At 61.0% G+C, this 56,667-nt stretch carries 50 protein-coding genes and 1 pseudogene (2 of these 51 running past the window's edge); 25 read left to right on the forward strand and 26 right to left on the reverse strand.

Translation table 11 applies throughout. The annotated features are described in order from the left end of the window. Both ACM6JM_RS25320 and ACM6JM_RS25325 read left to right on the forward strand, forming a co-directional pair. A protein-coding gene (locus ACM6JM_RS25320; protein ID WP_163975868.1) for a fimbria/pilus outer membrane usher protein crosses the window boundary here: on the forward strand, positions 1–1,859 show its 3' portion. Its footprint begins 499 nt before the window's first position; 1,859 of the gene's 2,358 nt are visible here — the last part of the coding sequence; the start codon falls outside the window, past its left edge; it ends in the stop codon at positions 1,857–1,859. After that, positions 1,856–2,827, forward strand: coding sequence for a spore coat U domain-containing protein (locus tag ACM6JM_RS25325; protein ID WP_414882714.1), 972 nt, complete (start codon positions 1,856–1,858; stop codon positions 2,825–2,827). Before ACM6JM_RS25320 ends, ACM6JM_RS25325 begins: the two co-directional genes overlap by 4 nt. Positions 2,828–2,832: 5 nt before the next feature. Here the strand turns inward: ACM6JM_RS25325 and ACM6JM_RS25330 are convergent, their stop codons facing one another. Together ACM6JM_RS25330 and ACM6JM_RS25335 are read right to left on the reverse strand one after the other, a co-directional pair. Continuing rightward, entirely contained in the window at positions 2,833–3,585 is a 753-nt protein-coding gene (locus ACM6JM_RS25330; RefSeq protein ID WP_414882715.1) for an anti-sigma factor family protein, read from the reverse strand. Further along, positions 3,582–4,088 carry an RNA polymerase sigma factor gene (locus tag ACM6JM_RS25335; RefSeq protein ID WP_011335011.1) on the reverse strand — a complete coding sequence of 169 codons (507 nt, stop codon included), beginning with the start codon at positions 4,086–4,088 and terminating at the stop codon, positions 3,582–3,584. Before ACM6JM_RS25335 ends, ACM6JM_RS25330 begins: the two co-directional genes overlap by 4 nt. Before the next feature lie 157 nt (positions 4,089–4,245). Between ACM6JM_RS25335 and ACM6JM_RS25340 the strand changes: the two genes are divergently transcribed. Then, positions 4,246–5,340 carry a catalase family peroxidase gene (locus tag ACM6JM_RS25340; RefSeq protein WP_414882716.1) on the forward strand — a complete coding sequence of 365 codons (1,095 nt, stop codon included), beginning with the start codon at positions 4,246–4,248 and terminating at the stop codon, positions 5,338–5,340. Next, on the forward strand, positions 5,337–5,882 hold the full coding sequence (locus ACM6JM_RS25345; protein ID WP_011335009.1) for a cytochrome b: 546 nt from the start codon (positions 5,337–5,339) through the stop codon (positions 5,880–5,882). The genes ACM6JM_RS25340 and ACM6JM_RS25345 overlap by 4 nt, the downstream gene beginning before the upstream one ends. Before the next feature lie 7 nt (positions 5,883–5,889). On the opposite strand, the pseudogene ACM6JM_RS25350 reads toward ACM6JM_RS25345, so the two are convergent. Both ACM6JM_RS25350 and ACM6JM_RS25355 read right to left on the reverse strand, forming a co-directional pair. Continuing rightward, positions 5,890–7,099, reverse strand: a pseudogene (locus ACM6JM_RS25350) (MFS transporter). 146 nt (positions 7,100–7,245) lie between these two features. Then, on the reverse strand, positions 7,246–8,397 hold the full coding sequence (locus ACM6JM_RS25355; protein ID WP_064380763.1) for a M14-type cytosolic carboxypeptidase: 1,152 nt from the start codon (positions 8,395–8,397) through the stop codon (positions 7,246–7,248). Positions 8,398–8,494: 97 nt separating this feature from the next. Here ACM6JM_RS25355 and ACM6JM_RS25360 point away from each other — a divergent pair, with 97 nt between their 5' ends. After that, entirely contained in the window at positions 8,495–8,713 is a 219-nt protein-coding gene (locus ACM6JM_RS25360) for a hypothetical protein (RefSeq protein ID WP_134333879.1), read from the forward strand. A gap of 163 nt (positions 8,714–8,876) precedes the next feature. On the opposite strand, the gene ACM6JM_RS25365 is transcribed toward ACM6JM_RS25360, so the two are convergent. Then, a complete protein-coding gene (locus ACM6JM_RS25365; RefSeq protein ID WP_039767517.1) occupies positions 8,877–9,215 on the reverse strand; it encodes a DUF6124 family protein in 339 nt (112 codons plus the stop codon). 129 nt (positions 9,216–9,344) lie between these two features. Between ACM6JM_RS25365 and ACM6JM_RS25370 the strand changes: the two genes are divergently transcribed. After that, positions 9,345–10,001, forward strand: a complete 657-nt coding sequence (locus tag ACM6JM_RS25370) for a LexA family protein (RefSeq protein WP_039767691.1) — start codon at positions 9,345–9,347, stop codon at positions 9,999–10,001. Between the two features lie 39 nt (positions 10,002–10,040). On the opposite strand, the gene ACM6JM_RS25375 is transcribed toward ACM6JM_RS25370, so the two are convergent. From ACM6JM_RS25375 to ACM6JM_RS25390, 4 genes are read right to left on the reverse strand one after another with little or no spacing between them, the layout of a single operon-like run. Beyond that, entirely contained in the window at positions 10,041–11,990 is a 1,950-nt protein-coding gene (locus ACM6JM_RS25375; protein WP_074689010.1) for an acetyl/propionyl/methylcrotonyl-CoA carboxylase subunit alpha, read from the reverse strand. Beyond that, positions 11,990–12,805 carry a gamma-carboxygeranoyl-CoA hydratase gene (locus ACM6JM_RS25380; RefSeq protein ID WP_039767512.1) on the reverse strand — a complete coding sequence of 272 codons (816 nt, stop codon included), beginning with the start codon at positions 12,803–12,805 and terminating at the stop codon, positions 11,990–11,992. Before ACM6JM_RS25380 ends, ACM6JM_RS25375 begins: the two co-directional genes overlap by 1 nt. Before the next feature lie 13 nt (positions 12,806–12,818). Further along, positions 12,819–14,426 carry a carboxyl transferase domain-containing protein gene (locus ACM6JM_RS25385; protein ID WP_007951515.1) on the reverse strand — a complete coding sequence of 536 codons (1,608 nt, stop codon included), beginning with the start codon at positions 14,424–14,426 and terminating at the stop codon, positions 12,819–12,821. Positions 14,427–14,439: 13 nt separating this feature from the next. Next, entirely contained in the window at positions 14,440–15,603 is a 1,164-nt protein-coding gene (locus ACM6JM_RS25390) for an isovaleryl-CoA dehydrogenase (protein ID WP_064597789.1), read from the reverse strand. Positions 15,604–15,804: 201 nt separating this feature from the next. Here ACM6JM_RS25390 and ACM6JM_RS25395 point away from each other — a divergent pair, with 201 nt between their 5' ends. Next, a complete protein-coding gene (locus ACM6JM_RS25395) occupies positions 15,805–17,502 on the forward strand; it encodes an AMP-binding protein (RefSeq protein ID WP_414882717.1) in 1,698 nt (565 codons plus the stop codon). A 102-nt stretch (positions 17,503–17,604) separates the two neighbouring features. Here ACM6JM_RS25395 and ACM6JM_RS25400 read toward each other — a convergent pair whose 3' ends face one another. Both ACM6JM_RS25400 and ACM6JM_RS25405 read right to left on the reverse strand, forming a co-directional pair. Continuing rightward, positions 17,605–17,961, reverse strand: coding sequence for a DUF6124 family protein (locus ACM6JM_RS25400; RefSeq protein ID WP_414882718.1), 357 nt, complete (start codon positions 17,959–17,961; stop codon positions 17,605–17,607). 87 nt (positions 17,962–18,048) lie between these two features. After that, positions 18,049–18,414, reverse strand: a complete 366-nt coding sequence (locus tag ACM6JM_RS25405; protein ID WP_414882719.1) for a DUF6124 family protein — start codon at positions 18,412–18,414, stop codon at positions 18,049–18,051. A gap of 494 nt (positions 18,415–18,908) precedes the next feature. Between ACM6JM_RS25405 and ACM6JM_RS25410 the strand changes: the two genes are divergently transcribed. Then, a complete protein-coding gene (locus ACM6JM_RS25410; RefSeq protein ID WP_414882720.1) occupies positions 18,909–19,244 on the forward strand; it encodes a hypothetical protein in 336 nt (111 codons plus the stop codon). 241 nt (positions 19,245–19,485) lie between these two features. Here ACM6JM_RS25410 and ACM6JM_RS25415 read toward each other — a convergent pair whose 3' ends face one another. From ACM6JM_RS25415 to ACM6JM_RS25425, 3 genes are all read right to left on the reverse strand, one after another. Then, positions 19,486–20,385 carry a hydroxymethylglutaryl-CoA lyase gene (locus ACM6JM_RS25415; RefSeq protein WP_007951509.1) on the reverse strand — a complete coding sequence of 300 codons (900 nt, stop codon included), beginning with the start codon at positions 20,383–20,385 and terminating at the stop codon, positions 19,486–19,488. A 144-nt stretch (positions 20,386–20,529) separates the two neighbouring features. Beyond that, positions 20,530–20,931 carry a MerR family transcriptional regulator gene (locus ACM6JM_RS25420; RefSeq protein ID WP_039767497.1) on the reverse strand — a complete coding sequence of 134 codons (402 nt, stop codon included), beginning with the start codon at positions 20,929–20,931 and terminating at the stop codon, positions 20,530–20,532. Between the two features lie 55 nt (positions 20,932–20,986). Further along, a complete protein-coding gene (locus ACM6JM_RS25425; protein ID WP_011334997.1) occupies positions 20,987–21,931 on the reverse strand; it encodes a LysR family transcriptional regulator in 945 nt (314 codons plus the stop codon). 176 nt (positions 21,932–22,107) lie between these two features. On the opposite strand from ACM6JM_RS25425, the gene ACM6JM_RS25430 reads away from it, so the two are divergent. Next, on the forward strand, positions 22,108–23,337 hold the full coding sequence (locus ACM6JM_RS25430; protein WP_074688994.1) for an acyl-CoA dehydrogenase: 1,230 nt from the start codon (positions 22,108–22,110) through the stop codon (positions 23,335–23,337). A 141-nt stretch (positions 23,338–23,478) separates the two neighbouring features. Here ACM6JM_RS25430 and ACM6JM_RS25435 read toward each other — a convergent pair whose 3' ends face one another. Both ACM6JM_RS25435 and xthA read right to left on the reverse strand, forming a co-directional pair. After that, complete coding sequence (locus ACM6JM_RS25435) at positions 23,479–24,813, reverse strand: substrate-binding domain-containing protein (protein WP_414882721.1); 1,335 nt, start codon at positions 24,811–24,813, stop codon at positions 23,479–23,481. 116 nt (positions 24,814–24,929) lie between these two features. Further along, on the reverse strand, positions 24,930–25,742 hold the full coding sequence (gene xthA, locus ACM6JM_RS25440) for an exodeoxyribonuclease III (RefSeq protein WP_085612688.1): 813 nt from the start codon (positions 25,740–25,742) through the stop codon (positions 24,930–24,932). Between the two features lie 174 nt (positions 25,743–25,916). Here xthA and ACM6JM_RS25445 point away from each other — a divergent pair, with 174 nt between their 5' ends. The 7 genes from ACM6JM_RS25445 (at position 25,917) to ACM6JM_RS25475 (ending at position 37,073) form a co-directional block, all read left to right on the forward strand. Next, the gene (locus ACM6JM_RS25445) at positions 25,917–26,567 is read left to right on the forward strand and encodes a GNAT family N-acetyltransferase (protein WP_007951503.1); all 651 of its coding nucleotides are present in this window, start codon (positions 25,917–25,919) and stop codon (positions 26,565–26,567) included. A 66-nt stretch (positions 26,568–26,633) separates the two neighbouring features. Beyond that, positions 26,634–28,361 carry an autotransporter assembly complex protein TamA gene (locus tag ACM6JM_RS25450; RefSeq protein ID WP_064597778.1) on the forward strand — a complete coding sequence of 576 codons (1,728 nt, stop codon included), beginning with the start codon at positions 26,634–26,636 and terminating at the stop codon, positions 28,359–28,361. Then, positions 28,358–32,032, forward strand: a complete 3,675-nt coding sequence (locus ACM6JM_RS25455; RefSeq protein WP_414882722.1) for a translocation/assembly module TamB domain-containing protein — start codon at positions 28,358–28,360, stop codon at positions 32,030–32,032. Before ACM6JM_RS25450 ends, ACM6JM_RS25455 begins: the two co-directional genes overlap by 4 nt. Before the next feature lie 259 nt (positions 32,033–32,291). After that, on the forward strand, positions 32,292–32,774 hold the full coding sequence (locus ACM6JM_RS25460) for a MarR family winged helix-turn-helix transcriptional regulator (RefSeq protein ID WP_011334990.1): 483 nt from the start codon (positions 32,292–32,294) through the stop codon (positions 32,772–32,774). Beyond that, the gene (locus ACM6JM_RS25465; protein WP_414882723.1) at positions 32,764–34,233 is read left to right on the forward strand and encodes an efflux transporter outer membrane subunit; all 1,470 of its coding nucleotides are present in this window, start codon (positions 32,764–32,766) and stop codon (positions 34,231–34,233) included. Before ACM6JM_RS25460 ends, ACM6JM_RS25465 begins: the two co-directional genes overlap by 11 nt. Positions 34,234–34,248: 15 nt before the next feature. Further along, a complete protein-coding gene (locus ACM6JM_RS25470) occupies positions 34,249–35,451 on the forward strand; it encodes an efflux RND transporter periplasmic adaptor subunit (RefSeq protein ID WP_414882724.1) in 1,203 nt (400 codons plus the stop codon). A gap of 92 nt (positions 35,452–35,543) precedes the next feature. Next, complete coding sequence (locus ACM6JM_RS25475; RefSeq protein WP_085690026.1) at positions 35,544–37,073, forward strand: DHA2 family efflux MFS transporter permease subunit; 1,530 nt, start codon at positions 35,544–35,546, stop codon at positions 37,071–37,073. A gap of 137 nt (positions 37,074–37,210) precedes the next feature. On the opposite strand, the gene lpxH is transcribed toward ACM6JM_RS25475, so the two are convergent. Together lpxH and ACM6JM_RS25485 are read right to left on the reverse strand one after the other, a co-directional pair. Continuing rightward, positions 37,211–37,966, reverse strand: a complete 756-nt coding sequence (gene lpxH, locus ACM6JM_RS25480; protein ID WP_414882725.1) for a UDP-2,3-diacylglucosamine diphosphatase — start codon at positions 37,964–37,966, stop codon at positions 37,211–37,213. After that, a complete protein-coding gene (locus ACM6JM_RS25485; protein ID WP_039767476.1) occupies positions 37,963–38,469 on the reverse strand; it encodes a peptidylprolyl isomerase in 507 nt (168 codons plus the stop codon). The genes lpxH and ACM6JM_RS25485 overlap by 4 nt, the downstream gene beginning before the upstream one ends. 250 nt (positions 38,470–38,719) lie before the next feature. On the opposite strand from ACM6JM_RS25485, the gene ACM6JM_RS25490 reads away from it, so the two are divergent. The 3 genes from ACM6JM_RS25490 to ACM6JM_RS25500 all read left to right on the forward strand — a co-directional run bounded on the left by ACM6JM_RS25490 (position 38,720) and on the right by ACM6JM_RS25500 (position 43,315). Next, a complete protein-coding gene (locus tag ACM6JM_RS25490; protein ID WP_414882726.1) occupies positions 38,720–40,420 on the forward strand; it encodes a glutamine--tRNA ligase/YqeY domain fusion protein in 1,701 nt (566 codons plus the stop codon). A 20-nt stretch (positions 40,421–40,440) separates the two neighbouring features. Beyond that, on the forward strand, positions 40,441–41,823 hold the full coding sequence (gene cysS, locus ACM6JM_RS25495) for a cysteine--tRNA ligase (RefSeq protein WP_039767472.1): 1,383 nt from the start codon (positions 40,441–40,443) through the stop codon (positions 41,821–41,823). A gap of 280 nt (positions 41,824–42,103) precedes the next feature. Then, complete coding sequence (locus tag ACM6JM_RS25500) at positions 42,104–43,315, forward strand: MFS transporter (protein ID WP_414882727.1); 1,212 nt, start codon at positions 42,104–42,106, stop codon at positions 43,313–43,315. A 16-nt stretch (positions 43,316–43,331) separates the two neighbouring features. Here the strand turns inward: ACM6JM_RS25500 and ACM6JM_RS25505 are convergent, their stop codons facing one another. Then, on the reverse strand, positions 43,332–45,182 hold the full coding sequence (locus ACM6JM_RS25505) for a sigma-54-dependent Fis family transcriptional regulator (protein WP_414882728.1): 1,851 nt from the start codon (positions 45,180–45,182) through the stop codon (positions 43,332–43,334). A 270-nt stretch (positions 45,183–45,452) separates the two neighbouring features. Between ACM6JM_RS25505 and ACM6JM_RS25510 the strand changes: the two genes are divergently transcribed. From ACM6JM_RS25510 to ACM6JM_RS25535, 6 genes are read left to right on the forward strand one after another with little or no spacing between them, the layout of a single operon-like run. After that, positions 45,453–46,547: an ABC transporter ATP-binding protein gene (locus ACM6JM_RS25510; protein ID WP_039767464.1), complete on the forward strand. Its 1,095-nt coding sequence runs from the start codon at positions 45,453–45,455 to the stop codon at positions 46,545–46,547. Then, a complete protein-coding gene (locus tag ACM6JM_RS25515) occupies positions 46,547–47,659 on the forward strand; it encodes an ABC transporter ATP-binding protein (protein WP_007951488.1) in 1,113 nt (370 codons plus the stop codon). The genes ACM6JM_RS25510 and ACM6JM_RS25515 overlap by 1 nt, the downstream gene beginning before the upstream one ends. Continuing rightward, positions 47,656–48,522: a carbohydrate ABC transporter permease gene (locus ACM6JM_RS25520; RefSeq protein WP_007951487.1), complete on the forward strand. Its 867-nt coding sequence runs from the start codon at positions 47,656–47,658 to the stop codon at positions 48,520–48,522. Before ACM6JM_RS25515 ends, ACM6JM_RS25520 begins: the two co-directional genes overlap by 4 nt. A gap of 9 nt (positions 48,523–48,531) precedes the next feature. After that, positions 48,532–49,332 carry a carbohydrate ABC transporter permease gene (locus ACM6JM_RS25525; protein WP_007951486.1) on the forward strand — a complete coding sequence of 267 codons (801 nt, stop codon included), beginning with the start codon at positions 48,532–48,534 and terminating at the stop codon, positions 49,330–49,332. A 10-nt stretch (positions 49,333–49,342) separates the two neighbouring features. Then, entirely contained in the window at positions 49,343–49,615 is a 273-nt protein-coding gene (locus tag ACM6JM_RS25530) for a DUF2160 domain-containing protein (RefSeq protein WP_039767461.1), read from the forward strand. Positions 49,616–49,662: 47 nt separating this feature from the next. Beyond that, on the forward strand, positions 49,663–51,405 hold the full coding sequence (locus ACM6JM_RS25535; protein WP_007951484.1) for an ABC transporter substrate-binding protein: 1,743 nt from the start codon (positions 49,663–49,665) through the stop codon (positions 51,403–51,405). A 55-nt stretch (positions 51,406–51,460) separates the two neighbouring features. Here the strand turns inward: ACM6JM_RS25535 and ACM6JM_RS25540 are convergent, their stop codons facing one another. The 7 genes from ACM6JM_RS25540 to ACM6JM_RS25570 all read right to left on the reverse strand — a co-directional run. Next, positions 51,461–51,838 carry a type II toxin-antitoxin system VapC family toxin gene (locus ACM6JM_RS25540; RefSeq protein WP_039767456.1) on the reverse strand — a complete coding sequence of 126 codons (378 nt, stop codon included), beginning with the start codon at positions 51,836–51,838 and terminating at the stop codon, positions 51,461–51,463. Then, positions 51,835–52,194 (reverse strand): type II toxin-antitoxin system Phd/YefM family antitoxin, encoded by a 360-nt coding sequence (locus ACM6JM_RS25545; protein ID WP_235375875.1) that lies wholly within the window; start codon positions 52,192–52,194, stop codon positions 51,835–51,837. Before ACM6JM_RS25545 ends, ACM6JM_RS25540 begins: the two co-directional genes overlap by 4 nt. Positions 52,195–52,423: 229 nt before the next feature. Then, positions 52,424–53,302, reverse strand: a complete 879-nt coding sequence (locus ACM6JM_RS25550) for an alpha/beta fold hydrolase (protein ID WP_414882729.1) — start codon at positions 53,300–53,302, stop codon at positions 52,424–52,426. Then, on the reverse strand, positions 53,299–54,249 hold the full coding sequence (locus ACM6JM_RS25555) for a class I SAM-dependent methyltransferase (protein WP_039767451.1): 951 nt from the start codon (positions 54,247–54,249) through the stop codon (positions 53,299–53,301). Before ACM6JM_RS25555 ends, ACM6JM_RS25550 begins: the two co-directional genes overlap by 4 nt. Then, positions 54,246–55,469 carry a YcaO-like family protein gene (locus ACM6JM_RS25560; RefSeq protein ID WP_103386170.1) on the reverse strand — a complete coding sequence of 408 codons (1,224 nt, stop codon included), beginning with the start codon at positions 55,467–55,469 and terminating at the stop codon, positions 54,246–54,248. The genes ACM6JM_RS25555 and ACM6JM_RS25560 overlap by 4 nt, the downstream gene beginning before the upstream one ends. 50 nt (positions 55,470–55,519) lie before the next feature. Continuing rightward, the gene (locus tag ACM6JM_RS25565) at positions 55,520–55,648 is read right to left on the reverse strand and encodes a hypothetical protein (RefSeq protein WP_256574470.1); all 129 of its coding nucleotides are present in this window, start codon (positions 55,646–55,648) and stop codon (positions 55,520–55,522) included. Between the two features lie 373 nt (positions 55,649–56,021). Next, positions 56,022–56,667: the final stretch of a heavy metal sensor histidine kinase gene (locus ACM6JM_RS25570; protein ID WP_039767447.1), read on the reverse strand. It continues 764 nt past the right edge of the window; the window shows 646 of its 1,410 coding nt (coding positions 765–1,410); its start codon lies off the right edge, out of view; the stop codon is at positions 56,022–56,024.

The following is a 56,667-nucleotide window of genomic DNA, read 5'->3' on the forward strand; positions in this document are numbered from 1 at the left end:
AGGTGCGGCTGTTCGACAGTTGGGGCACGTTGTCGAACACCGGGCAATATCGCCGTACGTTGTCGGGGGATGCGGTCAGCACGCTGGACAACGGCTATCTGCGTTACGACACCACCTGGCGCTACTCCGATGATGAACGGATGCTGACCTACGAGGCCGGGGACGTGGTCAGCGGCGCCTTGCCCTGGAGCAGTTCGGTGCGGCTGGGCGGCGTGCAGTTCTCACGGGATTTTGCGGTGCGTCCGGATCTGGTGACCTATCCGCTGCCGCAGTTCGCCGGGGAAGCGGCGGTGCCGTCCTCGGTGGATCTGTTCATCAACGGCTACAAGTCCAGCAGCACCGACCTGCAGCCGGGCCCGTACACCCTGACCAACATTCCGTTCATCAACGGCGCTGGCGAAGCGGTGGTGGTGACTACCGATGCGCTGGGCCGGCAGGTGTCGACCACGGTGCCGTTCTACGTCACCAGCAGCCTGTTGCAAAAGGGTCTGAGCGATTTTTCGGTGGCCGCCGGTACGTTGCGCCGGGATTACGGCCTGAAGGATTTCAGCTACGGGCCGGGCGTGACTTCGGGCAGTCTGCGCTACGGCGTCAGCGACACCTTTACCCTGGAGAGTCACGCCGAAGCGGCGGATACCCTGACCCTTGGGGGACTGGGCGGTAACTTGCGGCTGGGCAATTTCGGAGTACTCAACAGTGCGATCAGCCAGAGTCGTTTCGACGGTGACGGCGGGCAGCAGCTGAGCCTCGGTTATCAATACAGCGGCCAGCGCTACAGCTTTTCCTATCAGCGTCTGCAACGCCGTGACCGCTATGCCGACCTGACGGTCGTGGACAGTCCTTACACCACACTCAGCCGGCGCAGTGAACAGGCGACCCTGAGCCTCAACCTCGAGCGCTGGGGCAGTCTCGGCGTCGGTTATTTCGATATTCGCGCGGCAGACGAAACCCGCACGCGGTTGCTCAATCTGAGCTGGAGCAAACCGCTGTGGCGCAACAGCAGTTTCTACCTGTCGGCCAACCGCGAAATCGGCGACAGCAACTGGGCGGTGCAGGCGCAACTGGTGATTCCGTTCGACCTGCGCGGCAGCCTGGCCATCAGCAGCGAACGCAGCAAGACCGGGCAGACGCAGCAGCGGGTCAACTACAGCCGCGCTGTGCCGTCCGAGGGCGGAGTGGGCTTCAATCTCGGCTACGCCAAGGGCGACGGCGCCGATTACCGCCAGGCCGATGTGACCTGGCGCCTGCAATCGGTGCAACTGCAGGCCGGCGTCTACGGGACGTCCGACGCCGAAACCCGTTGGGCCGATGCCAGCGGCTCGCTGGTGTGGATGGATGATCAAGTGTTCGCCGCCAACCGCATCGACGATGCGTTCGTGGTGGTCAGCACCGACGGCTACGCGGACATTCCGGTGCGTTACGAGAACCAGCAGGTCGGCCAGACCGACCGCAACGGCCACTTGCTGGTGCCGTGGAGCAGCGCCTATTACCGCGGCAAATACGAAATCGATCCGCTGAACCTGCCGGCCAACGTGCGCAGCCCGAATGTCGAGCAACGTGTAGCGGTGCGCCGGGGCAGCGGCTATCTGCTGGAGTTTCCGCTGAGCCGGGTGATCGCCGCGAGCATCGTGCTGGTGGATGCGCAGCAAAAGGAATTGCCGCTGGGCAGTGGCGTGCTGCACGAGCAGAGCGGCACGCGGACGGTGGTCGGCTGGGACGGACTGGTCTACCTGGAAAACCTACAGGCGCAGAATTCGCTGCGGGTGACTCTCGCGGACGGCAAGACCTGCCAGGCGCAATTCAGCGTCGATCTGCAGCAGGATGAAGTGCCGCTGATCGGCCCGTTGGTGTGCCAATGATCCGGGCGCGGCTTGCTCTGTGGCTGTTGTTGCTGCTGCCGGGGCTGGCGCAGGCGCTGTGTTCGGTGGTGACCACCACGCCGGCCGGGTTCGGCAACATCAGTTCGATCGCCGTGCGCACCACCTCGCAACCCAGTTCTACCCTGAACGGAGGCTTGAGTTGCACCGGTTCGCTGCTGTCGCTGTTGACGAACAATGATCATTTCTGGGCCACCGTCACCTCGACCCAGAGCGGTTTGCTCGGGCCCTCCGGCGACGTGATCGGTTACACGATCTACGCCAACAACAGCACCAGTTACCCGCTGACCCGAGGCACCGCCTATGACTTCGCCCGCAACGGCATCATCGACGCCCTCGGTTTGCTCAGCGGTACGGTGCCGAAAACCGTTCCGCTCTACTTCGGCACCACCATCGGCAGCAACGTGGCGGCCGGGGTGTATACCGAGACCCTGAGCATTTTCTGGAACTGGAATTATTGTTCGGGCATCGGTGTCGGCGGGCTTTGCCTGGGCCGCGACATCAACAGCGGTACCACGACACTGACGGTCAACCTGACGGTGTCCAACGATTGCACCATCACCGCGCCGAACATCGCTTTCGGCAGCGCGCCGGTGGTCAGTGCGTTCACCCAGGTTACGGGGCAAACCATCAACCTCGCCTGCACCAAGGGCAGTGCCTATACCGTAGGGCTGAATGACGGGCAGAATGCGCTGAGCGTCGGCGGACGACGGCGGATGATTTCCGGCAGCAACTATCTGGCCTACGACATTTTCAAGAGTGCCGGGACCACCCGTTGGGGCAGTGTCGGCGCGGCCCGCCGGGCCAGCAGCGATGCCGAGGTCAACCCCGGCAACGGCCTGGGCACTGGTAGCCAGATCTTCAATTACAACGCGAAAATCTACACCGACCAGACCACGCCGCCCGCTGGAACCTATCTGGACAATGTGGTGCTGGATGTGGGGTTCTGAACCGGTTAGAAACTTACGGATTGCTTGAGCATTTTCGCTGTGGGTGTGTCGGTCGGACTGACCATCGCGTAGTTGTAGCCTTTGCCGGACCAGTACTCGGCCTGCAGATCCCCGTCCTGGCGGCTGCCCCGGGGCAGGAAGGTATTTTTCGGTCCCGGTGGACGCACGTAGAAACTGACCTTGTGCCCGCTCTGGTCTTCATACATCACCATCGCCGCCGGGCCCTCATCGGTGCTCAGCAGACGGCCGCTGACCGGTGAAAACCCGGCCGACGTCAGGTCCGGCAGGCGATTGGCCTGAGTGAAATAACGGTCGAGCCAGCGCTGGATGTCGCCGTCGCCATCGACCTTGTAGTCCGCCGGCAGAAGCCCTTGCTGGGCGATCAAACGGTACGCCTGCAAGGCGTCCGTCATCGGTGCCGGGGGATGAAACACGGTCATGTCCCGGGCTTTCCAGCCACCGACACCGCCGAGGCTGACGGCAATCAGCAGCACCGCCGCGCTGGCCCACTGGCGGCGCGATTGGCGTTTGAGGCGCTGGCGAATCAGCGACGGATCGAGGTCCGGATTAGCTGGTTGTTGCAAGGCACCGCCGAGGGCGGCGCGCAGGTGCTGGGCGTCCTGTTGCCAGGCGCGAACCTGCGCCGCTTCGTCCGGGTGACTGGCGAGCCAGGTTTCCAGCACATGCCGGTCGGATTCGCTGAGCTGATGGTCGACGTAGGCGTGCAGGTCACGTTCGTTGGGGGGCAGACTGATCATTTGAGTATCCGCAAGGAAGGGCTGCTGATTTCCCCGTCGCTGAGCTGGCGCAGGGCCTGGCGAGCACGGGACAGGCGCGACATCACGGTGCCGGTGGGGACGTCGAGAATCTCGGCGACCTCCTTATAGGTCAGGCCTTCCACCGACACCATCAGCAGCAGCGCGCGCTGTTCGGTGGGCAGTCGGTCAAAGGCCTTCAAGGTCGATTGGGCAATCACGGTGCGTTCCACCGAGGGCTCGGCGTCATCGCGGCCGGTGAAGAATTCGAGCATCCGCGCATACCGCCGCGAACGCCGATGCGCATCGAGAAACTGCCGGTACAGGATCGAAAACAGCCAGGCGCGCAGATCGCCGTCGGCGCGTTTGTCGCCCCAACCCGACAGCGCGCGCTCCAGACTGGCCTGTACCAGGTCGTCGGCGCTGCTGCTGTTGCGTGTCAGCGACACGGCAAAACGCCGCAATCTGGGGATTATTTCTCGCAGTTGTTCGTCGAATTCGCTCATGAAGTTCTGCTAGTCGCTACGCTGTGGACTAGGAAGACGCCCGGCATTGGAGGTTATTCCACGTTCTGAAAAATAAATACCGGGCCGTGGAATAAATCCCGATGGCGTGCGTCTTGCTGATTCTTCCTACTTGTGGCCGATGGCCCTGGAGTGCTTCATGGTTGATCGCAGTTCATCGCCCGGCGGGCCACAACGCCCGCCACTGAGTGCCGCGAGCCTGGTGTTGCGTCTTGGCGGAATCGCCGTGGTAGTCGCAGCCCTGGCCGGGGCGTTTGCCTACGTTCATGGTTCATTTGACCCACAACGCCTGACGCCAAAAGCGCTGGTCGATGTGCTGGAAAAGAACAACGGCGTGCATCCGGGCTTTCGCCGCAATCACGCCAAAGGTGTGTGCGTGATCGGACATTTCGAGAGCAGCGGCGAGGCTCGCTCGTATTCTGTCGCGCAAGTGTTCAACGAGCCGCGCACTCCGGTGGTCGGGCGCTTTGCGTTGCCGGCCGGCAGTCCGTATGCGCCGGACAGCGCCGTACCGATCCGCAGCCTGGCGCTGCGTTTCACTCAGGCCAACGGCCAGCAGTGGCGCACCGGGATGAACAGCATGCCGGTGTTCCCGGTTGGCACGCCCGAGGCGTTCTATCAGTTGCAGCAGGCGCAATCGCCGGATCCCGCCACCGGTAAACCGGACCCGACCAAGGTGCCGGCATTTTTTGCCGCACATCCGGAGGCCGTGCCGTTTCTGACCTGGATTAAAACCGCCAAACCTTCGGCCAGTTACGCGACGGAAACCTACAACAGCGTCAACGCGTTCTATCTGGTGGATGCCAGCGGCAAGAAGCAGGCGGTGCGCTGGAGCATGACGCCTCTGGCCCAGGACGCTGCCGGTGCGACCGCGCCTGAAGGTAGCGATTTCCTTGAAAAAGACCTGGTGCAGCGCCTGGCGGAAGGGCCGTTGCGCTTTCAGTTGAACATCACCTTGGCCAACGCCGACGATCCGGTGAACGATGCGAGCAAGACCTGGCCCGCCGGCCGCAAGATGTTGAACGCCGGCACCCTGGTGCTGGAAAAGACCCAGCCGCAGCTCAGCGGCGAATGCCGTGACATCAACTACGATCCGCTGGTGCTGCCGGCCGGCATTCAGGGTTCCAACGATCCGTTGCTGGCCGCGCGCTCGGCCGGTTACGCCGATTCCTACCTGCGTCGCACCAGCGAAGTCAGCCAACTGCCCACCGGCAAAAAGGAGGCTCGCCCATGAGCACGCAACCGACTCATTTCAATCCGCTGGCGCGGTTGCTGCACTGGTTGATGGCGTTGATGATCATCGCGATGTTGTTCATCGGCGCCGGTATGGTGACCTCGGTGTCGGCGCGGCATGAATGGTTGATCAACCTGCATAAACCGTTGGGCATCGCGATACTCGCTTTGGTGATCGTGCGCATTCTGGTGCGACTGGGCACCCGTCAGCCGCCGCTGCCGGCGGATCTGCCGGGCTGGCAAGTGATGGCGGCCAAGGCCTCTCATCTGTTGCTGTACGCGCTGATGCTGGTATTGCCGCTGCTCGGCTGGGCGATGATCAGCGCGGCGGGGGATCCGGTGATGCTCGGCACGTCCCTGCAATTGCCGTCGATCGTGCCGGCGGATGCGCAGGTGTTCGCGTTGCTGCGCAAGGCTCACGGGTATCTGGCGTATCTGTTGTTCCTGACCGTGCTGCTGCACTTGGCGGCCGCGCTGTTCCATGGCTGGGTGCGCCGCGACGAAGTGCTCGACAGCATGCTGCGGGGACGCAATCGCGGTTGATCGTGTGTCAGTCCGACGTGGCGAGGGCGCAAGCCGCCTCGTCACGTTTCCGGGTGGCCAGCGTTCGCCACCAGTACAGCAACGCGACCATGTTGATTGCGGCACCCAGCCAGCAGACGCCCGGCCATCCAGCCCAGGCGTACATGGCCGTCGAGGCGATTGAGCCCAAGGCGCTGCCTATCGAGTAAAACAGCATGTAGCCGGCGGTCAGTCGGCTCTGCGCCTCCGGGCGGACGTTGTAGATCATGCTCTGGCTGGTGACGTGCACGGCCTGCAAGCCCAGATCCAGGGTGATGACGCCAAGCAGCAACGCCCACAACGAAGACTGGGTCAGTGCGATCGGCAACCACGAACCGAGCATCAGCAGCAGAGACAGACCGCTTACCCATTGCCCCCAACCCTCGATCCGCCAGGTGTCCGGCTCTGGCGGCGGCGAGTGCACCCGCCGCGCCGGCGAGTCCGAACAATCCGATCTCCCTGTGGGAAAGCGACAGCGGCGGGGCGGCCAGCGGCAACACCATCGGCGTCCACAGCACCATGGCGCTGGCGAAGGTGAGCAGGGCGAGGATTGCTCGTTGGCGCAACACCGGTTCCTCACGAAAGAGGCTGAACACTGAGGCGATCAATGCCACGTAACGTGTGGTCGGCCGTGCGTCTTCATCTTTGGGCAACACCCGAAACAGCAGCGCGGCCATCACCAGCGTCAACCCCGCCGACAGCAGATAGATCGAGCGCCAGCCGGCCAGATCAGCCATGCCGCCGGCCACCGTGCGCGCCAGCAGAATGCCGACGACGATGCCGCTGGTGATCACGCCCACAACCTTTCCCCGTTGTGCCGGGACGGCCAGAGTCGCGGCGTAGGCGACCAGCACCTGGGTGACCACGGCCAGCAGGCCGGTCAAAGTGACGCCGATCAGCAGCCAGGCGCTGTTCGAGGCCAAGGCGATCATCAGCAGGGCCGCGGCGGACAACAGTGTTTGCATGACGATCAGCCGGCGGCGGTTGAGCAGGTCGCCGAGGGGTACGAGCAATAACAGCCCGAAGCCGTAGCCGACCTGGGTCAAGGTCATGACGATGCCGATGCTGCCCGGCGAGATCTCGAAGGCTTCGGCCATCGCATCCAGCAGCGGCTGGGCGTAATACACGTTGCCCACCGCGAGGCCGCAAGCGATGGCGAAAAGCAGTACGACACCTTTATCGAGTGTTGCAGTTTTCATGTCCCGGGTCCTTTCAGGTTTCAAGTTGAAACTTGAATGACGGTAAGTAATCCGGTTTTTATTTGCAACCTGATTGAGTAAAAGTCGGCGCAAAAAAAAGATCGCAGACAGGCTGCGATCTTTCGTGAAGCGAAAATCCGAGGGGATTAGCGCAGGGTGTCGACCATGTCCGCGATGGTGGTCAGCACGTCCTTGCCCAGTTGCTTCGAGCGCTTGCCCGACCAGCCGGTGAGCGGATTCGGCGCATCATCGTGATCCTTGAACGGCATTTCCAGGGTCAGTGACAGGCAGTCGAACTTCTGGCCGACGCTGTTGCAGGCCAAGGTCATGTTGGCCTGGCCCGGTTCATCGCGGGTGTAGCCATACTTGGTCTGGAAATCTTTGGTGGTGTGCTTGAGGTGGCTGCGGAAGTGTTCTTCGAGTTTCTCGATCCGCGGGGTGTAACCCGGATTGCCTTCGCAGCCGGCGGTGAACACGTGGGGAATTTCTTCGTCGCCGTGTACGTCGAGGAACAGATCGACGCCGTACTTTTCCATTTGCTGTTGTACGAAAAGTACTTCGGGGCTGACTTCCTGACTGGCGTTCTGCCAGGCGCGGTTCAGGTCCTGGCCCATGGCATTGGTGCGCAGGTGACCGTGGAAGGCGCCGTCCGGGTTCATGTTCGGCACCAGGTACAGATCGGCGCTGGCCAGCAGTTTGTTCAGCACTGGATCGTCATGATGTTCCAGGCGTTCGATCACGCCCTCCATGAACCACTCGGCCATGTGCTCGCCGGGATGTTGCTGGGCGATGATCCAGATCTTGCGGCGACCTTCGGCGCCAGTGCCTTTGCGCAGCAGCTGAATGTCGCGGCCTTCGACGCTTTTTCCGGTGGCCAGCAGTTCGGTGCCGGCCTTGGTCAGCGCCTGCTCGATCAGCCAATCATGACGGCCACGGCTGTAGGGCTCGAAGTAGGCGAACCAGGCGTGGGTCTGCTCGGCTTCGAGGCAGAAGCGCAGGCTGTCGCCTTCGAATTGGGTCGGAATGCGGAACCAGTTGACGTGATCGTAAGAGGCGACCGCCTGATAGCCGGTCCAGGCCTTGTTGTAGGAGGACTGACTGGCGTTGACCAGTCGGAACCAGTGTTCCTGATGAACGTGCAGGCCGCTGGCCTTGAAGTGGAACCACTGGAAATGGCCGCTGCGGGTATCTGGCCGAATTGCCAGAACCGGGTTGAGCGGGTTGCTGATGTCGATGACTTGGATGTTGCCGCTGTCGAAGTTGGCGCTGATGTCGAACGAAGATTTGGCCACGGTCATAATCGGTTCCTGAATATGATTTTTATGGCGGCTACTTTACACGCAAGACAGGGGTGAAACCGAGGGAAATTGCGGGTTGCGGCGGGGGGCGTCTTCCGTGACGCGGATGCAGCTTAGTGGCTATGCGATTGATTCTCAAGTGCTAATTGGCATTACTTTGCCCCAATGCGGCCGGGGTTCGCTTGCCAGGCAATATTCTTTTGATATTATCCGCGCCATCGAATTTGCGGCACCCAAAGACTTCATTAGCCTGAAGCCACAAGCCAGAAAACTGGCAAAAAAAAGACCCGGCAAAAAGCCGGGTCAAAAACCGTGATTAGCCTGATGAGGAGATAGTCCAGAAGACCGACCTAAGGTCTCTGGTCCATCGACTGATCTCGCGACCAGCTGCTTGCAATAATAATCATTATCATTTGCAAGTCAAATGTTTTTATCTGCGCGATTGGAAAGTTCTTTCCTGTCCGTCCGAACTCCCGTCTTCAGCGAACCGCGCCATCGAGCGAGTGATCGACCATCGCTCGTGCCATGTCCACCATGTGCACGACCGAAAACGCCAGATCCCGGTTGACGCCCTGTAAGCCATCCGCAGCCTTGAACGCCGTGGCTGCTGCGCATCGCAGCAGGTCGGAGGCGTGGACCAGGGATTCTTCGCCACTCAGGTTGCTGTTCACGCCGAAGAAGCGTTCCTCTGCATCCGGTTCTGACACAGCTGGTTTCAAGTAATAGTCCAACGCCCGTTGCGCAGCGGCACACCCTTGCGGGGAGGTGAAGGTGGTATCCATTTGCAGGTCGGGCAAGTCTTTGCTGGTGATATTCATGGTGAAAGGTCACTCCTTGGTCGATTCAAATCCGTGACCCAAGAATAGTACTATCAGTATTTGTGACCAGAATTTAAATACTACAATATGTGTTTTGCCGGCCGCAGGCGTCCACGTATGGTGCCGCACATGGATAAATGGATTGAGTTGGTCAAGGCCAAAATGAGTGAACTCAACGTCACTCAAGTCGAACTCGGCGAGCGCGTCGGCATGTCGCAGGGCGGTATCGGCCATTGGCTGAACAAGCGCCGCGAGCCCGGCATCACGCAGATGAACCGCGTGCTGAAAGCGCTGGGCATGGAGTATCTCGAGGTCGCGGTGGTGATTCGTGAACCGCAGATCGATGCGGACGACGAAATGCCCCTGGCGCAGAAGTACAACCCTTACTTTCGCTATCCGGTCAGCGAGTGGAATGCGCCGGTCGAGGCCCGCGAGAGCCAGCCAGCGTATTCGAGTGCCAAGGACAAGCGACGTTTCGAACTGACGGATTACCACGCCCGTGGCCCGGCGTTCTGGCTGACGGTGACGGGTAACGCGATGACCGCGCCCACCGGGCAGAGCATCGGCGAAGGGATGATGATCCTGGTGGATCCGGCGCTGGAAGCCGAGCCCGGAAAACTGGTGATCGCCCAGTGGCCGGACAGCGACGAGGCGATTTTCCGCAAGCTGATCGAAGAGGGCGGCCAGCGTTACCTGGTGCCGCTCAATCCGACCTGGCCGAAAGCCTTGTTGACCGACGAGTGCCGAATCATCGGTGTCGTGGTTCAGGCAACGGCCAAATACTAGTCAGATCGATCCTCGCCAGGCGTAGGATCGATCCACCTTTCAAGCTTCCTCCAACTCGACCAGCGCGCTGCCTTCGCTGACCATTTCGCCTTCCTGGCAATACAGCGCCTTGATCACCCCGGCATGGGGCGCGCGGATGCTGTGCTCCATCTTCATCGCCTCGAGCACCACCAATTGCGCACCGGCTTCAACCGCTTGCCCGGCCTCCACCAGCACCCGCACGATGCTGCCGTTCATCGGCGCCGTCAGACCGCCCTGATGGCTGTGGCTGGCGTCGACAGCGCTGATCGGGTCATACGTTTCAACGCGTCGCAACTCGCCGTCCCATTGCAGAAACAGCACCTCTTCACGACGAATCGCCCGCAGCTGCCGACGCAGCCCGTCGTGCTCGAGTATCAGTTGCTCGCCGATCAGTTTTGCACTGCCGCCAGCACCGAGCGTCAACGCCCGGTCCTGCCCCTCGCAACTCAAATGCAGAGTGATTTCCCGTGGCAACCCAGCGCGCAAACCGCTGGGAAGCGCCCAAGGCGAAGCCGGATCATCCGCCCGAGCCATCCCCGGCAGGCTCTGTGCAAAAGCCTGCGCCGCCGCCTCCCAGAACTCATCGCTCAGCGCAGCAGGCGCTGGCAGCAACTGTTCCTGATAGCGCGGAATAAACCCGGTATCCAGCTCGGCCGCCGCGAACGCCGGATGACCGATGATCCGCCGCAGGAAGTTGATGTTGGTCTTCAACCCGCCAATCGCGAACTCATCGAGCATGCTCAGCAGCCGCAAACGCGCCTGTTCACGATCCTCGCCCCAGGCAATCAGCTTGCCGAGCATCGGATCGTAGAACGGCGAAATCTCGTCGCCTTCCTCAACGCCGCTGTCCACACGGCGCCCCGGCCCTGCGGCGGATTCGCGATACAGATCCAGACGCCCGGTTGCCGGCAGGAAGTCATTCGACGGATCTTCCGCATACAGCCGAACCTCAATCGCATGCCCGTTCAACGGCACTTGATCCTGAGTGATCGGCAACGCTTCGCCACGAGCGACGCGAATCTGCCAGGCCACCAGATCGAGCCCGGTGATGGCTTCGGTGACCGGGTGTTCGACCTGCAGCCGCGTGTTCATCTCCATAAAGAAGAACTCGCCGCGAGCATCCAGCAAAAACTCCACCGTGCCAGCACCGACGTAGCCGATGGCTTGCGCCGAACGCACAGCCGCCTCGCCCATGGCACGACGCAGTTCCGGGCTCAAACCCGGTGCCGGCGCCTCTTCGACGACCTTCTGGTGCCGACGCTGAATCGAGCAGTCGCGCTCGTTCAGGTACAGGCAATTGCCATGCTGATCGGCAAACACCTGGATTTCCACATGGCGCGGCTTGAGCAGGTATTTCTCCACCAGCATCCGCGAGTCGCCGAACGACGACTGCGCTTCACGCTGTGCGGAGGCCAGCGCTTCAGCCAGTTGACTGACGTCCTCGACGACCTTCATGCCTTTACCGCCACCGCCAGCGGTGGCCTTGAGCAGCACCGGATAGCCGATGCGCTCGCAAGCATCGCGGAAGGTGTCCAGATCCTGAGCTTCGCCGTGATAACCCGGCACCAGTGGCACGCCGGCGGTTTCCATCAAGGCTTTGGCGGCGGATTTGCTGCCCATCGCGTCGATGGCCGAGGCGGGTGGGCCGAGGAAGATCAGGCCGGCCGCTTCGATGGCGCGAGCAAACCCGGCGTTCTCCGACAGAAAGCCATAACCCGGATGAATCGCCTGAGCGCCGCTGGCCTTGGCCGCGGCGATCAGTTTGTCGATTTGTAAGTAACTGTCGGCCGCTTTGCTGCCGCCCAGATCCACACGGATATCCGCTTCACGGCTGTGCCGCGCTTCGCGGTCGGTGGCGCTGTGCACGGCGACGGTGGTCATGCCCAGCGCCTTGGCGGTACGCATGACCCGGCAAGCGATTTCGCCACGGTTGGCCACCAGCAGGGTGGTGAGAACAGGTGCGCTCATCAACGCGGCTCCTTGGTGGTGGTTGCGGCTTGCCAGCTCGGCGCACGTTTCTGCAGAAAGGCTCGTAGACCTTCCTGGCCTTCCGGGCTGACACGGATGCGCGCGATGGCGTTTTCGGTGTAGCGGCGCAGGGCCGGCGTCAGCGCGCCGTTGCCGACCTCACGCAGCAGATCCTTGCTGGCGCGCATGGCGGCGGGGCTGTTGAGCAGCAGGTTGTCGATCCATTGTTCGACTTTCTGTTCAAGCTCGGTTGCCGGATAGCTTTCGGACAGCAATCCAATCTCACGCGCCCGTTGGCCGCCAAAACGCTCGGCCGTCAGCGCATAACGCCGTGCCGCGCGCTCGCCGATGGCTTGCACCACAAACGGACTGATCACCGCCGGCGCCAGGCCAATGCGTACTTCCGACAGGCAGAACTGTGCGTCGTCTGCGCCAATCGCCATGTCGCAGCAACTGATCAGACCCAGCGCGCCGCCGAACGCCGCGCCTTGCACCACGGCCACCGTCGGGATTTTCAGTTTGGCGAGGTTGTACATCAGCTCTGCCAGTTCTCGGGCGTCGTCGAGGTTGGTGTGGTAATCGAGTTCGGCCGATTGCTGCATCCACGCCAGATCGGCGCCGGCGCTGAAGTGTTTGCCGCGTCCGCGCACCAGCAGGAAACGCAGGCTGGCGTCGCTGGCGACCTTGTCCAAAGCCAGGATCAGTTCGCGGATCATCTCGGCGTTGAACGCGTTGTTCTTTTCTTCGCGGCTCAGCCACAGGGTCGCGAAACCCCGTGGGTCGCTGTGCAATTCGAGGGTGTTGAAGTCGCTCATGAGGTTCTCCCGATCACATCCGGAACACGCCGAAGCGGCTCGGTTCGATAGGCGCGTTCAACGACGCGGACAAGGCCAGGGCCAGTACATCGCGGGTCTGCGCCGGGTCGATGACGCCGTCGTCCCACAGTCGTGCGCTGGAGTAGTAGGGGTGACCCTGCTCTTCGTACTGGTCGAGAATCGGTTGCTTGATCTCGCTTTCCTGTTCCGCACTGAAGGCCTGACCGCTGCGTTCGGCCTGCTCGCGCTTGACCTGAACCAGCACGCCGGCCGCTTGTTCGGCGCCCATCACGCCGATCCGCGCGTTTGGCCACATCCACAGGAAACGCGGATCGTAGGCCCGCCCGCACATGCCGTAGTTGCCTGCGCCGAAGCTGCCGCCGATGATCACGGTGAATTTCGGCACCTTGGCGCACGCCACGGCGGTCACCAGTTTGGCGCCGTGCTTGGCGATGCCGCCGGCCTCGTATTTCTGGCCAACCATGAAGCCTGTGATGTTCTGCAGGAACAGCAGCGGAATCCCGCGCTGGCAGGCCAGTTCGATGAAGTGCGCGCCTTTTTGCGCGGCTTCGGCGAACAGGATGCCGTTGTTGGCGAGGATCGCGATCGGGTAGCCGTGCAGATGGGCGAAGCCGCACACCAGCGTCGTCCCGAACAGCGCTTTGAATTCATCGAACACCGAACCGTCGACCAGTCGCGCAATCACTTCGCGCACATCGAACGGCTGCTTGGCGTCCGCCGAAACCACGCCGTACAACTCGTCGCTGGCGTACAGCGGTGCAATCGGCGCGCGCTGCTGCACTTCGCCGAGCTTGCGCCAGTTGAGGTTGGCGACGCTGCGGCGGGCGAGGGCGAGGGCGTGCTCGTCGCTTTCGGCGTAATGATCGGCGACCCCGGAAATCTTGCAATGCACATCGGCCCCGCCGAGGTCTTCGGCGCTGACCACTTCACCGGTCGCGGCTTTCACCAGCGGCGGGCCGGCGAGGAAAATCGTCGCCTGATTGCGCACCATGATCGCTTCGTCGGCCATCGCCGGTACGTAAGCGCCGCCTGCGGTGCAGGAGCCCATGACTACGGCAATCTGCGGAATGCCCATGGCGCTCATGTTGGCCTGGTTGAAGAAGATCCGCCCGAAGTGTTCGCGATCCGGGAACACTTCGTCCTGACGCGGCAGGTTGGCGCCGCCCGAGTCCACCAGATAAATGCACGGCAAGCGGTTTTGCTGGGCGATGGTCTGGGCGCGCAGGTGTTTCTTTACGGTCAGCGGGTAGTACGAACCACCTTTCACCGTCGCGTCGTTGGCGACGATCATGCATTCGACGCCTTCCACGCGACCGATCCCGGCAATCACGCCAGCGGCCGGCACGTCTTCGCCATACACGGCGTGAGCGGCCAATTGGCTGATCTCCAGAAACGGCGAGCCCGGATCGAGCAAGCGGTTGATCCGCTCACGCGGCAGCAGTTTGCCGCGCGAGGTGTGACGTTCCTGAGCTTTCGCGCCGCCGCCCTGGGCCACTTGGGCAAGGAGGGTGTGCAGGGCGTCGACCTGTTCGAGCATCGCCGCGCTGTTGGCGGCGAACTCCGCTGAACGGGGGTTGAGCTGGGTATGCAGGATAGCCATGGACAGCTCCGTTTTAGCGGGTTTCGTTGAACAGTTCGCGACCGATCAGCATGCGACGGATCTCACTGGTGCCGGCGCCGATTTCGTACAGCTTGGCGTCACGCAGCAGACGACCGGCCGGGAATTCGTTGATGTAACCGTTACCGCCGAGAATCTGGATCGCATCAAGGGCCATTTGCGTGGCGCGTTCGGCGGTGTAGAGGATCACGCCGGCGGCGTCCTTGCGCGTGGTTTCGTTGCGCTCGCAGGCCTGGGCCACGGCGTAAAGGTACGCGCGGCTGGCGTTGAGCTGGGTGTACATGTCGGCAACTTTGCCCTGGATCAGCTGGAATTCGCCGATGCTCTGGCCGAACTGCTTGCGGTCATGGATGTATGGAACGATCAGGTCCATGCACGACTGCATGATCCCGGTCGGGCCGCCGGACAGCACGACGCGTTCGTAATCGAGGCCGCTCATCAGCACTTTCACGCCACCGTTGAGCACGCCGAGGATGTTTTCTTCCGGCACTTCGACGTCATCGAAGAACAGCTCGCAAGTGTTGGAGCCGCGCATGCCGAGCTTGTCGAACTTGTTGCTGCGGCTGAAGCCTTTCCAGTCACGTTCGACGATGAACGCGGTGATGCCGTGCGGGCCTTTTTCCAGGTCGGTCTTGGCGTAGATCACATAAGTGTTGGCGTCGGGGCCGTTGGTGATCCAGGTCTTGCTGCCGTTGAGCACGAAACGGTCGCCGCGTTTATCGGCGCGCAGTTTCATCGAGACCACGTCGGAACCGGCGTTCGGCTCGCTCATCGCCAGAGCGCCAACATGTTCGCCGCTGATCAGCTTCGGCAGGTATTTGGTTTTCTGTTCGTGATTGCCGTTGCGGTTGATCTGGTTCACGCAGAGGTTGGAGTGGGCGCCGTAGGACAACGCCACCGAAGCCGATCCACGGCTGATTTCTTCCATCGCCACCACGTGCGCCAGGTAACCCAGACCAGCGCCACCGTACTCTTCGGGCACGGTGATGCCGAGCAGGCCCATGTCACCGAACTTGCGCCACAGATCGGCCGGGAACAGGTTGTCGCTGTCGATCTGCGCGGCACGCGGGGCGATCTCCTTGGCGACGAAGGACTGAACCTGATCGCGCAACATGTCGATGGTTTCGCCGAGGGCAAAGTTCAGGGATGGGTAGCTCATGGGTCACCTTTTGGCTTTTTTGTAGGGTGGGGAGAAGGGCGTTTCAGTTCTCACCTTTACGTTAACGTAAGCCTGTGACGAATGGCTGTCAATCGCCCTTTACGTTAACGTCAACTTAGGCGAGAGTAGAGCCAGTTCTGAATGGTCGGAGCTGCCGTGGCTCCGTTCCAACACCCACTAATAAAGACAATAGGGGTCGTCATGGATCAACCCAGTGCAAACCCGCAGCGCAGCTATACCCGTGGTTCCCAGGACAAAGCCTTGCTGGCGATGACCATCGGGCAGAAGTTCGACGAGACCGTCGCGCAGTACCCGGACGGCGAGGCGCTGGTGGTGCGCCATCAGCAGCAGCGTTACACCTGGCGGCAACTGGCCGACGCGGTAGACGTGCATGCCAGAGCGCTGCTGGCGTTGGGTTTGCAGACCGGTGACCGGCTCGGCATCTGGGCACCGAATTGCGCGCAGTGGTGTATCACGCAGTTCGCCACCGCGAAGATCGGCGTGATCCTGGTCAACATCAACCCGGCCTACCGCAGCTCCGAACTCGAATACGTGCTCAAGCAATCCGGTTGCCAATGGCTGGTCTGCGCGGGGGCATTCAAGAGCTCCAACTATCACGGCATGTTGCAAGGCTTGCTGCCGGAACTGGCCGAGCAATCCATCGGCGAACTGCGCAGCGAGCGCCTGCCGGAGCTGCGCGGCTTGATCAGCCTCGATCCGCAGCCGCCTTCGGGTTTTCTTCCGTGGTCGCAACTGGCAGATCTGGCCGCCAGTGTCTCGCCAGCACAATTGCATGAACGCAGCGACAGTCTGCACTTCGATCAACCGGTCAACATCCAGTACACCTCCGGCACCACCGGTTTCCCCAAGGGCGCGACCCTCAGTCACTACAACATCCTCAACAACGGTTACATGGTCGGCGAAAGCCTCGGCCTGACCGCCGCCGATCGCCTGGTGATCCCGGTGCCGCTGTATCACTGCTTCGGCATGGTCATGGGCAACCTGGGCTGCATCACCCACGGCAGCACGATGATTTATCCCAACGATGCCTTCGATCCGCTGCTGACCCTGAGCACCGTCGCCGAAGAAAAGGCCACCGCACTGTACGGCGTGCCGACCATGTTCATCGCCATGCTCGATCAGCCGCAACGTGCCGAGTTCGACCTGTCGACCCTGCGCACCGGGATCATGGCCGGCGCCACCTGCCCGATCGAGGTGATGCGCCGGGTCATCAACGAAATGCACATGAGCGAAGTGCAGATCGCCTACGGCATGACCGAAACCAGTCCGGTCTCGCTGCAAACCGGCCCATCCGATGAACTGGAACTGCGCGTGACCACCGTCGGCCGCACCCAGCCGCAACTCGAAAGCAAAATCATCGACGAGGCCGGCAACCCGGTGCCACGCGGTACCATCGGCGAATTGTGCACCCGTGGCTACAGCGTGATGCTCGGCTACTGGAACAACCCGCAGGCCACCGCCGAAGCCATCGACGCGGCAGGCTGGATGCACACCGGCGATCTGGCGAGCATGAACGACGAGGGTTACGTGTGCATCGCCGGCCGTAACAAAGACATGATCATCCGTGGTGGCGAGAACATTTACCCGCGTGAACTGGAAGAGTTCTTCTTCACCCATCCAGCGGTGGCGGACGTGCAGGTGATCGGCATTCCCTGCTCGCGTTACGGCGAGGAAATCGTCGCCTGGATCAAATTCCATCCCGGCCACAGCGCTACCGAACAAGAGCTGCAAGCGTGGTGCAAGGAACGCATCGCCCACTTCAAGACGCCGCGTTACTTCAAGTTCGTCGAGGAGTTTCCGATGACGGTAACGGGCAAGATCCAGAAATTCCGCATGCGTGAGATCAGTATCGAGGAGTTGCGTAGCAACGAGGGCTGAGGAGCGGATCTGTGGGGGCTTGGCTCCCACAGTTTCAACTTTCTATATCGATCAGAGCCTTCGAAGCCAGGGCGCGGACCCTGGCTTCGAAAGCAGCGCTTATTACTTTACCTCTACATTTTCCAACGCTTGATTCACCGCCAACTCACCCAGCATCACCACTTGCGCAATGCCCAACAGGGTCTTGCGGTTTGGCCCTTCCAGCAGGCCGGCAAAGTCACCGAGCATGACCGTGGCTGACGCGAGGGATTCGCAGGCGTTGGCCAGCAAGGACTCCGTGTCGGTTTGCGGGTTGACCATGAACATGTCGTTTGGGGTGTAGGGCGTGGCCATGATCTTGGCTGCCGGGGTCAGGTAATAGTCGAGGGCGCGTTCGGCCGCGTCGTGGAGTTTTCTTGAATCGGGAAATTCGTACGGGGACACCGGATCTTCTAACGGTGGAATGACGGTCTTGGACATCAGCTGGAACTCCGGAAAGAGTCGCTTGAGGATTTTTATAGACGGCTGCCAGGCAGTGAGGGGACAAGCCCCTCACCGAGGCGGCAACTACCGCGAGACGTGATGGTTATCCAGCACACGATTGACCAGCAGCTCACTCAACATGATGACCTGTTGCAGTATCTGCATCGCCTTGCGCTGCGACGGATCGACGGTTTCGCCGAGATCCCGGGCCATGTCACTGGCCGACGACAGCGTTTCGCACGCTTCGACCAGCAGCGTTTCGTCATCCACCGTTGGATTGACCAGATAGATCTTGCCGGGCTTGCGCGATGGCTTGGACGTCTTCTGCGCCCCAGGATCGAGGTAATGATTGATCGCCCGCTCGGTGGCCGTTTTTATGTTTTCGGCTTCGAGTGCGGCGTCGTAGGGGATTGAATCGGTTTCTGGCGGGTTGGGTGTAGCTTTGAACATACGTGTAACTCCTATCGCAGACTTCAAGGAGCCATCACCCACGCTACCAAACGATGGGTGGCGGCCATACGCGGGTTGGTAGACCGGCTGCAATAGGAACCCGGCGCTCACGAATGAGCCCCACGCATGACCACCATAAAACCGAGCCCCAAAAAGGGACTGCATACGGTGTTGCCATACAGCTATTACAGACGGGCTACCAAACCCGATCACTGTTTTTCAGTGACAGGGAAACGATATAGCCCACCCCATAGCCGCGTAAGCCGGCGGATTCTGGCGTACGCGTAGGCAGCGACGCAAGGTGTTGTAGCCCTTATGGCGTAACGGTTCGTGTAATTTAAACGCACATGCGGCGTCGTGTTTACACACAGCGAAAGCCGTGAACCCACCGTGTTTTTGTTGGGATTACTTATATGTGTGGGGCTGGATGTTGAGGCACGGCATCAATCGCCTCACTGAGATCTTGCCGAGTGAGCGCTTGCAGGAACATCGAAATGGGGAAGGAGATCCGTCGCGGACAAATTCAGAACGCCAGACAGCACAAAGGGGAGCCGAAGCTCCCCTTTAATTTTGTCGTCGCGTGCTCTTTTTTATTATTGAGGGGCGGTCTGTTGTTGTTTTTGGCAACCGTGGCCCTTTACCGCTGTTTTTGGCGACCCCCATCCGGGGTCAAGAGCAAACGTATTTTTTTGAGCGCTGATCTGCTTTCTCGTCTAGCGATCCAACCGATTCGGGAGCTACCTGAAGGTAGTTTTATTGTTCTCTGCCCGGTTGCGGGTCATTCCGAGGAATACCCTGAAAAGCACACCTTCTCCAAAAAAATCTGTTAGCTGCGTCTCTGCCGTGTTGTTTTTGTTATGTCAGAGTCGGTACGTCTTATTTTTATTGGTTTGCTGCTTTTTATTCTTGTTATGCCATAGAGATAGCAGAAGCCGTGCCAACTTTTAAAAACCCTTGTAAATCAATTGTTTGAGATTTTTGAAGGATTTTTCCTTCAGGCAAAACCAGACAATTTGTTTCCGTGTTACTCGCTTGTGCCCACGTTTCGCGCTCGGCGGTAACACCATCCCCTCACTGTGCGCTGCGAGCCTTGGCCACGCGCGAACCGGTCGGGCGGCCCAGCACGGCACTGATCTGCTGGCCGGCGGCTATCAAGGCGTCGAGGTCGATGCCGGTCTCGATGCCCAGGCCGTTGAGCAGGTACACCACGTCTTCGGTGGCGACGTTGCCGCTGGCGCCTTTGGCGTACGGGCAGCCGCCGAGGCCGGCGATCGAGCTGTCGAACACCGCGATGCCTTCCAGCAGACTGGCGTAGATATTGGCCATGGCCTGGCCGTAGGTATCGTGGAAGTGGCCGGCGAGTTTTTCTCGCGGTACCTGTTTCGAGACCACTTCGAACAGCCGGCGGGTCGCGCCAGCGGTGCCGGTGCCGATGGTGTCGCCCAGCGATACTTCGTAGCAGCCCATCGCGTACAGCTCGCGGGCGACCATGGCCACTTGTTCCGGGGCGACCTCGCCTTCATAAGGGCAGCCGAGCACGCAGGACACGTAACCGCGCACGGTAACGCCGTGCTGTTTCGCCGATTCCATGATCGGCGCGAACCGCGCCAGGCTTTCGCTGATCGAGCAATTGATGTTGCGCTGCGAGAACGCTTCGGACGCAGCGGCAAACACCGCAACCTCCTTGACCCCGGCCGCCAGCGCATCCTCAAAACCGCGCAGGTTCGGCGCCAGCGCGCCATAGGTCACGCCGGGCTTGCGCTGGATCTGCGCGAATACATCAGCGGAACCGGCCATCTGCGGTACCCACTTGGGCGAGACGAAACTGCCGACTTCTATATAGCCGAGACCGGCGGCGCTCAGCGCGTCGACCAGTTGCACCTTGTCGGCGACGCTGATGGGCTGGGCTTCGTTCTGCAGGCCGTCACGCGGGCCGACTTCGATCAGGCGTACTTGGGAGGGGAGGGACATGGTGTTGACCTGCTCTTTGAATTCCTGCGGAACCCCTTGTGGGAGCGGGCTTGCTCGCGAAGGCGGAGTGTCAGTCGACAAATCTGATTCTGAAACACCGCATTCGCGGGCAAGCCCGCTCCCACAGGAGATGAATTGTGGCTGTTACTGCGCGACTTGCTGACTCTTGAGCGTCTGCTCCAGCGCCTGCACGCAGCGTTCTTCGGCGGTGTCGAGTTCCAGCTTCATCTGTTCGATGTCCAGCAGTTGCTGTTCAAGCTGTGCCCGGCGCTCGCTGATTTTCGCCAGCATGCTGTTGAGTTGTTTGGTGTTACCGCTGGAGGGGTCGTAGAGCTCGATCAGTTCGCGGCACTCGGCCAGGGAGAAACCGATGCGCTTGCCCCGCAGGATCAGCTTCAGGCTGACCTTGTCGCGCGGCGAATAGATGCGTTCCTGGCCTCGGCGCTCAGGGCTGAGCAGGCCTTGTTCTTCATAGAAGCGGATCGCCCGGGTGGTGATGTCCAGCTCGCGGGCGAGGTCGGAAATGCTGTAGGTCTGGCTGCTCATGAAAGCGCTCGAAGAAGGGTCTTGGCGCTAAGCTAATGGCAGGTTGACGTTTACGTCAAGTAGCGGGCGCCTGCAGCTTGTCGAGCTTCTTCTCGTGCGCTGTCACTTGCTGGCACAACTCGATCATCTGCTCGCGCATCCAGCGGTTGGCCGGGTCCTGATCGGTGCTTTCGTGCCAGTACAAATGGGTTTCCACCGGCGGTACATCGTTGACCGGCAGATTGAACGCATGCAGGTCATGGCGGCGGGCGAAACGCTCCGGCACGGTCATGACCATGTCGGTCTGCTGCAACACCTGGGACGCCATCAGATAGTGCTGCGAGCGCAGGGCGATCTTGCGCTGGATGCCCATCTTGCCCAGCGCCAGATCGACGTGGCCCAAGCCACTGCGGCGGCTGGAAATATGAATGTGGGTCAGGGACAGGTAATCGTCGAGGGTGAATTTTTCCTTGGTCGCCAGCGGATGACCCTTGCGCATGGCGCAGACGTAACGGTCTTCCATCAGCTTGACGTGGCGCACCTGCGGGTCGGTGTTGAGCGGCGCATCCACGGCAAAGTCGAGACGCCCGGCGGCCAGTTCCTTGGTGGTTTCCCGGCGTTTGGACAGGAAACTTTCGATGATCACCGTCGGCGCTAGACGACGCAGACGCTGGAACAACGGCGGCAGAATCACCGCTTCGGTCAGGTCGGTCATGCTGATGCGGTAGGTCTTGACTGCTTGCGAAGGGTTGAAGATGCGGCTTTCCTGAACCGAAACCCGCAACAGCGACAGCGCGTTGCGCACCGGGCCAATGATGTTCTGCGCCATGGGCGTCGGCACCATGCCCTGGGCCGTACGTACGAAGAGCGGGTCGTTGAAGGTCTCGCGCAACCGCGCCAATGCGTTGGACACCGCCGGCTGGGTAATGCCGACAATCTGCCCGGCGCGGGTCAGGTTGGCTTCGGTGTAGATCGCGTCGAAGACGATGAAAAGGTTGAGGTCGACCTTGCTCAGATTCATTACGCGGCTCTCTTGTTATAGGTGAATGGCGCGGGTCAGGGCGGCCAGGAAAATCAACCAATCATATATCGGTGATGAATGTTTATACACGCCGAGAATAGGCTAGGTAAATTATCAGCGCTGTTCTAGCATCGATTGCATGACTTAAACAACCTGCCGAAAAAAGGTAATTGCTCATGGATTTCGCTTATTCGCCCAAGGTGCAAGAACTGCGTGAGCGCGTGACCGCGTTCATGGACACTTACGTTTACCCGGCCGAAGCCGTGTTCGAACGGCAGGTTGCCGAAGGCGATCGCTGGCAGCCGACGGCGATCATGGAAGAACTCAAGGCCAAGGCAAAGGCCGAGGGGCTATGGAATTTGTTTCTGCCTGAGTCGGAACTGGGCGCTGGCCTGACCAACCTTGAATACGCGCCATTGGCGGAAATCATGGGCCGTTCGCTGCTCGGTCCCGAGCCGTTCAACTGCTCCGCCCCCGACACCGGCAACATGGAAGTGCTGGTGCGTTACGCCAACGAAGAACAGAAGCAGCGCTGGCTCGAACCGCTGCTGCGCGGCGAGATCCGCTCGGCGTTCGCCATGACCGAACCGGACGTTGCGTCCTCCGACGCCACCAACATGGCCGCCCGTGCCGTGCGTGATGGCGACGAGTGGGTCATCAATGGCAAGAAATGGTGGACCTCCGGCGCCTGCGATCCGCGCTGCAAGATCCTGATCTTCATGGGCCTGAGCAACCCCGACGCCCCGCGTCATGCCCAGCACTCGATGATCCTCGTACCGGTCGACACCCCCGGCGTGAAGATCCTCCGTCCGCTGCCGGTGTTCGGTTACGACGACGCGCCCCACGGCCACGCCGAAGTGCTGTTCGACAACGTGCGGGTGCCGTACGAAAACGTCCTGCTCGGTGAAGGACGCGGCTTCGAAATCGCACAAGGTCGCCTTGGCCCAGGCCGGATTCACCACTGCATGCGTTCGATCGGCATGGCCGAGCGCGCACTGGAACTGATGTGCAAACGTTCGGTAAGCCGCACCGCGTTCGGCAAGCCGCTGGCGCGTCTGGGCGGTAACGTCGACAAGATCGCTGACTCGCGGATGGAAATCGACATGGCGCGCCTGCTGACCCTGAAAGCGGCGTACATGATGGACACCGTGGGTAACAAGGTCGCCAAGAGCGAAATTGCACAGATCAAAGTCGTGGCACCGAACGTCGCGTTGCGGGTGATCGACCGGGCGATTCAGATCCATGGCGGGGCCGGGGTGTCGAACGACTTCCCGCTGGCCTACATGTACGCCATGCAACGCACCCTGCGCCTGGCCGACGGCCCGGACGAGGTGCACCGCGCGGCGATCGGCAAGTTCGAGATCGGCAAGTATGTGCCGAAGGAAATGCTGCGTAGCGAGCGCTGATTACAGACATTCCGCGTCAGTCCTGATCGTTCCCACGCTCTGCGTGGTAACGCAGCCATGGACGCTCTGCGTCCACTGTGACGCGGAGCGTCACGGTATGCATTCCCACGCAGAGCGTGGGAACGATCAGTGGTTCGACGCTCAGTAAACCCAAACCTCAACCCGCCGATTCTTGATCCGGCCTTCATCCCCATTGTTGGTCGCCACCGGCATCAGCGCGCCAAACCCGCGCACCTCGCGTAGCACTACGCCGTTCTTCACCAACTCCCGCCGTACCGCCATCGCCCGCAGCTTCGACAGCAAATCCGCCCGCGCCGGGTCGTCCTTGGCGTCGCCGAATCCCACCAGCGTTACCGCGCGGTCGGTCTTGTCGTGGTGCTTTATATAGTCGAACACCCGGGCCAGATCCTGACGGGCCTTGTTGTCGAGGCTGGCGCTGCCTTCTTCGAAACGGAAGTTCACGGTCAGACGCTGGGCGTGGCGGCTGAGGGATTGATAACCCTCGGGCATCAGCGCATTCGGCGTAACGGCGATGGCCTGCACGGTCTGGGCGATAAAACCGTTGGCCGCGACAATCGCCTGGCCCCGACGGCTTTGCGCAAACTCCACCAAGGCCTTCGCCCAGGGATTGTTGCTGTCGGGTGGCAGATAGAAGAACAACCGTCGCGACAGCGGATAGTCTTCGGTGGCGATCAGGCTGGCGAGTGGCAGCATCGCCTGGGATTGCCCGTCGACAATCGCCACGGCCTTGGCCTGACGCACATAGGGCAGGCCGATGAAACCGATGGCCTGAGGATCGGCACTGACCGCGTCGGACAATTGTTCGCTGGATTCAAACCGTTTCGCGGCATTGCTCAGGGATTTCCCGCGACGGCTGAGAACAAGTTCCTTGAAGGTGTCGTAGGTGCCGGACTGATCATCCCGCGCATATAAATGAATCGTCCCACCCTTGCTGCCGACGTCTTCCCACGTCTTCGCCTCGCCACTGAAGATCCGCGCCAGTTGTTCGGTGTTCAATTGATTCAGCGGATTGTCGGGATGAAGGATGATCGCCAGGCCATCGATGGCAATGACTTGCTCGGCGTCGGGACTTTTCAGATCGCCCCGGGCTTGCAGGTTCAGCAGTTCGCTGTCCTTGATCGGGCGCGAAGAGGCGGCCAGATCGGCGCTGGCGTTCTTGAGTGCAGTGAAACCGGTGCTCGAGCCGTGGGCAGCGATTTCCACCACGACCCTCTGGCCCTGGGCCGTCAGGCCGACGACCCGTTGTTCGTTGGCGGTGTCCGGGGTTTCGCTGTGGACTTTCAACAGCCCCTGATCTTGCAACAGGCCTTCCACCAGTGCCGGACCGAGCGCCGCGCCGATGGTGTTGGAACCCTGGATGCGCAATACCGGGCCGTTCTCGGGAATGGGCAACGCCGCAAACCCAACCTGCAGCCAGGCGCTCAGGAGAAAGACGAACAGAACACGCAGGGTCATGCCGGCACCGATTGCAGCCAAGGGGATTGCCGGGGAGATTAAGTCAAAGACGTTTCTGAAAGATGACAGGACAGAAGATCACCACCGCTGGCTGTGATCTTCTGCTTTCAAGCGAATCAGCTCAATTCCAGCCAGATCGGCGCATGGTCCGAAGGCTTTTCCATCCCGCGCAGTTCATAGTCGACGCCGGCGGCTTTCACCCGTGGCAGCAAACCGTGGGACGCCAGAATCACATCGATGCGCAGGCCCCGTTTCGGCTCGTCTTCAAACCCGCGGCTGCGGTAGTCGAACCAGCTGAACGTGTCGGTCACGTCCGGGTTCAGGTGACGGAAACTGTCGGTCAGGCCCCAGTTTTTCAGGCGGGCCATCCACTCGCGCTCTTCCGGCAGGAAGCTGCATTTGCCGGTTTTCAGCCAGCGTTTCATGTTGTCCGGGCCGATGCCGATGTCGCTGTCTTCCGGAGAGATGTTGACGTCGCCCATCACCACCAGCGGCTGCTCGTTGTGGAACTGGCTCTCCAGCAGGGCTTGCAGGTCGCTGTAGAAACGCTGTTTGGCCGGGAATTTGGTCGGATGGTCGCGGCTTTCGCCCTGTGGGAAATAGCCGTTCATGATCGTCACCGGCACGCCGTTGGCGTCGGCGAATGTGCCCCAGATAAAGCGCCGCTGTGCGTCTTCTTCATCGGTGGCAAAACCTTTGTGTACGGCAATCGGTTCCTGGCGCGAGAGCAGGGCGACGCCGTAATGGCCTTTCTGGCCGTGGAAATACACGTGATAACCCAGGGCCCGCACTTCATCCAGCGGGAACTGGTCGTCGTGGACCTTGGTTTCCTGCAGGCCGATGACGTCCGGCTGATGCTTTTCGATCAGCGCCGCCAGCTGATGCGGACGGGCCCGCAGTCCGTTGATGTTGAAGGAAACGATCTTCATGGTCGGCAGTCCTGGCAAAAGGGCGATGCTAGCTGACATGTAGGATCTGGGCCAGCGTGGCGGTAGTCCATATGCGCTGCTAATGTCTTTCGGATGTGGGAACGATCCCTTCTGCCCAAGGCTCGTATAAAAAGAACGGGGCCTCTTGAGTCCCGTCCAGGGAGAATCACCGTCATGCCTGAAACCCAAACCGCCATCGCCGACATTCATATGCTCGACCGCGGCTATTCCCGTGAAGCGCGATCCCTTCTTTATCAGGCCTATCGTCACGAGCCGACCTTCGCTTACCTGTTCGAAGCCGAGCGTCCGGGTTACGAGCAACGGGTGCGCGCCACGGTGCGGGAGCTGGTCAAACAGCATTTCCTGCAGGATCTGCCGGCCATCGGCCTGTTGGTCAACGACCGCTTGATCGGCATCGCCCTGATTGCGCCGCCGCAACGTCGTCTGGGCGTCACCGAGAGCTGGGCCTGGCGTTTGCGCATGGTGCTGAGCACCGGTTTCCGCTGCACCCGGCGTTATCTGGAATATCACGCCGCCGTTGAGGCCTGCGTGCCGACCGACTCGGTGCACATGCTGCCGCTGCTCGGCGTGCATCCACAATTTCAGGGCAAGCATTTCGGCGAGCAACTGCTGCAAGCGGTGCACAACTGGTGCGCGGTGGACGAAAGCTCCCAAGGCGTGATTCTCGACACCGGCAACCCGCGTTACCTGGAGTTCTACAAGCGTCAGGGTTACGAGGAAATCGGCGAAGTGGCCGTAGGCCCGGTACGCGAGCACGTGTTTTTCCACGCCAACCCACAGGTGTTACAAACTGCAACGGGATAACCGTCGAACTTTTTGGGAAATTTCCTGTTCTATCACGCTCCCAAGCCCGTGATAGCATCCGCGCCTATGAAGTTTCCAGGAAGATTTACCAGTGGCGTGCTCATGCTGTTAACCAGCTGCGCGGCGCTGGCGCAAAGTGAATTGGATGTGCGGATCAAACCGTCCAACGATGAACTGAAAGCCAATATAGAAGGCTATATCGGCAGTCTCGGCGATCGTGACGAAGAAGCCTTGCAGCGCTTCAGTCGCGGCGCCGAAGAACAGGCGCGCAAGGCGGCCCAGGCCTTGGGTTATTACCAGCCGCAGATCGAAAGTGACGTCAAGGGCGGTGAAAAACCGCGTCTGGTGCTGAACATCGATCCCGGCGAGCCGATTCGCCTGCGCAACGTGACCGTGCGTGTTGACGGTCCGGCGGCCTCTCTCAAATCCTTTCGAGTCCCCAAGAGTGACGTGCTCAAGCCCGGCGCGGTGCTCAACCATGGGCGTTACGAAGACGCCAAGCGCCTGATTCAGAACCAGGCCTCGCGTTATGGCTTCTTCAGTGGCCGTTTCACCAGCCAGAAATTGATGGTCGATCCACGCGCCGGGGTCGCCGACGTCGAACTGATCTACGAAAGCGGCCCGCGTTATGCGCTGGGCAAGGTCAGCTTCGAAGGCGACACGCCGTTCGACGAAGACCTGCTGCAACGCATGGTGCCGTTCAAGGCCGGCGAGCCGTATGACTCCGAGCTGATCGCCGAACTCAACCGCGACCTGCAATCGAGCGGCTACTTCGAAGGCGTGCGGGTCGACGCCGCGCCGACCGCCGCGAAAAACGACGTGATCCCGGTGGACGTCAAACTCGACACCCGCAAGCCGCGCACCATGGGCCTGGGTCTGGGTTATTCCACCGACGTCGGCCCGCGAATCAAGGCCAACTGGACCCGTCACTGGGTCAACCCGCAGGGCGACAGTTATGGCTGGGAGGCCGAACTGTCGGCGCCACGGCAGAACGTCGGTCTGTTCTACGACATCCCGCTGGACCCGCCGCTGACCGATAAACTGCGCTGGGCCGGCGGTTATCAATACGAGGACATCGACGGTTCCGACACCTTGAGCAAGCTGCTGACCTTCGGCCCGGAATGGCACAGCAAATTGCCCAGCGGCTGGCAGCGGGTGATCTCGCTGAAATGGCAGCGCGAGGAATACCAGCTCGGCGACGACTCCGGTCTGAGCACCTTGCTGATGCCCGGCGTCAGCTATTCCTACCTCAAGAGTGACAACCGCATCGACCCGCACAACGGCTATCGCCTGACCTTCGAAAGCAAAGTGGCGAAAGAAGGCCTCGGTTCGGACAACAACCTGCTTTATGGCACGGCGCTGATCAAGGGCCTGACCACCGTGTTCGACAAGCACCGTTTGCTCGGTCGGGTGCAGGTCGGCGGCAGCGCCACCAACGGCTACAAATCGGTGCCGCCGTCGCTGCGCTTCTTCGCTGGTGGCGATCAGAGCGTGCGCGGTTACGACTATCAGAGTCTGTCCCCGGAGAACTCCGAGGGCGACCGCATCGGCGGGCGCTATATGGTGGCCGGCAGCGTCGAATACCAATACTCGATTGCCGAGAAGTGGCGCGTGGCGACCTTCGTCGATCAGGGCAACTCCTTCAACAAACTCGAACTGCCGAACCTCAAGACCGGGGTCGGTATCGGTGTGCGCTGGGTTTCGCCGGTGGGGCCGATCCGCCTCGACCTGGCCCATGCGCTGGACGACGATGGCGGCATCCGGCTGCACTTTTCCATGGGGCCTGAGCTGTGAAGCGTGGTTTGAAAATATCGGCGCTGGCGCTGTTGTCGCTGGTGCTGCTGATTGTATTGAGCATCACCGCTGTCCTCGGAACGCAGGCCGGCAGCCGTTGGGTGCTGGGTCTGGTGCCGGGCCTGAGCGTCGACGATTTCCAGGGTCGTCTCGGTGGGCAATGGAGCGCCGATCATCTGCTGTGGCAGCAGGACAGCAGCCGCGTCGAGCTGAGCAAACCGATCTTCGAATGGTCGCCGCTGTGTCTGACGCGCATGACGTTGTGCATCGAACAGCTCAAGGCCGATACCGTCAGCCTGCAATTTCCGCCGAGCGAAGAAGTCACCGAAAGCGGCCCAATCAAACTTCCTGATCTGCAATTGCCCGTGGCCATTGAGCTGGGCGACGTGCAGGTCGGCAGCCTGTTGTTCAACGGCAGCGAAGAATTGAAAGGCCTGCAACTGGCGGCGCACTGGACGGCCAAAGGCATGCAGATCGACAGCGTGAAACTGCAACGCGACGAGTTGAGCCTGAACCTCTCCGGCCTGCTACAACCGACCGGCAACTGGCCGCTGAACATCACCGGTGATCTGACCTTGCCGTCGCCGGCGCCCGAGCCGTGGACGCTGGCGCTGAAAATCGACGGCGACCTGCTAAAAACCCTCAACCTTAACGCCGACAGCCGTGGCTACCTCGACGGCCAGTTGAGCGGCGAACTGCAACCGTTGGCGGAAAACCTGCCGGCCAAAGTGCGGATCACCTCGGAGGCGTTCAAGCCGAGTGCGGATCTGCCGGACACGCTGCAATTCAATCAACTGCTATTGACCGGCGAAGGCGACCTGAAAAACGGTTACCAATTGCTCGGCAATGCGACGCTGCCTGCCGATAAAGGCCCGGTAGCGCTGTTGCTCAAAGGCAAGGTCGACGCCAACGGTGCACAGATTGCCGGCCTCGATCTGACGGCCAACGACAAGCAAAGCCTCAAGCTCACTGGCAATGTCGACTGGAGCAAAGGCCTCAGCGCCCAGGCCAATATCAACTGGCTGGATTTCCCCTGGCACCGGCTCTATCCGGAAATCGACGAGCCGCAGGTCACGTTGCGTACCTTCACCGGCGAAGTCTCCTACACCGACGGTCAGTACCTCGGTAACTTCGCCGCCGCTGCAGATGGTCCGGCGGGGGCGTTCAGCCTGAGCAGTCCGTTCAGTGGCAATCTCAAGCAGATCTTCCTGCCGCAACTGAAACTCGAAGCCGGGCAGGGCAAGGCCGAAGGCCATGTGAACGTGCAGTTCGCCGATGGCATCGCCTGGGACACCGCGCTGGAGCTGTCGGCGCTCAACCCGGCGTATTGGGTCGCGGAGCTGCCGGGCACCCTGGCCGGCCCGTTGAAGAGCAAAGGCGAAATGAAGAACGAGCGCCTGAGTCTGAATGCCGACCTCGATCTGAAAGGCAAACTGCGCGGGCAACCGGCGATCCTGCAAGCCAAGGCCGACGGCGCGGGCGAGCAGTGGAATCTGAATGCCCTGCAAATCCGCCTCGGCGACAACAGCATCAACGGCAAGGGCAGCCTGCAACAGAAACTCACCGGGCAGATCGACATCAAACTGGCGCGTCTGGCCCAGCTCTGGCCGCAGCTGCGCGGGCAGATCAACGGTCGGGTCGATGTTGCCGGTACGCTCAAGGCGCCGCAGGGCAAGCTCGGCCTGCAGGGTTCGCAACTGGCGTTCCAGGACAACCGCCTTCAAAGCCTCAACCTCGATGCCACCCTCGACAGCGCGCAACGGGCGAAAATCGACCTCAAGGGCAGCGGCATCCAGGCCGGCGATACGTCGCTGGGCACCCTGACCGCCAGCGCTCAGGGCGATATCAAAAACCAGAAACTCAACCTCGACCTGCTCGGGCCCAAGCTGAAACTGGCGTTGGGTCTGGACGGCAATCTGGACAAAGGCAACTGGCGCGGGCGTCTGGCCAGCGGTGACATTCAGGCCGGCGGTCAGGACTGGAAACTGCAAAACCCGGCGAAACTCGAGCGTCTGGCCGACGGCAAGATCAACTTCGGCGCCCATTGCTGGATGTCCGGCAATGCCAGCCTGTGCGGTGAAGATCAGCGCCTGATGCCGGAGCCGAAGCTGCGTTATCACCTCAAGCAATTCCCGATCGAAAGCCTGGCGCAGTGGCTGCCGAAGGATTTCGCCTGGCAGGGCAAGCTCAACGCCGACCTGCAACTGGACCTGCCGGCCAGCGGCCCGAACGGCCAGATCAGCGTTGATGCCAGCGGCGGCACCTTGCGCATGAAGGAAAAGGATCAGTGGGTCGACTTCCCGTACCAGACCCTCAAGCTCACCAGCAAACTCACGCCCAAGCGCATCGACACTGATCTCAACTTCGTCGGCGGCAAGCTCGGTGAACTGATGGTGCAGGCACAGCTCAATCCGCTGCCGAAGAACAAGCCGCTCAGCGGTGCATTCCGCCTCAGCGGGCTTGACCTGTCGGTGGCACGGCCGTTTGTGCCGATGGTCGAGAAACTCACCGGGCGCCTGAACGGCAGCGGCACGATTTCCGGCGGGCTGCTCGCGCCGCTGGTCAACGGCACCGTGCAGCTTAGCGACGGCGAAGTGTCCGGGCCGGAGTTGCCGATCGAGCTGCAAGCGTTGCAACTGCAAGCGGTGATCGCCGGTGAAGCCGTGCAATTGAACGGCGGCTGGAAAAGCGGCAAGAGCGGGCAGGGCAGTCTGAACGGCAACATCGCCTGGGGTCAGGCGCTGGTGGTGGATCTGGCGCTCAAGGGCACGCAATTGCCGGTCACGGTCGAGCCCTACGCGAAACTGGAGGTAGCGCCGGACCTGAAGATTTCCATGGCCGGCGATGAGCTGGCGATTGCCGGCAAGGTGCTGGTACCGAAAGGCGAAATCACTGTGCGGGAACTGCCGCCATCGACGGTGAAAGTCTCCGATGACACGATCATCGTCGGCGCGCAGACCGAAGAGGGCAAGCCGCCGCTGGCGATGAAAATGGACATCGATGTGGTGGTCGGCCAGGACAAATTGAGCTTCGCCGGATTCGGCCTGACCGCGAACCTGCAAGGCCAGGTGCACATCGGCGACAACATGGATACTCGCGGCGAACTGTGGCTCAACGACGGACGCTACCGCGCCTACGGCCAGCGCCTCACGGTACGTCGCGCGCGTCTGCTGTTCGCCGGGCCGCTGGATCAGCCGTATCTGGACATCGAAGCGATTCGCCAGACCGATGACGTGATCGCAGGCATCCGCCTGAGCGGCAGCGCCGAGCAGCCGACGACACAGATCTTCTCGGAACCGGCCATGAGCCAGGAACAGGCGCTGTCTTATCTGGTGCTGGGACGTCCGCTGAGCACCACCGGCGAGGACAACAACATGCTCGCGCAGGCCGCGCTCGGCCTGGGCCTGATGGGCAGTTCCGGGGTCACCAGCAGTCTGGCCAGTGATCTGGGCATTCAGGACTTCCAGCTCGACACCCAAGGCAGCGGCAACACCACCAGCGTGGTGGCCAGCGGCAACATCTCGGAAAAACTCAGCCTGCGTTACGGCGTGGGTGTGTTCGAGCCGGCCAACACCATCGCCCTGCGCTACAAGCTGAGCAAAAAGGTCTACCTCGAAGCCGCCAGCGGCGTGGCCAGTTCGCTGGACATTTTCTACAAGCGGGATTTCTAGCCCGCTTTTCCCTCCTGATCATTCCCACGCTCCGCGTGGGAATGCAGCCCCGGACGCTCCGCGTCCCATTCAACAGCTGACACAGAGCGGCCATTCATGCATTCCCACGCAGACGGTTCGACGCCTCGACGTGGGAACGATCTTGCGCGGTCAGTGATCGGCTAATTACAAAGCAACCTAACTATTACGTTGACATTCGCTGCCTAGGCAGTAACATCTCGACATACATTCACTGCCTAGGCAGTTATTAGGTGAGCACATGAAGCATTTCACCCCAGACGAATTCCAGCATTGCCATCTCGGCCTGTTGCTCGGCCGTGCGGCCTTGCTCAAGGACAAGATCATCGACACCCACATGGAACCCCACGGCATCACCGCCGCGCAGTTCAAGGTGTTGATCATCATGGCCCAGTTCGGCGTCGACACCCCGGCCGAGCTGTGCCGGCATCTGTCGCTGGACAGCGGTTCGATGACTCGCATGCTCGATCGTCTGGAGCAGAAAGGCTTTCTGGTTCGCCAACGCAGCGAAGGCGATCGCCGTCAGGTGCAACTGAAACTCACCGAGCAGGGCCAGCAACTGGCCGATCGCCTGCCGCACATCGGCGCCGACGCCATGAATGAGCTGGCCGGCGCCGTGACCCCGGACGAGTTGAAAACCCTGGAATACATCCTCAAGAAAATTTTGCTGGCAGCCGGTGACCCCATCACCATCCAGCGGTTAGGTGAACACAATGAGCGGTAAAACCTTGCGCAGCAGCCTGACACTGGTGCTGTCGGCGATGATCCTCGCCGGTTGCGCCAACTACAGCGGCCTCGATACCCAGGGCGCCAGCCTCGATGCGAAAACCCTTGAGACCGGGCAATCGCTCAACGGCGTGACCCTGTCCCAGGCCGCCTGGCCGAAGAGCGACTGGTGGACCAGCCTCGGCGATCCGCAGCTCGACGGCCTGATTCGCGAAGCCCTGAAAGACAGCCCGGACATGCAGATCGCCGACGCCCGCGCCCATCAGGCCAGTGCCGCCGCGTACGCCGCCGATGCCGAGCGCTATCCGACCCTCGACGCCAGCGCCGGCATCAGCCGTTCGCGTCTGGCCCGAGATCAGGATCCGCTGGGGCAGGGCGGGGCTTACTCCACCGTGCGCAACATCAGCGCCGGCTTCAATTACAACTTCGACCTCTGGGGCGGTCAGCGTGACGCCTGGGAAGCCGCACTCGGTCAGGCCCGTGCCGCCGAAGTTGACCGTCAGGCCGCGCAACTGACCCTCGCCGCCGACGTGGCTCGGGCCTACAGCGATCTGGGTCAGGCGCACATCGTCTATGACCTGGCCAACGAAGATTTGAAGCGCACCAAACAGATGCTCGACCTGAGCCAGCGTCGTTTGAGCTCGGGGATCGACAGCCAGTACCAGTTCCAGCAGACCCAAAGTCTGGAAGCCAGCTCCGAAGCCAGCCTGATCGACGCCGAAAAACGCCTGAACAGCGCAAAAATCGCCCTGGCCGTGCTGCTCGGCAAAGGCCCGGATCGCGGCAACGAAATCGCTCGGCCGAAAGTCCTGCAAGCCAGCGCTGTCGCACTGCCATCGATGCTGCCGGCCGAACTGCTGGGCCGTCGCCCGGATCTGGTCGCGGCGCGCTGGCGTGTCGAGGCGGCAAGCAAGGACATCGATTCGGCCAAGACCCGCTTCTACCCCAACCTGAACCTGTCGGCTTCGGCCGGTGCCGAATCCTTGTTGGGGGACGCGATGTTCGGTTCCGCCAGTCGCTTCTTCAACATTGCCCCGACGATTTCGGTGCCGATCTTCGATGGCGGACGTCTGCGCGCCAACCTCGATGCCCGCGACGCCGATTACGACCTCGCCGTGGCGCAGTACAACAAAAGCCTGGTGAAAGCCCTGGGCGATGTCAGCGACACGATCAACCAGCTGCGTGACATCGGCCGGCAGATCGGCGCCCAGCAGCACGCGACCGAGATTGCCCAGGACTCTTACAACACCGTCGTCCAGCGTTACGGTTCCGGCATCGGCAACTACCTGGACGTGCTCAGCATCGAGCAGCAATTGCTGCAGGCCCAGCGTCAGCTGGCCAACCTGAATGCCGAGCAGATCGACCTGTCGATTCAACTGATGCAAGCGCTGGGCGGCGGCTTCCAGGGTGAAACCCTGACCGCAGCCAACGCCACCCCAGCCACGCCGCACAACTAATTCAAGGTACTTGTCATGGCCACTGCCGAAAACACACAAGCTCAAGACAACGCCCAGGACACTGGCAATCCGCGCAAACGCAAGGTGATGCTGCTGGTACTGGCCGTTGTGGTTGCCCTCGCCGGTGCCGGCGTCTGGGCGTATCACGAATTCATCGGGCGCTGGAGCGAAAGCACCGACGACGCCTACGTCAACGGCAACGTGGTGGAAATCACTCCGCTGGTGACCGGCACCGTGGTCAGCATCGGTGCCGACGATGGTGATCTGGTGCATGAAGGCCAGGTGCTGATCAACTTCGACCCGAACGATGCCGAAGTCGGCCTGCAAAGTGCCAAGGCCAATCTGGCCCGCACCGTGCGTCAGGTTCGCGGCCTGTACAGCAACGTCGACGGCATGAAGGCCCAGGTCAATGCGCAACAGGCCGAAGTGCAGAAAGCCCAGGACAACTTCAACCGCCGGAAAAACCTCGCGGCCGGCGGGGCGATTTCCCAGGAAGAACTGTCCCACGCTCGCGATGACCTGACCTCGGCGCAAAACGCCCTGGCCAACGCCAGGCAGCAGCTGAAAACCACCAGCGCGCTGGTCGATGACACCGTGGTCTCCTCGCACCCGGACGTGATGGCCGCCGCCGCGCAACTGCGCCAGGCCTACCTGACCAACGCGCGCAGCACCTTGATTGCGCCGGTCACCGGTTATGTCGCCAAACGCACCGTGCAACTTGGCCAGCGTGTGCAGCCGGGCACCGCGCTGATGGCGGTGATCCCGCTGGATCAGCTGTGGATCGACGCCAACTTCAAGGAAACCCAACTGCGTGACATGCGCATCGGCCAACCGGTGGAGATCGAGTCGGACATCTACGGCAGCGACGTCAAGTTCAACGGCACCATCGATAGCCTCGGCGCGGGCACCGGCAGCGCGTTCGCCCTGTTGCCGGCGCAGAACGCCACCGGTAACTGGATCAAGATCGTGCAACGTGTGCCGGTACGGATTCACGTCAACGCCGAAGAGCTGGCCAAACACCCGCTGCGCGTCGGCCTGTCGACCAATGTCGAGGTCAACCTGCACGACCAGAGCGGTCCGGTACTGGCCCAGCAGCCGCCGCAAAAGGCCTCGTTCAGCACCAACGTCTACGACCGCCAACTGGCCGAAGCCGACGCGATGATCACCCAGTTGATCCACGACAACAGCGCGGCGGTCAGCAAGACTGCGCAACGCTGACTTCTTTCCCCCTGTGGGAGCGGGCTTGCTCCCACAAAGGGCAGCTTTGTCCGTAACAGACACGGCGCCAACCCGGCTTCATAGGATTCGCGATGAGCAATAACGCCTCTTTCACGCCGCCCAGCCTGTTGCTCAGCACCATCGGCCTGTCGCTGGCGACCTTCATGCAGGTGCTCGACACCACCATCGCCAACGTGGCGCTGCCGACCATTTCCGGCAACCTCGGCGTGAGTTCGGAGCAGGGCACCTGGGTCATCACCTCGTTCGCCGTGAGCAACGCCATTGCGCTGCCGCTCACCGGCTGGCTGAGCCGTCGCTTCGGCGAGGTGAAGCTGTTTCTGTGGGCGACCATCCTGTTTGTGCTGGCTTCGTTCCTCTGCGGTATTTCCACGTCGATGCCGGAACTGATCGGCTTCCGCGTGCTGCAAGGCCTGGTGGCCGGGCCGTTGTACCCGATGACCCAGACACTGCTGATTGCGGTGTATCCGCCGGCGAGGCGGGGCATGGCCCTGGCGTTGCTGGCGATGGTTACGGTGGTGGCGCCGATTGCCGGGCCGATCCTCGGCGGCTGGATCACCGACAGTTACAGCTGGCCGTGGATTTTCTTCATCAACGTGCCGATCGGGATCTTCGCGGTGATGGTGGTGCGCCAGCAGCTGGCCAAACGCCCGGTGGTCACCAGCCATCAGCCGATGGATTACGTCGGGCTGATCACGCTGATCATCGGCGTGGGCGCGTTGCAGGTGATCCTCGACAAGGGCAATGACCTGGACTGGTTCGAGTCGAACTTCATCATCATCGGCGCGGCGATTTCGGTGATCGCGCTGGCGGTGTTCGTGATCTGGGAAATGACCGACCAGCATCCGGTGGTCAACCTGCGGCTATTTGCCTATCGCAACTTCCGCATCGGCACGCTGGTGCTGGTGTTGGGTTACGCCGGGTTCTTCGGCATCAACCTGATCCTGCCGCAGTGGTTGCAGACCCAGATGGGCTACACCGCGACCTGGGCCGGTCTGGCGGTGGCACCGATCGGTATTCTGCCGGTGCTGCTGTCGCCGTTTGTCGGCAAGTACGCGCACAAGTTCGACCTGCGCCTGCTGGCCGGGCTGGCGTTCTTGGCGATCGGTCTGAGCTGCTTCATGCGCGCCGAGTTCACCAACGAAGTGGACTTCCAGCACATCGCTCTGGTGCAGTTGTTCATGGGGATTGGGGTGGCGCTGTTCTTCATGCCGACCTTGAGCATTCTGATGTCGGACCTGCCGCCGAGCCAGATTGCCGATGGTGCGGGTCTGGCGACGTTCCTGCGGACATTGGGCGGCAGTTTTGCGGCGTCGTTGACGACGTGGATCTGGATTCGCCGGGCGGATCAGCATCATGCCTATATGAGCGAGAGCATCAGCACCTATGAGCCGGCGACCCGTGAAGCGTTGAATCAGTTGGGCGGGGCGAGCAATCCGGCGTATGCGCAGCTGGATCATGTGCTGACGAGTCAGGCGTACATGCTTTCCACCGTGGATTACTTCACGTTGTTGGGGTGGGGGTTCATGGGGTTGATTCTGATTGTGTGGCTGGCTAAACCGCCGTTTGCTGCGAAGGCAGGGCCGGCCGCCAGCGGTCACTAAGTCAGGCAGATCGTTCCCACGCTCTGCGTGGGAATGCAGCCCGGGACGCTCCGCGTCCCATGCCGAAGCGGACGCGGAGCGTCCATTGAGGCATTCCCACGCAGAGCGTGGGAACGATCAACTAAGTCCGGGAACGATCAGGCGGTGGCGGGGGCGGGCAGTGCTGGCGGCGGTGCGAAGTCGAATGGCGCCAACGCAAACCCGTTCTCATCCACCTGCAACGCCCAACCCTGACGATCCCAATCCCCCAGCACAATCCGCTTCGCCGCCTGATCGCCGATCTGCAACTTGTGGATCGCCGGGCGATGGGTGTGCCCGTGAACCAGGGTTTTCACCCCGTATTCCTGCATGATCCGCGGAATTTCCTCCGGCGTGACATCGACGATGTCATTGGCCTTCATCCGCGTCTGCGCCCGGCTTTCGTTGCGCAGCTTGCGCGCAAGTTTGTGCCGGGTGCGCAACGGCAGGTTGCGCAGGATGAACAGGCTCAGCGGATTGCGCAGGTAGCGGCGCAGCTTCATGTAGGCTTCGTCGCGGGTGCACAGGCTGTCGCCGTGCATCAGCAATACGGGCTCGCCGTAAAACTGCACGACACTCGGGTCCTTCAACAGCGTGCAGCCGGCCTGCTTGCAGAAGGCCTTGCCGAGCATGAAGTCGCGATTGCCGTGCATCAGAAATATCGCCGTGCCGCTGTCGCTGAGTTCGCGCAGGGCCTGGCAGATGGAACGCTGGAAGGGCGTCATGGCGTCGTCGCCAATCCACGCTTCGAAGAAGTCGCCCAGAATGTACAACGCACTCGCCGAGCGGGCGCGTCCGGCGAGCAAATCCAGAAACGCCCGGGTAATGTCCGGGCGCTCCTCTTCCAGATGCAAGTCTGAAATCAGCAATATCACGCTTCGATGATCTCGGCTTTCTCGATGATCACGTCGTCTGCGGGTACGTCCTGGTGGCCTGCCTTGGACGTGGTGGAAACGCCTTCGATCTTGTCGACAACGTCGGTGCCCGAAACCACTTTACCGAACACGGCATAACCCCAGCCCTGAGCGGTCTTGGCGGTGTGGTTCAGGAAGCTGTTGTCGGAGGCGTTGATGAAGAACTGTGCCGAAGCCGAATGCGGGTCCATGGTGCGGGCCATGGCGATGGTGTACTTGTCGTTCTTCAGACCGTTGTCGGCTTCGTTCTGGATGCTCGGGCTCTTGTCTTTCTTTTCTTTCATGCCTGGCTCGAAACCGCCGCCCTGGATCATGAAGCCTTTGATTACGCGGTGGAACACGACGTTCTCGTAGTGACCTTTCTTGACGTATTCGATGAAGTTGGCGGTGGTGAGAGGCGCCTTTTCAGCGTTCAGTTCGATGACGATGTCACCGAAGTTGGTGGTCAATTTAACTTGAGTCATGATCGATGCTCTTTATAAGGAATTCGTGGGTATTGGGACATTTGGGCCCCGTACCGGTTCAGCCCGTGAGGGCCAAGGTGCGCAGTTTAGCGTGACAGGCGCGAATTTCGAGGCTGTTTTTCAAAACCCGGCGATTAAATGCATTCCTTTTAAGCCCTGCTCTGTCAGGGGCTTGACAGCATCGGCTATGATAGCCGCTTTGTTTTGTCAGGCCCGTGTCCCGGCCGCGCACTGTATGTTCAAGGATCCTATGAGCAAGCCCACTGTCGACCCTACCTCGAATTCCAAGACCGGCCCCGTTACGCCGGTCAATTTCCTGCGCCCGATCATCCAGGCGGACCTGGACTCGGGTAAGCACACGCAGATCGTCACCCGTTTCCCGCCTGAGCCCAACGGCTACCTGCACATCGGCCACGCCAAGTCGATCTGTGTGAACTTCGGCCTGGCCCAGGAGTTCGGCGGCGTCACTCACCTGCGTTTCGACGACACCAACCCGGCCAAGGAAGACCAGGAATACATCGACGCGATCGAAAGCGACGTCAAATGGCTGGGCTTCGAATGGTCCGGCGAAGTGCGCTACGCCTCGCAATACTTCGACCAGTTGCACGACTGGGCCGTTGAACTGATCAAGGCCGGCAAGGCCTACGTCGACGACCTGACGCCCGAGCAAGCCAAGGAATACCGTGGCAGCCTGACCGAGCCGGGCAAGAACAGCCCGTTCCGGGACCGTTCGGTGGAAGAGAACCTGGACTGGTTCGCCCGCATGCGCGCCGGTGAGTTCCCGGACGGTGCCCGCGTACTGCGTGCCAAGATCGACATGGCCTCGCCGAACATGAACCTGCGCGACCCGATCATGTACCGCATCCGCCACGCCCATCACCACCAGACCGGTGACAAGTGGTGCATCTACCCGAACTACGACTTCACCCACGGTCAGTCGGACGCCATCGAAGGCATCACCCACTCGATCTGCACCCTGGAGTTCGAAAGCCATCGTCCGCTGTACGAGTGGTTCCTCGACGCACTGCCAGTGCCGGCGCACCCGCGTCAGTACGAGTTCAGCCGTCTGAACCTCAATTACACCATCACCAGCAAGCGCAAGCTCAAGCAACTGGTTGACGAGAAACACGTCAACGGCTGGGACGATCCGCGCATGTCGACGCTGTCGGGCTTCCGCCGCCGTGGCTACACCCCGGCGTCGATCCGCAACTTCTGCGAAATGATCGGCACCAACCGTTCCGACGGCGTGGTCGATTTTGGCATGCTCGAGTTCAGCATCCGTCAGGACCTGGACGCGAACGCCCCGCGCGCCATGTGCGTGCTGCGTCCGTTGAAAGTCGTGATCACCAACTACCCGGAAGGCCAGATCGAGAACCTCGAACTGCCGCGTCATCCGCAGAAAGAAGAACTTGGCGTGCGCCAGCTGCCGTTCGCCCGTGAAATCTACATCGACCGCGATGACTTCATGGAAGAACCGCCAAAAGGCTACAAGCGCCTGGAGCCGAACGGCGAAGTGCGTCTGCGCGGCAGCTACGTGATCCGTGCCGACGAAGCGATCAAGGACGCCGACGGCAACATCGTCGAACTGCGTTGCTCCTACGATCCGGACACCTTGGGCAAGAACCCTGAAGGCCGCAAGGTCAAGGGCGTGATCCACTGGGTGCCGGCCGCTGCCAGCATCGAGTGCGAAGTGCGTCTGTACGATCGCCTGTTCCGTTCTCCGAACCCGGAGAAGGCCGAAGACAGCGCGAGTTTCCTGGACAACATCAACCCTGACTCACTGCAAGTGCTGACCGGTTGTCGTGCTGAACCCTCGCTGGGCAACGCACAGCCGGAAGACCGTTTCCAGTTCGAGCGCGAAGGCTACTTCGTCGCGGATATCAAGGACTCGAAACCAGGTCAGCCGGTATTCAACCGTACCGTGACCCTGCGCGATTCGTGGGGCCAGTGATCAAGTCTTAAGGAAACACCGTGCTTACGATCTACAACACGCTCACCAAGAGCAAAGAAGTCTTCAAGCCGCTGGATGGCAACAAGGTGCGCATGTACGTCTGCGGGATGACCGTGTACGACTACTGCCACCTGGGCCACGGCCGCAGCATGGTCGCGTTCGACCTGGTGACCCGCTGGTTGCGGTTCAGCGGTTATGACCTGACCTACGTGCGCAACATCACCGACATCGACGACAAGATCATCAACCGGGCCAACGAGAACGGCGAGTCGTTCGAAGCGTTGACCGAGCGCATGATCGCGGCGATGCACGAAGACGAAGCGCGCCTGAACATCCAGAAGCCGGACATGGAGCCGCGCGCCACGGATCACATCCCTGGCATGCACGCGATGATCCAGACCCTGATCGACAAGGGTTACGCCTACGCCCCGGGCAATGGCGACGTGTACTACCGCGTCGGCAAGTTCATGGGCTACGGCAAGCTGTCGCGCAAGAAGATCGAAGACCTGCGCATCGGTGCGCGGATCGAGGTCGACGAAGCCAAGGAAGATCCGCTGGACTTCGTGCTGTGGAAAGGCGTCAAGCCGGGCGAGCCGAGCTGGGAATCGCCGTGGGGCGCCGGGCGTCCGGGCTGGCACATCGAGTGCTCGGTGATGTCCACCTGCTGCCTCGGTGAGACCTTCGACATTCATGGCGGCGGCAGCGACCTCGAGTTCCCGCACCACGAAAACGAAATCGCCCAGAGCGAAGCGGCCACCGGCAAGACCTACGCCAACGCGTGGATGCATTGCGGCATGATCCGTATCAATGGCGAGAAGATGTCCAAGTCCTTGAACAACTTCTTCACCATTCGCGACGTGCTCGACAAGTACCACCCGGAAGTCGTGCGTTACCTGCTGGTGTCGAGCCACTACCGCAGCGCGATCAACTACTCGGAAGACAACCTCAAGGACGCCAAGGGCGCACTGGAGCGTTTCTACCACGCGTTGAAAGGCCTGCCGAACGTGGCACCTGCTGGCGGCGAAGCGTTCGTCGAGCGTTTCACCACGGTGATGAACGACGACTTCGGCACGCCGGAAGCCTGCGCGGTGCTGTTCGAGATGGTGCGTGAGATCAACCGTCTGCGTGAGAGCGATCTCGATGCCGCGGCCGGTCTGGCGGCGCGTCTGAAAGAACTGGCCAGCGTGCTGGGTGTGTTGCAGCTCGAAGCCGACGACTTCCTGCAAGCTGGTGCCGAAGGGCGCGTGGATGCAGCCGAAGTCGAGGCGCTGATCGCTGCGCGTCTGGCGGCACGTGCCGGCAAGGACTGGGCCGAATCCGACCGCATCCGCGACCAGCTCACCGCCATGGGCGTGGTGCTGGAAGACGGCAAGGGCGGCACGACCTGGCGTCTGGCTGACTGATCGCTGCGCTTGCTACAAACAAAACCCGCCTTGTGCGGGTTTTTGTTTTTCGGTTCGCATTGATCGTTCCCACGCTCCGCGTGGGAATGCAGCCCGGGACGCTCCGCGTCCCATGCCGAAGCGGACGCGGAGCGTCCAATGAGGCGTTCCCACGCAGACGGTTCGACGCCTCGACGTGGGAACGATCCAGACAATGTGTGATTGCTTTTGGCATTCGCATAGGTCTTGATAGCGCACGCGGCAGGATGCTCATCAGCGGCGAATCCGGAAGGGAGGAATCATGGCTAATCACTATCGCGAGTTGGTATCGACACCCGGCGCGACCGGGCTGATCCTCGCGAGCTCTATTGCCCGACTGCCCCAGGCAATGATCGGCATCGGCATCATCACCATGCTGGTGCAGCAGACCGGCGTTTACTGGCTGGCCGGCGCAGTCGCCGGTACGTTTACCCTGGCCAATGCGCTGCTCGGCCCGCGCATCTCGAAACAGGTTGATCGGCGTGGCCAGAGTCGCGTGCTGCCCGTCGTCACGGCGTTCAGCATCATCATGTTGCTGGCGCTGATTGTTGCCGTGCACCTGAGGGCGCCCGCCGCGCTGTTTTTTGTGCTGGCGGCACTGGCGGGGACGATGCCGAGCATGCCGTCCATGATCCGGGCACGCTGGACGCAATTGTTTCGTGGCAAGCCGCAACTGCACACCGCGTTCTCGCTGGACACGGTCCTCACCGAACTGGCTTATATCATCGGCCCGCCACTGGCGATCGGTTTGAGCGTGAGTTTTTTCGCGGAGGCCGGGCCGCTGGTGGCGGTGGGGCTGCTGGCCGTCGGCGTGACGGCGTTTCTCATGCAGCGTCAGACCGAACCGAAAGTCGTGGCGGGCAACCGGAAAAACAGTGGTTCGACCCTGCTGATTCCCGGCGTTCGCACCATTGTCCTCGCGCTGCTGGCGATGGGCGCCATTGGCGGATCGATCGATGTCGCCGTTGTAGCGTTCGCCAATGCCCAGGGCTGGCCAGCCTCCGCTACCTTCATCCTCGCCGCCTATGCGTTCGGCTCGCTGGTGGCGGGCCTGACCTTCGGCGCGTTGCGGGTTTCGCTAGCGATTGAAAAGCAGTTCTTTATCGGGATCCTGGTCACGGCAGTCACCGGCGTATTGCCGATTTTCTCACCGGACGTTTATGTCCTTACCGCGATGCTGTTTATCGCCGGCATCTCGTTCGCGCCGACCATGGTTGTGGTCATGAAGCTGGGGACGATCATCATTCCTGCCGCGAGGATGACCGAAGGCCTGACGTGGATGACCACCGGAATCAGCATCGGCGTGGCGCTCGGCGGCATGCTGGCGGGGCTGGTGATTGATGCTTTTGGTGCACGGGCAGGGTTCGCGGTCGCGATTGCTGCAGGTCTGATGATGATGGTCGTGGTGCTGATGGGCCTGCGGACGTTGGCGGCCGCATCGGCTGCGCCTGTTGAGCCGACCGTTTCGGCCTGACCGGCTATGGGGGCGCTCAGCTTTCAAGCTGCCGCAATCGCTTGTACAGCGTATTGCGGCTCACCCCCAATCGCCGAGCCAGGTGGGAAATATTCCCGCCGGCCAGTTGCAACTCCCGGTTCAGCGCCTCGGCATCGTTCAGGTCGATGCCCAACGGCTCGGCCGCTTCAACCGGCTCCATCTCCAGATCGACAAAAAAATCGTCCGGCAAATGCTCGGGCCTAATCGGTTGCTCCTCGGCCATCGCCAGCGCCACCTGCATCACGCTGCTGACCTGACGCAGATTGCCCGGCCACGGGTGCCGCTCGAACAGCTCCAGCACCTCACGACTCAATCCCGCCCACTGCGACGGCTCGCGATGTTGTTCCCACAGGCGTTTGAACAGCGCCTGCTTGTCGCTGCGCTCGCGAAGCGGTGGTAATTCGAGAGTCAGGCCGCCGATGCGGTAGTACAAGTCTTCGCGAAAGCGCCCCAGTTGCACCTGTTCCCGAAGCGAACGGTTGGTGGCGGAGATGATCCGCAGATCCACCGGGAACAGCTCGCTGCTGCCCACCGGTTGCACGCAGCGCTCCTGCAGCACCCGCAACAGCCGGGCCTGGGTCGGCAGCGGCATGTCGCCGATCTCGTCGAGGAACAGCGTGCCTTTGTCGGCCTTGCGGATCAGGCCGATGCTGCCTTTCTGGTTGGCACCGGTGAACGCACCTTTCTCGTAACCGAACAGCTCTGACTCCACCAGTTCGGCGGGGATCGCTGCGCAGTTGACGGCAATGAACGCCTGTTTGCTGCGGGAGCTGGCATGGTGCAGGGCCTTGACGAAGACTTCCTTGCCGACCCCGGTTTCGCCGTGAATCAGCAGCGGGATGTCCTTTTCCAGCAGACGTTCAGCCTGGCGCACGGCTTTCTCCACGCGACTGTCGCCGAAGTGCAAAGTGCTCAGGCTGATGGCCGTCGGTGCGGCGACTTTCGGTTCGGCGGTTCTTGTTTCAGTGAAGACACGCGCCTGAACCGGCGCCTGTTTAGGTCGCTTCAACAAACACTGGAAACGATTGCGCCCGGAGGTCTGCAAGGCGAACGGCAAACCGTCCGGCTGATTGATCAACTCCAGCAACGAGACCTTGAACAGACTCTCAACGCTGACCCGCGACAAGCGCACACCCAGCAGATTGTCGGCCCGACGGTTGGCCGACAGCACCTGACCGCTCTCATCAAAGATCAGCAGCCCGGCCCACTGGCTGTCGAGATTGTTCAACCCGGTGTTGAAGGTCAGTTGAAAGTGCTGGCCATGGAACAGGTTGAGGATCAGCCGGTTTTCCACGGTCTGGCTCATCATCTTGACCATGCCGAGGGTGTGCGAGGGCGGCAGGTAGCTGTCGCTGGACACATCGAGTACGGCGATGACCTTGCGCTCGGCATCGAAAATCGGTGCGGCGGAACCGGTCATGAAGCGGTTGGCCTTGAGAAAGTGTTCATCGTGTTCGATGTGCACCGCCTGCTCGCAGGCCAGCGCAGTTCCGATGGCGTTGGTGCCGCTGGCGCGTTCGATCCAACTCGCTCCCGGTTGAAAACCCCGCGCCAGACTCGGCTCGATAAAGCGTTGCGTGCCCCACGAGGTCAGCACCTGGCCCTGATTGTCGGCGAGCATGATCAGGCAGTTGGAATTGCTGAGGATGTTTTCGTAGTAGGGCAAGACTTCCTGGTGGGTGGTCTGCACCAGCGCGTGATGGCTGTCGAGCAGATGCGCGATGCCGGCGGCGGGCAACTGATCAAAGGCCGGGGCGCTTTGGTGATCCAGACCGAACGCGCGGCAACGTTGCCAGGAACTCTGGACGAGGGCGTCGTGGGACAGCGGCGGGGCAGTTGCGGCCATGATTGGCAGTCTCTGAAGGGTGCTTTGTTGTTTTTGTTATGGCTCGTTCGACGAGCAAAAAGCATCCATAGAGTGTTGTTCACTATTGTTCATTGTCAATCGCCAAACTGTTCAATTGTTCAGTCGCGACTGTTCACTTGTGTTCAGCTACGAACCACGGTTTGCGTGGCTTTCAGCGAATCTAACGGTAAATCAACAGCTTGCCGTTTCTGGCACGAATGTCGCTCTACAGGACAGGTCGCTTGACTCCAATAATAAAAAGGCCGAGCCATGTCACTCACCCTGGAGCACGTCTGCCGTACCGTCGAGGGCCAGACCTGGATCGACGATGCGAGCCTGAAATTCGAACCTGGATCTTTCAACGTTTTGCTCGGACGCACGCTGTCCGGCAAGACCAGTCTGATGCGCCTGATGGCCGGTCTGGACAAGCCCGACAGCGGCCGCATCCTGATGAACGGCGTCGACGTCACCCAGCGTCCGGTGCGTTTGCGCAACGTGTCGATGGTCTATCAGCAGTTCATCAATTACCCGACCATGACGGTGTTCGAGAACATCGCCTCGCCGCTGCGCCAGGCCGGGATCTCCAACGAGCAGATCCAGAGCAAGGTGCAGGAAACCGCGAAGATGCTGCGCATCGAAAAGTTTCTGCAGCGTTATCCGCTGGAACTGTCCGGCGGCCAGCAGCAGCGTACCGCGATGGCGCGGGCGCTGGTCAAGGATGCCGAGCTGATTCTGTTCGACGAGCCGCTGGTCAACCTCGATTACAAGCTGCGCGAAGAGCTGCGTCAGGAAATGCGCGAGCTGTTCAAGGCGCGCCACACCATCGCCATCTATGCCACCACCGAACCCAACGAAGCGCTGGCGCTGGGCGGTACCACGACCATTCTGCACGAGGGCCGGGTGATCCAGAGCGGCCCGTCGACCGAGGTCTACCACCAGCCACAAACGGTGCTGGCCGCCGAATTGTTCTCCGAGCCGCCGATCAACCTGATGCCGGGGCGTATCGCCGGTAACGAAGTGAGTTTCGCCAACTTCGTGCACTTCCCGCTGAACGTCGATCTGCGGCCAGTGGGCGAGGGCGAGTTCCGTTTTGGTGTGCGCCCGAGTCATATCTCGCTGGTGCCGAGCAACGACGACGACCTGGAACTGGCGGTGACCGTCGAGGTGGCGGAAATCAGCGGTTCGGAAACCTTCCTGCACGTGCGCAACGAGCATTTTCTGCTGGTGTTGCATTTGCCGGGGGTTCACGAATACGACGTCGATGCGCCGATCCGCATCTACATTCCGACCCATAAACTGTTTGTGTTCGATGCGCAGGGCCGTCTGGTGCAGGCACCGGGCCGGCGCGTCGCGAGGGTTGCCTGATGGCCGAAATCCGTTTGCAGCACCTCGCCCACAGCTACAGTAAAACCCCGAGCGGGCCCGAGGATTACGCGATCCGCGAGATGGACCACATCTGGGAGCAGGGCGGCGCCTATGCCTTGCTCGGCCCTTCGGGCTGCGGCAAGTCGACGTTGCTCAACATCATTTCCGGTCTGCTCAGCCCGTCCCAGGGCCATGTGCTGTTCGATGGCAAAGCGGTCAACGACCTGACGCCGGAGAAGCGCAACATCGCCCAGGTGTTCCAGTTCCCGGTGGTGTACGACACCATGACCGTGTTCGACAACCTGGCCTTTCCCCTGCGCAATCAGGGCCTGGCCGAGGCGAAAGTTCACAGCAAGGTGCAGGAAATCGCCGAAGTCCTCGACCTGCAAAACCTGTTGAGCAAAAAGGCGCGCAACCTCACCGCCGACGAAAAACAGAAAGTCTCCATGGGCCGTGGCCTGGTGCGCGATGACGTCTCGGCGATTCTGTTCGACGAGCCGCTGACGGTGATCGACCCGCACCTGAAATGGAAACTGCGGCGCAAGCTCAAGCAGATCCACGAGCAGTTCAACATCACCATGGTCTACGTAACTCACGATCAGCTGGAGGCTTCGACTTTTGCCGACAAGATCGCGGTGATGTACGGCGGCCAGATCGTCCAGTTCGGAACGCCACGGGAATTGTTCGAGCGGCCGAGCCACACCTTTGTCGGCTACTTCATCGGCAGCCCGGGGATGAACCTGATCGAAGTGCAACCGCAACCGGGCGGGGTCGGTTTCAATTCAACCCATCTGCCGCTGTCCGACGGCTTGCAGCGCCATATCGAACACGGCCAGTGGAAAAATCTGAAGGTCGGCATCCGTCCCGAGTTCATCCATGTGTGGGACGAGCCGTTTGATGACGCGATGCAGGCGCGGGTCGTACACGTCGAAGACCTCGGCACCTACAAGATCATGACCCTGGATCTGGACGGCGCACCGCTGAAAGTGCGTCTGGCCGAGGACAAACCGGTGCCTCAGGGCACGGCGTACATCAGTTTTCCGGCGCAGTGGCTGATGGTCTATGCCGACGAGTTTCTGCTGGATGCCACCGACAGCGAGGTACAGCCATGAATAAGGTGCAGAACAACAAGGCTTGGTGGCTGGTGTTGCCGGTGTTCCTGCTGGTGGCGTTCAGTGCCGTGATCCCGATGATGACCGTGGTCAACTATTCGGTGCAGGACATCTTCGACCAGTCCAGCCGCTACTTCGTCGGCGCCGACTGGTACAAGCAGGTGCTGCTTGACCCGCGTCTGCACGACTCGTTGCTGCGCCAGTTCATCTACTCGGCGTGTGTGCTGCTGATCGAAATCCCCCTCGGGATCGCCATTGCCCTGACCATGCCGACCAAGGGTCGCTGGTCGTCGGTGGTGCTGATCGTGCTGGCGATCCCGTTGCTGATTCCATGGAACGTAGTCGGCACCATCTGGCAGATTTTCGGCCGCGCCGACATCGGCCTGCTCGGGTCGAGCCTCAACGCCATGGGCATCAGCTACAACTACGCGGCGAACACCATGGATGCCTGGGTCACCGTGCTGGTGATGGACGTCTGGCACTGGACTTCGCTGGTGGCGCTGCTGTGTTTCTCCGGCCTGCGGGCGATTCCCGATGTGTATTACCAGGCCGCGCGCATCGACCGGGCCTCGGCCTGGGCCGTGTTCCGCCACATTCAGTTGCCCAAGTTGAAAAGCGTGCTGCTGATCGCGGTGATGCTGCGCTTCATGGACAGCTTCATGATCTACACCGAACCGTTCGTGCTCACCGGTGGCGGGCCGGGTAACTCGACGACCTTCCTGAGTCAGACCCTGACCCAGATGGCCGTAGGCCAATTCGACCTGGGGCCGGCGGCGGCATTCTCGCTGGTGTACTTCCTGATCATCCTGCTGGTGTCCTGGCTGTTCTACACCGCCATGACCCACAACGATGCCAACCGCTGAGGCCCGGCCATGAGCAAAAGAAAGCTGATTCCCCTGCTGCTCTACATTCTGTTCCTGCTGGTGCCGATCTACTGGCTGCTGAACATGTCGTTCAAGAGCAACACCGAAATCCTCGGCGGCCTGACCCTTTTCCCACAGGATTTCACGCTGGCGAACTACAAGGTGATCTTCACCGACCCGAGCTGGTACACCGGTTATATCAACTCGCTGTACTACGTCAGTCTGAACACGATCATTTCTCTGACCGTGGCGCTGCCGGCGGCGTATGCGTTTTCGCGCTACCGCTTTCTCGGTGACAAGCACCTGTTCTTCTGGCTGCTGACCAACCGCATGGCACCGCCGGCGGTGTTCCTGCTGCCGTTCTTCCAGCTGTATTCGTCGATCGGTCTGTTCGATACCCACATCGCCGTAGCGCTGGCGCACTGCCTGTTCAACGTGCCGTTGGCGGTGTGGATCCTTGAAGGCTTCATGTCCGGGGTGCCGAAGGAAATCGACGAAACCGCCTACATCGACGGTTACAGTTTTCCCAAGTTCTTCGTGAAGATCTTCATTCCGCTGATCGGCTCCGGCATCGGTGTGACAGCGTTTTTCTGCTTCATGTTTTCCTGGGTCGAACTGCTGCTGGCGCGCACGCTGACCTCGGTGAACGCCAAACCGATCGCGGCGGTGATGACGCGCACGGTGTCGGCATCCGGGATTGACTGGGGCGTACTGGCGGCAGCGGGGGTGTTGACTATTCTCCCCGGCATGCTGGTGATCTGGTTTGTTCGCAACCACGTGGCCAAGGGCTTTGCCCTGGGCCGGGTCTGAGGAACTGATGATGGAATGGATGAGCTGGACCGTCCCGACGGCGGCGTTTTTCATCGTGATCGGGTTGATCCTGGTGGGCATGACCACCTGGGAATTGCGCTCGCCGAGCATCTTGCGGCGAGGGTTTCTGCCGATTGCCACCACCCGTGGCGATCGTTTGTTCATCGGTCTTCTCGGCAGCGCCTACCTGCATCTGCTGGTAATCGGCGTGACCGACTGGAGCATCTGGGTAGCGTCCGCGTTGTCCCTGGTGTGGCTGTTGGCTGTGATGCGTTGGGGCTAGTCGAATCGCTCGGCAATCGTGCTCCGAAAACCTAACAGGAGGTCTCTATGTTCGATAAGAAAAATAAGCTGCGACATAGCATTTCATTGGCAGCCATGCTGGCACTCAGCGGTTTGAGCGCGTCCGCCTGGGCCGACGCCTACGAAGATGCCGCAAAAAAATGGATCGGCAGCGAATTCAAGCCGTCGACCCTGACGGCCGAGCAGCAACTCGAAGAACTGAAGTGGTTCATCAAGGCGGCCGAGCCGTTTCGCGGGATGGACATCAAGGTCGTCTCGGAAACCCTGACCACCCACGAATATGAATCCAAGGTGCTGGCCAAGGCCTTCAGCGAAATCACCGGCATCAAGCTGACCCACGACCTGCTGCAGGAAGGCGACGTCGTGGAAAAAATGCAGACGGTGATGCAGTCGGACAAGAACATCTACGACGGCTGGGTCAACGACTCGGACCTGATCGGTACGCACTTTCGCTACGGCAAGACCGAATCGATCACCGACCTGATGGCCAACGAAGGCAAGAACTTCACCTCGCCGACCCTCGACATCAAGGACTTCATCGGCATCTCCTTCACCACTGCGCCGGACGGCAAGATCTATCAATTGCCCGATCAGCAGTTCGCCAACCTGTACTGGTTCCGTGCCGACTGGTTCGAACGCGCCGACCTGAAAGCCAAGTTCAAGGAAAAGTACGGCTATGAACTGGGCGTGCCGGTGAACTGGTCAGCCTATGAAGACATCGCCAAGTTCTTCAGCGAAGACGTCAAGGAAATCGACGGCAAACGCATTTACGGGCACATGGACTACGGCAAGAAAGACCCGTCCCTGGGCTGGCGCTTCACCGATGCCTGGTTCTCCATGGCCGGTGGCGGCGACAAGGGCATTCCCAACGGCTTGCCGGTGGACGAGTGGGGAATTCGTGTCGAGGATTGCCACCCGGTCGGTTCCAGCGTGACCCGCGGCGGCGATACCAACGGCCCGGCGGCGGTGTTCGCCACCACCAAATACGTCGACTGGCTGAAGAAGTACGCGCCACCGGAAGCGGCGGGCATGACCTTCTCCGAATCCGGCCCGGTGCCGTCCCAGGGCAACATCGCCCAGCAGATTTTCTGGTACACCGCGTTCACCGCCGACATGACCAAGCCGGGCCTGCCGGTGGTCAACGCCGACGGCACGCCGAAATGGCGCATGGCACCGTCGCCACGCGGGCCGTACTGGGAAGAGGGGATGAAGCTCGGTTATCAGGACGTGGGCTCGTGGACCTTCATGAAGTCCACGCCTGAGAAACAGAAACTCGCGGCCTGGCTGTATGCGCAGTTCGTGACCTCGAAAACCGTGTCGCTGAAGAAAACCATCGTCGGTCTGACGCCGATTCGCGAGTCGGACATCAACTCGCAAGCGATGACCGATCTGGCGCCGAAACTCGGTGGTCTGGTCGAGTTCTACCGCAGCCCGGCCCGCGTACAATGGACGCCGACCGGCACCAACGTGCCGGACTATCCACGTCTGGCGCAACTGTGGTGGAGCCACATCGCCGAAGCCGCCAGCGGCGAGAAGACCCCGCAACAGGCCCTCGACGGTCTGGCCAAGGATCAGGACGCGATCATGACCCGTCTGGAACGCTCCAAGGCCCAAGCGGTGTGCGCCCCGAAAATGAACCCCGAGCGCGACGCGCAATACTGGTTCGACCAGCCGGGCGCACCAAAACCGAAACTGGCCAACGAGAAGCCGAAAGGCGAAACCGTGAGCTACAACGAACTGCTCAAGTCGTGGGAGGCGGCACGCAAGTAAGCGCTTTTGCGGGACGGAACGGCACCTTCGGGTGCCGTTTTTCTTTGTGCGGGATTCAGACCAGAACAGCCAGATCTGTGTACTGAGCCACCAGGGGATCGGCGGTTAGCAGCTTCATCGGCTCAATCATGGCGGTTGCAACAATAAGCCGATCGAATGGATCGCGATGGTGGTGTTCAAGCTCCTTTACGGCAATGGCGTGTTCTGAGGTCACTGGGAGTTCTATAAAGCCGCTGTCGAGGCTGTATTGCCTTATTTCTTCGAGATCTACATTCAACTTACCGAGCCCGACCTTGATTGCCATCTCCCAATAGGTCGCAGCGCTGATATAGATTTCGGTGGCGTTCTCAATCAGTTTTCTGGCTTTTGCGGAGAGTCTGGAATCGTCTGAAAGCGTCCAGAGCAGAATGTGGGTGTCGAGCAATACCCTCATGACTGGCCACCCTCAAATGCGTCGAGCATGTCATCCGATAGTGGCGCGTCGAAGTTTTCGGGAAGCACGAGTTTGCCCTTCATCGCACCTATGCGCGGACCGTGAGACTTGGTGACAGGAACCAGACGAGCGAGTGCACGCCCATGTTTGGCAATTGTAATGATCTGCCCCGAGGCGGCCTCATCGACGAGTCTGGATAGATTGTTTTTGGCTTCGGCCAACGGAACGATGATCATCATGTTTTCCTCATGTTCTGGACAAATATAGCCAGAATCAAGGGGGCCGGCAAAGTCCCGGATTTGTTCTGTGCAGGTGGGGGGCAAACCTGCACGTCGCGCTATATAGGGAAATTGCATGATTTGCTCCGTCGCTCGACCACCGATGAATCGAAGCTGCTCACCAGCTCAAAAAAGATTTCACGTTTCATTGTCCGTTCTGGCCTCAGCCGCTTGGTAAACCGTGACCCAAGATAACGTCTTGTTTCCTGGTGTGGCTGTAGGACGAGACGGGCATTCTGGAGAGAGCTTTCTGTGTTCCCGGCGGGACGGGCCAGTAACGGAAAAAGATCCTACGGCCATATAACGCTCACCTTTCGATTTCACGTTTCACCGCCCGGCGCACCGCTTTGAGGAGGGCGTTTTCAAAGGCGTTGTGCCCGGCGTGCAGCAGCCGGCAGTGGATGTTCATGCGTTGCCTGAGCCAGCGCACGCTGGCCATGCCATGGGTGTCGCGGATGCCCTGGATCAGCAGGGTGTTGTCATCGAGGGTCAGGTCTTCATCCTTTGGCGTGAAGCAGTAGTTCTGCAGGTGGTAATGCAGCTCGAGACGGATGGCGAGCACCGCTTCCTGATCGACAAAGCGCTCCAGAGTGTCGGGGCAGATCGTCTGGCCTGTGCGACGTAGAACAGCGTTCAACCATTCGATGGCGGCGCGGTGTTGCTGCGATGGGCGGCCTTCGCCGAGGATCCGGTAGATGTCCCTGGCACGGTGGCCGGGCGACATGTGAGGCGATTGTGCCAACCCGTCATTGAGTGCCTGATCGTAGGCCCGGACATTGGCGGCAAACGGCACGAATACCGAAACCAGCGTGGTTTTCAGCAGGTGCTGCGGATATCGCTGTTGGTACTGGATCGCCAGCCAGCTACCCCATGACACGCCAAGCACGCTGATTTTTTCGAAGCCGAAATACTGGCGCAGGGCATCGATGTCTTCGACACACAGCCCGGTAGTGTTGTCCCGCAGTTCGCCGTAAGGCGTCGAGCGCCCGCAGCCCCGTTGGTCGAACAGGATGATGTCGAACCGACCCGGTTCGAAGAACTGCAAATGGTGGCGGCTGATACGTCCGCCGGGCCCGCCATGGAGGAAAAACACCGGTTCGTGTCCCGGAACACCATGCCGTTCCCAATAGAGTTGATGGCCGTCGCCGGTCGGGTAATAACCTCGGCTATGCAGGGAAAAGCTCATGGCGCCGGAACCGTCAGACGATAGAACTGGAACAGCTCGATTTGCCCTGGTCGTGCCGCGACACTGGATTCAAGTTTCAGGTGATGGATGGAGGCAAGCCAGGTGACCGGAATCAGCACCGGGGTGTGACCGAAGACGAGGATCGTGCCACCGGGATTGACGCAGCGGATCAGCGATTCGAACGCTACGTGGGCCTCACGGCGGGTCAAGACTTCGGCGTTGAGGAAACGCAGGATCAAGACATCGCAGCGAATTCCGGAATTGAAAGCTTCACTCGCCTCCAGCACGTCAAATTCGACGGATGTCCCGCTGTGCCAGCGCCTGGCATGTTCGATCATCGAGGCCGAACGGTCACTGCCCAGGCAAAGACAGTCGGGTAGGGCACGGGCGAGGTGGGCGATGAACGCGCCCGTTGAACAAGCCGGGTCGTAAACCAGTGCGCCTTTTTCTGTGATGGCCTGGAGCAGCCCGGCGCAGTATTCGCGCAGGTGGTGTTCGTCAGTGTTCAGCTGTTCGGCCAGTGATTCGTTGCATTGCCAGAAGTCTGCCGGGCAGACCGCTTCCCGGCCCGCCTCATCCAGCAGCGGGAAGGGAACCAGGATCTCGCTGTCAGCCTGATGCAATGCATGTTCAAAGACCTGCGCTTTCTCCGCGGGTGAGGCCGTCCGATAGCCGATCGACAACCCGTCATCCCCCCACAATGAATGCAGATGCGGGCCAAACAACATGTCGGGTTTGAGCGAGCTGCTGGCCTGCCATCGAAAATGCCGGTCACGTTGCAGGAGCTTGCGGCCGACCCAGAGCTCATCGTTTACCCGCAGGAAAAAAACGTGATGCAGTCCGCTGCCTCGCGGTTCGAGGAAGTGGCCAACAGCGCCGTTCTCGTTGAGGTAAAGGCGCATGGATCGGGCCAGTGTCAGCTCCCGGTTGCGATCGGGTCGGCTCATGGGGCGGGCCTCTCCAGAGTACGGCCCCGGGCTTGCGGGATGACGACGTTACCGCTGCAGACCACGAAGAAGCGTTCCAGTCCGGGGATCACCACGTTGAGCAGGGTCGTGCCGAGCTCGGTTCGCTGCAGGACCGCTGCACCCAGCGAACGGCCATGAATCCGCAGGTCTTGAGTCAGCAGGTGCAGTTGATTTTGCACCGACAGGTCTTTGGCGGCATCCGGCAGTCTCACCTCGTGTTGAACGCAGCGATGCAGAAGCGTGTGCGGATCAAACTGCGAACAGCGCAGAAGGCGCGGGAACGGTTGCAGGTTGCGCAGCGCATTGGCCAGTGTCTGACGGTATTCGGGTTCGGCGGCACTCAGTTGCAGCTGCACCAGTTCAGTAAGCGCCCGCCACGCCGCGTGACGCGGGTCGAGAGAGCTGCCGCTGCCGAATACCTGTGGGTGAGCGCCCGGCTTCGTGGTGAAGGCCAGAAAGGTTCGCGTCTTGAACTCGGTGCTGATATCCACCAGCACGATTTCGCCGTCGATCTCTTGTTCGGCATCAGCCCAAAGACGATCGAGATCGTCGCGTTCAGTGAGACGCGCCACCCGTCGCAGTGGCGGATGGTTCTGATAATAAAAATGATCGAGCAGAAACAACGACACGGCGTCGCGCTCGATGCATTCGTTGGCGGCGTGCAGCATCGCTTCGTGGTAAGTGGCGCCAATGGCGGTGCCGCTGTTGCTGGCGTAGCGCTGCACGGCACGGTAGTCCGCCATGCCCGGTGACGAGGGTAAACGTGAGCCGTTCGGCGAGGTCAGCGCCACCGGGTAGGAAAACCGGTCATGCCACGGCGGACAGACATAGGTCCGGCAGGGGATGCGCACGTTTTGCTGGCAAGTGAGCCTGTGCAGAAGCGAGTCATCGGCAAACACCGGCGTGTCTTTGAAATAGCGTTCCGTTTCGTGGTGAACATCGTAGGTACAGAGCTCATCCGTCCAGTAATGCTCGAGCGCTTCATAGAGCGCGCCCAGGTGCGCCTGATCCGCATAACCCTTGCCGGAGCCACGGGCATGACGGTTGTCGCCGCCATGAAGACTCGCCTGAACTGCAACCACTTTGCTGCCGAGGGTGCGGGTGTGCGGTGTGAGGCCCAGGCGTGAAAGTTCGGTGTGAATACGCCGTTCTGCCTGATCGGCCGTGAGCTCACGCTCGGCCAACGTTGTCTTGTGCATGATTTCCTTCCTGGAAAGCCCGCGAGGGCGCAAGGCCCCCGCGGGTTCTGTCACTCGGCGTTGAGTTCCGCCTGTTCTTCCTCGGTCAGTTGCAGCGCTTCGATCTGCTCTGGCGAGGGCGCTTCCTGCTCTTCCAGTTCATCGATAGGGTTTGCGTTCCAGCTGCCCATGTAGCCCATGATGTTGCTCCTTGGTTGTTGTTTGGGAGTGCTGTTGCAAGCACGAGCCGAATCTAAAAGGGCGGTGAGGGCGGGGTCAAAAATGTCCGGACGTTTCCAGTCGCGGGTTTCAGCGGTGTCGAAATACGTACTGATAAAACGTGAATTGACGCCGCGAGGACGTGTTTCTGAGGGGGCAGCACTGCATTGCAACGGGCGAGCCACGCGAAAGGAATCAGCGGTTTGAGGCGTTCTGTCTTTTGCCGCTGTCAGACGTTTCAGCGCAGGGGCGACGCAAATTCGTGCTGAAGGATTTACGGGGATGGATGCAGCACTTGTGCGGCGATTTTTCCCATGAGGTTTGAGAAAACACCGCACAAATCGGCTTGAAGGTTCAGTGCCGTTCCGGGTGCGTCACGGGAAACACCAGACTGAATATCGTCATCGCTCCCGGTCGGCTTTGAACCTGCGCAGAGCCTTGATGCAAGGTCATGATCGAGTGCACGATGGCCAGTCCCAGACCGGTACTGCCCTGTGACCGGGTGCGGCTGCTGTCGACCCGGTAAAAACGGTCGAACAGATACGGCAGGTGCTGCGCTTCGATGCCCGCACCGGGATTGCTCACCCGCAATGACACCTCGTTCGACGCCTGTTCGATGAACAGCGAAACGGTCTTGCCGGACGGGCAGTGGCGCAGGGCATTGGACAGCAGATTGGAAATCGCTCGCTGAATCATCAGCCGGTCCCCCGACACCTGCGCGCTGCCGATGATCTTCAGATCGATCTGTTTGTCCTGTGCCGTCAGGGAAAACAGATCCACCACCCTGGACGCCTCTTCCTCCAGCGCAATCGGTTCGAACGAGGCGTGCGCCGCAGGCTGGCTGGCCTGGGCCAGGAACAGCATGTCCGAGACAATCCGCGCGACCCGCTCCAGCTCTTCGGTGCAGGACACCAGAACGTTGATGTATTCCTCGACCGAGCGCTCCCGCGACAGCGTCACCTGGGCCTTGCCCATCAGGTTGTTGATCGGCGTGCGCAGC

This window comes from Pseudomonas sp. IT-P2 (assembly GCF_949767575.1).
In the GTDB taxonomy this organism is placed as follows: domain Bacteria; phylum Pseudomonadota; class Gammaproteobacteria; order Pseudomonadales; family Pseudomonadaceae; genus Aquipseudomonas; species Aquipseudomonas pharyngis.

Bases quoted from the DNA above. Each gene is read 5' to 3' on its own strand.
- ACM6JM_RS25405 (WP_414882719.1), bottom strand. From the start codon at position 18,414: ATGTTCAAAGCTACACCCAACCCGCCAGAAACCGATTCAATCCCCTAC.
- ACM6JM_RS25430 (WP_074688994.1), top strand. From the start codon at position 22,108: ATGGATTTCGCTTATTCGCCCAAGGTGCAAGAACTGCGTGAGCGCGTG.
- ACM6JM_RS25335 (WP_011335011.1), bottom strand. From the start codon at position 4,088: ATGAGCGAATTCGACGAACAACTGCGAGAAATAATCCCCAGATTGCGG.
- ACM6JM_RS25550 (WP_414882729.1), bottom strand. From the start codon at position 53,302: ATGAGCTTTTCCCTGCATAGCCGAGGTTATTACCCGACCGGCGACGGC.
- ACM6JM_RS25500 (WP_414882727.1), top strand. From the start codon at position 42,104: ATGGCTAATCACTATCGCGAGTTGGTATCGACACCCGGCGCGACCGGG.
- ACM6JM_RS25490 (WP_414882726.1), top strand. From the start codon at position 38,720: ATGAGCAAGCCCACTGTCGACCCTACCTCGAATTCCAAGACCGGCCCC.
- ACM6JM_RS25545 (WP_235375875.1), bottom strand. From the start codon at position 52,194: ATGCAATTTCCCTATATAGCGCGACGTGCAGGTTTGCCCCCCACCTGC.
- ACM6JM_RS25520 (WP_007951487.1), top strand. From the start codon at position 47,656: ATGAATAAGGTGCAGAACAACAAGGCTTGGTGGCTGGTGTTGCCGGTG.
- ACM6JM_RS25460 (WP_011334990.1), top strand. From the start codon at position 32,292: ATGAAGCATTTCACCCCAGACGAATTCCAGCATTGCCATCTCGGCCTG.
- ACM6JM_RS25365 (WP_039767517.1), bottom strand. From the start codon at position 9,215: ATGAATATCACCAGCAAAGACTTGCCCGACCTGCAAATGGATACCACC.
- ACM6JM_RS25510 (WP_039767464.1), top strand. From the start codon at position 45,453: ATGTCACTCACCCTGGAGCACGTCTGCCGTACCGTCGAGGGCCAGACC.
- ACM6JM_RS25415 (WP_007951509.1), bottom strand. From the start codon at position 20,385: ATGTCCCTCCCCTCCCAAGTACGCCTGATCGAAGTCGGCCCGCGTGAC.
- ACM6JM_RS25470 (WP_414882724.1), top strand. From the start codon at position 34,249: ATGGCCACTGCCGAAAACACACAAGCTCAAGACAACGCCCAGGACACT.
- xthA (WP_085612688.1), bottom strand. From the start codon at position 25,742: ATGAAGATCGTTTCCTTCAACATCAACGGACTGCGGGCCCGTCCGCAT.
- ACM6JM_RS25380 (WP_039767512.1), bottom strand. From the start codon at position 12,805: ATGAGCGACTTCAACACCCTCGAATTGCACAGCGACCCACGGGGTTTC.
- ACM6JM_RS25330 (WP_414882715.1), bottom strand. From the start codon at position 3,585: ATGATCAGTCTGCCCCCCAACGAACGTGACCTGCACGCCTACGTCGAC.
- ACM6JM_RS25465 (WP_414882723.1), top strand. From the start codon at position 32,764: ATGAGCGGTAAAACCTTGCGCAGCAGCCTGACACTGGTGCTGTCGGCG.
- ACM6JM_RS25420 (WP_039767497.1), bottom strand. From the start codon at position 20,931: ATGAGCAGCCAGACCTACAGCATTTCCGACCTCGCCCGCGAGCTGGAC.
- ACM6JM_RS25390 (WP_064597789.1), bottom strand. From the start codon at position 15,603: ATGAGCTACCCATCCCTGAACTTTGCCCTCGGCGAAACCATCGACATG.
- ACM6JM_RS25565 (WP_256574470.1), bottom strand. From the start codon at position 55,648: ATGGGCTACATGGGCAGCTGGAACGCAAACCCTATCGATGAACTGGAA.
- ACM6JM_RS25370 (WP_039767691.1), top strand. From the start codon at position 9,345: ATGGATAAATGGATTGAGTTGGTCAAGGCCAAAATGAGTGAACTCAAC.
- ACM6JM_RS25530 (WP_039767461.1), top strand. From the start codon at position 49,343: ATGGAATGGATGAGCTGGACCGTCCCGACGGCGGCGTTTTTCATCGTG.
- ACM6JM_RS25400 (WP_414882718.1), bottom strand. From the start codon at position 17,961: ATGTCCAAGACCGTCATTCCACCGTTAGAAGATCCGGTGTCCCCGTAC.
- ACM6JM_RS25340 (WP_414882716.1), top strand. From the start codon at position 4,246: ATGGTTGATCGCAGTTCATCGCCCGGCGGGCCACAACGCCCGCCACTG.
- ACM6JM_RS25505 (WP_414882728.1), bottom strand. From the start codon at position 45,182: ATGGCCGCAACTGCCCCGCCGCTGTCCCACGACGCCCTCGTCCAGAGT.
- ACM6JM_RS25515 (WP_007951488.1), top strand. From the start codon at position 46,547: ATGGCCGAAATCCGTTTGCAGCACCTCGCCCACAGCTACAGTAAAACC.
- ACM6JM_RS25445 (WP_007951503.1), top strand. From the start codon at position 25,917: ATGCCTGAAACCCAAACCGCCATCGCCGACATTCATATGCTCGACCGC.
- ACM6JM_RS25560 (WP_103386170.1), bottom strand. From the start codon at position 55,469: ATGCACAAGACAACGTTGGCCGAGCGTGAGCTCACGGCCGATCAGGCA.
- ACM6JM_RS25525 (WP_007951486.1), top strand. From the start codon at position 48,532: ATGAGCAAAAGAAAGCTGATTCCCCTGCTGCTCTACATTCTGTTCCTG.
- ACM6JM_RS25425 (WP_011334997.1), bottom strand. From the start codon at position 21,931: ATGAATCTGAGCAAGGTCGACCTCAACCTTTTCATCGTCTTCGACGCG.
- ACM6JM_RS25485 (WP_039767476.1), bottom strand. From the start codon at position 38,469: ATGACTCAAGTTAAATTGACCACCAACTTCGGTGACATCGTCATCGAA.
- ACM6JM_RS25395 (WP_414882717.1), top strand. From the start codon at position 15,805: ATGGATCAACCCAGTGCAAACCCGCAGCGCAGCTATACCCGTGGTTCC.
- ACM6JM_RS25450 (WP_064597778.1), top strand. From the start codon at position 26,634: ATGAAGTTTCCAGGAAGATTTACCAGTGGCGTGCTCATGCTGTTAACC.
- ACM6JM_RS25375 (WP_074689010.1), bottom strand. From the start codon at position 11,990: ATGAGCGCACCTGTTCTCACCACCCTGCTGGTGGCCAACCGTGGCGAA.
- ACM6JM_RS25535 (WP_007951484.1), top strand. From the start codon at position 49,663: ATGTTCGATAAGAAAAATAAGCTGCGACATAGCATTTCATTGGCAGCC.
- ACM6JM_RS25435 (WP_414882721.1), bottom strand. From the start codon at position 24,813: ATGACCCTGCGTGTTCTGTTCGTCTTTCTCCTGAGCGCCTGGCTGCAG.
- ACM6JM_RS25555 (WP_039767451.1), bottom strand. From the start codon at position 54,249: ATGAGCCGACCCGATCGCAACCGGGAGCTGACACTGGCCCGATCCATG.
- ACM6JM_RS25355 (WP_064380763.1), bottom strand. From the start codon at position 8,397: ATGACCGTGGCCAAATCTTCGTTCGACATCAGCGCCAACTTCGACAGC.
- ACM6JM_RS25410 (WP_414882720.1), top strand. From the start codon at position 18,909: ATGGGGAAGGAGATCCGTCGCGGACAAATTCAGAACGCCAGACAGCAC.
- ACM6JM_RS25475 (WP_085690026.1), top strand. From the start codon at position 35,544: ATGAGCAATAACGCCTCTTTCACGCCGCCCAGCCTGTTGCTCAGCACC.
- ACM6JM_RS25325 (WP_414882714.1), top strand. From the start codon at position 1,856: ATGATCCGGGCGCGGCTTGCTCTGTGGCTGTTGTTGCTGCTGCCGGGG.
- ACM6JM_RS25540 (WP_039767456.1), bottom strand. From the start codon at position 51,838: ATGAGGGTATTGCTCGACACCCACATTCTGCTCTGGACGCTTTCAGAC.
- ACM6JM_RS25385 (WP_007951515.1), bottom strand. From the start codon at position 14,426: ATGGCTATCCTGCATACCCAGCTCAACCCCCGTTCAGCGGAGTTCGCC.
- ACM6JM_RS25345 (WP_011335009.1), top strand. From the start codon at position 5,337: ATGAGCACGCAACCGACTCATTTCAATCCGCTGGCGCGGTTGCTGCAC.